The organism is Stenotrophomonas sp. 220_Sma (assembly GCF_056487375.1).
On record NZ_CM151348.1, the window covers coordinates 4504959 to 4559427 of the forward strand.

General features: G+C 66.6%; 58 protein-coding genes and 2 tRNA genes (2 of these 60 only partly in view). 29 read left to right on the plus strand and 31 right to left on the minus strand.

Going from position 1 to position 54469, the window contains the following annotated elements; all coding sequences use genetic code 11:
* From ACZLIB_RS20965 to ACZLIB_RS20980, 4 genes are all read left to right on the plus strand, one after another.
* Positions 1 to 82: the end of an MFS transporter gene (locus ACZLIB_RS20965; protein ID WP_478468626.1), read on the plus strand. The gene continues 1808 nt to the left of window position 1, outside the view; only the last 82 of its 1890 coding nucleotides appear in the window; its start codon lies beyond the left edge, outside the window; it ends in the stop codon at positions 80 to 82.
* 182 nt (positions 83 to 264) lie between these two features.
* A complete protein-coding gene (locus ACZLIB_RS20970; protein WP_005419784.1) occupies positions 265 to 552 on the plus strand; it encodes a CD225/dispanin family protein in 288 nt (95 codons plus the stop codon).
* A 34-nt stretch (positions 553 to 586) separates the two neighbouring features.
* Positions 587 to 865, plus strand: a complete 279-nt coding sequence (locus tag ACZLIB_RS20975; protein WP_110713960.1) for a CD225/dispanin family protein — start codon at positions 587 to 589, stop codon at positions 863 to 865.
* A gap of 44 nt (positions 866 to 909) precedes the next feature.
* Complete coding sequence (locus ACZLIB_RS20980; RefSeq protein WP_006473646.1) at positions 910 to 1335, plus strand: DUF2752 domain-containing protein; 426 nt, start codon at positions 910 to 912, stop codon at positions 1333 to 1335.
* Positions 1336 to 1918: 583 nt separating this feature from the next.
* On the opposite strand, the gene ampE is transcribed toward ACZLIB_RS20980, so the two are convergent.
* The 5 genes from ampE to ACZLIB_RS21005 all read right to left on the minus strand — a co-directional run bounded on the left by ampE (position 1919) and on the right by ACZLIB_RS21005 (position 5629).
* Positions 1919 to 2806 (minus strand): regulatory signaling modulator protein AmpE, encoded by an 888-nt coding sequence (gene ampE, locus ACZLIB_RS20985; RefSeq protein ID WP_032127176.1) that lies wholly within the window; start codon positions 2804 to 2806, stop codon positions 1919 to 1921.
* Between the two features lie 134 nt (positions 2807 to 2940).
* Complete coding sequence (gene nudC, locus ACZLIB_RS20990) at positions 2941 to 3846, minus strand: NAD(+) diphosphatase (RefSeq protein ID WP_478468627.1); 906 nt, start codon at positions 3844 to 3846, stop codon at positions 2941 to 2943.
* A 146-nt stretch (positions 3847 to 3992) separates the two neighbouring features.
* The gene (gene erpA, locus ACZLIB_RS20995) at positions 3993 to 4385 is read right to left on the minus strand and encodes an iron-sulfur cluster insertion protein ErpA (RefSeq protein WP_005419789.1); all 393 of its coding nucleotides are present in this window, start codon (positions 4383 to 4385) and stop codon (positions 3993 to 3995) included.
* Positions 4386 to 4416: 31 nt separating this feature from the next.
* Positions 4417 to 4881: a bactofilin family protein gene (locus ACZLIB_RS21000; protein WP_006398829.1), complete on the minus strand. Its 465-nt coding sequence runs from the start codon at positions 4879 to 4881 to the stop codon at positions 4417 to 4419.
* A 4-nt stretch (positions 4882 to 4885) separates the two neighbouring features.
* Entirely contained in the window at positions 4886 to 5629 is a 744-nt protein-coding gene (locus ACZLIB_RS21005; protein WP_100442148.1) for a DUF6776 family protein, read from the minus strand.
* A 179-nt stretch (positions 5630 to 5808) separates the two neighbouring features.
* Here ACZLIB_RS21005 and ACZLIB_RS21010 point away from each other — a divergent pair, with 179 nt between their 5' ends.
* Genes ACZLIB_RS21010 through ACZLIB_RS21020 form a run of 3 tightly spaced genes read left to right on the plus strand, consistent with a single transcriptional unit; the run spans position 5809 to position 10557 of the window.
* The gene (locus ACZLIB_RS21010; protein ID WP_005411305.1) at positions 5809 to 6426 is read left to right on the plus strand and encodes a DUF4126 domain-containing protein; all 618 of its coding nucleotides are present in this window, start codon (positions 5809 to 5811) and stop codon (positions 6424 to 6426) included.
* A gap of 44 nt (positions 6427 to 6470) precedes the next feature.
* Entirely contained in the window at positions 6471 to 8357 is a 1887-nt protein-coding gene (locus ACZLIB_RS21015; protein ID WP_277779218.1) for an EAL domain-containing protein, read from the plus strand.
* Between the two features lies 1 nt (position 8358).
* A complete protein-coding gene (locus ACZLIB_RS21020; protein ID WP_478468629.1) occupies positions 8359 to 10557 on the plus strand; it encodes an ATP-binding protein in 2199 nt (732 codons plus the stop codon).
* Between the two features lie 58 nt (positions 10558 to 10615).
* Here the strand turns inward: ACZLIB_RS21020 and bfr are convergent, their stop codons facing one another.
* The 3 genes from bfr to ACZLIB_RS21035 form a co-directional block, all read right to left on the minus strand.
* Positions 10616 to 11086, minus strand: coding sequence for a bacterioferritin (gene bfr, locus ACZLIB_RS21025; RefSeq protein ID WP_005419804.1), 471 nt, complete (start codon positions 11084 to 11086; stop codon positions 10616 to 10618).
* Positions 11087 to 11229: 143 nt separating this feature from the next.
* Entirely contained in the window at positions 11230 to 11439 is a 210-nt protein-coding gene (locus tag ACZLIB_RS21030; RefSeq protein WP_005411309.1) for a (2Fe-2S)-binding protein, read from the minus strand.
* 108 nt (positions 11440 to 11547) lie between these two features.
* The gene (locus ACZLIB_RS21035) at positions 11548 to 12168 is read right to left on the minus strand and encodes an RNA pyrophosphohydrolase (protein WP_032127170.1); all 621 of its coding nucleotides are present in this window, start codon (positions 12166 to 12168) and stop codon (positions 11548 to 11550) included.
* A 120-nt stretch (positions 12169 to 12288) separates the two neighbouring features.
* Between ACZLIB_RS21035 and ACZLIB_RS21040 the strand changes: the two genes are divergently transcribed.
* Both ACZLIB_RS21040 and ACZLIB_RS21045 read left to right on the plus strand, forming a co-directional pair.
* Positions 12289 to 12365: transfer RNA gene (locus ACZLIB_RS21040), tRNA-Met, on the plus strand.
* Between the two features lie 55 nt (positions 12366 to 12420).
* Positions 12421 to 12495: transfer RNA gene (locus tag ACZLIB_RS21045), tRNA-Gln, on the plus strand.
* A 280-nt stretch (positions 12496 to 12775) separates the two neighbouring features.
* Here ACZLIB_RS21045 and rpsI read toward each other — a convergent pair.
* Both rpsI and rplM read right to left on the minus strand, forming a co-directional pair.
* A complete protein-coding gene (gene rpsI / locus ACZLIB_RS21050; RefSeq protein ID WP_005411311.1) occupies positions 12776 to 13168 on the minus strand; it encodes a 30S ribosomal protein S9 in 393 nt (130 codons plus the stop codon).
* Between the two features lie 2 nt (positions 13169 to 13170).
* Entirely contained in the window at positions 13171 to 13599 is a 429-nt protein-coding gene (gene rplM, locus ACZLIB_RS21055; RefSeq protein ID WP_005414692.1) for a 50S ribosomal protein L13, read from the minus strand.
* A 197-nt stretch (positions 13600 to 13796) separates the two neighbouring features.
* On the opposite strand from rplM, the gene coq7 reads away from it, so the two are divergent.
* Positions 13797 to 14441 carry a 2-polyprenyl-3-methyl-6-methoxy-1,4-benzoquinone monooxygenase gene (gene coq7, locus ACZLIB_RS21060; RefSeq protein WP_049401665.1) on the plus strand — a complete coding sequence of 215 codons (645 nt, stop codon included), beginning with the start codon at positions 13797 to 13799 and terminating at the stop codon, positions 14439 to 14441.
* Between the two features lie 87 nt (positions 14442 to 14528).
* Here coq7 and ACZLIB_RS21065 read toward each other — a convergent pair whose 3' ends face one another.
* Both ACZLIB_RS21065 and speD read right to left on the minus strand, forming a co-directional pair.
* Positions 14529 to 14849 (minus strand): DMT family transporter, encoded by a 321-nt coding sequence (locus ACZLIB_RS21065; protein ID WP_005411314.1) that lies wholly within the window; start codon positions 14847 to 14849, stop codon positions 14529 to 14531.
* A gap of 168 nt (positions 14850 to 15017) precedes the next feature.
* Positions 15018 to 15812 carry an adenosylmethionine decarboxylase gene (speD, locus tag ACZLIB_RS21070; RefSeq protein WP_006473908.1) on the minus strand — a complete coding sequence of 265 codons (795 nt, stop codon included), beginning with the start codon at positions 15810 to 15812 and terminating at the stop codon, positions 15018 to 15020.
* Positions 15813 to 15961: 149 nt separating this feature from the next.
* Between speD and crp the strand changes: the two genes are divergently transcribed.
* Together crp and ACZLIB_RS21080 are read left to right on the plus strand one after the other, a co-directional pair.
* Complete coding sequence (crp, locus tag ACZLIB_RS21075) at positions 15962 to 16651, plus strand: cAMP-activated global transcriptional regulator CRP (RefSeq protein WP_010482649.1); 690 nt, start codon at positions 15962 to 15964, stop codon at positions 16649 to 16651.
* A gap of 62 nt (positions 16652 to 16713) precedes the next feature.
* A complete protein-coding gene (locus ACZLIB_RS21080; RefSeq protein WP_014038735.1) occupies positions 16714 to 17475 on the plus strand; it encodes a sulfite exporter TauE/SafE family protein in 762 nt (253 codons plus the stop codon).
* Between the two features lie 168 nt (positions 17476 to 17643).
* Here ACZLIB_RS21080 and ACZLIB_RS21085 read toward each other — a convergent pair whose 3' ends face one another.
* From ACZLIB_RS21085 to ACZLIB_RS21115, 7 genes are all read right to left on the minus strand, one after another.
* Entirely contained in the window at positions 17644 to 18360 is a 717-nt protein-coding gene (locus ACZLIB_RS21085; protein ID WP_032127168.1) for a haloacid dehalogenase-like hydrolase, read from the minus strand.
* A complete protein-coding gene (gene trpC, locus ACZLIB_RS21090; protein ID WP_049401666.1) occupies positions 18357 to 19151 on the minus strand; it encodes an indole-3-glycerol phosphate synthase TrpC in 795 nt (264 codons plus the stop codon). The genes ACZLIB_RS21085 and trpC overlap by 4 nt, the downstream gene beginning before the upstream one ends.
* 74 nt (positions 19152 to 19225) lie before the next feature.
* The gene (gene trpD, locus ACZLIB_RS21095; protein ID WP_049401667.1) at positions 19226 to 20257 is read right to left on the minus strand and encodes an anthranilate phosphoribosyltransferase; all 1032 of its coding nucleotides are present in this window, start codon (positions 20255 to 20257) and stop codon (positions 19226 to 19228) included.
* A gap of 16 nt (positions 20258 to 20273) precedes the next feature.
* The gene (locus tag ACZLIB_RS21100; protein WP_049424046.1) at positions 20274 to 20861 is read right to left on the minus strand and encodes an anthranilate synthase component II; all 588 of its coding nucleotides are present in this window, start codon (positions 20859 to 20861) and stop codon (positions 20274 to 20276) included.
* 2 nt (positions 20862 to 20863) lie between these two features.
* Positions 20864 to 21643: an SIMPL domain-containing protein gene (locus ACZLIB_RS21105; RefSeq protein ID WP_049461246.1), complete on the minus strand. Its 780-nt coding sequence runs from the start codon at positions 21641 to 21643 to the stop codon at positions 20864 to 20866.
* A gap of 67 nt (positions 21644 to 21710) precedes the next feature.
* Positions 21711 to 23186 (minus strand): anthranilate synthase component I, encoded by a 1476-nt coding sequence (trpE, locus tag ACZLIB_RS21110; protein WP_032127165.1) that lies wholly within the window; start codon positions 23184 to 23186, stop codon positions 21711 to 21713.
* A gap of 178 nt (positions 23187 to 23364) precedes the next feature.
* On the minus strand, positions 23365 to 25722 hold the full coding sequence (locus tag ACZLIB_RS21115; protein WP_478468631.1) for a Tle-like phospholipase domain-containing protein: 2358 nt from the start codon (positions 25720 to 25722) through the stop codon (positions 23365 to 23367).
* Here ACZLIB_RS21115 and ACZLIB_RS21120 point away from each other — a divergent pair.
* Positions 25648 to 26691: an ankyrin repeat domain-containing protein gene (locus ACZLIB_RS21120; protein ID WP_478468633.1), complete on the plus strand. Its 1044-nt coding sequence runs from the start codon at positions 25648 to 25650 to the stop codon at positions 26689 to 26691. The genes ACZLIB_RS21115 and ACZLIB_RS21120 overlap by 75 nt on opposite strands.
* 15 nt (positions 26692 to 26706) lie before the next feature.
* On the opposite strand, the gene yegS is transcribed toward ACZLIB_RS21120, so the two are convergent.
* The 4 genes from yegS to ACZLIB_RS21140 all read right to left on the minus strand — a co-directional run bounded on the left by yegS (position 26707) and on the right by ACZLIB_RS21140 (position 29521).
* Positions 26707 to 27642 carry a lipid kinase YegS gene (gene yegS, locus ACZLIB_RS21125; protein WP_478468634.1) on the minus strand — a complete coding sequence of 312 codons (936 nt, stop codon included), beginning with the start codon at positions 27640 to 27642 and terminating at the stop codon, positions 26707 to 26709.
* Between the two features lie 302 nt (positions 27643 to 27944).
* On the minus strand, positions 27945 to 28427 hold the full coding sequence (locus ACZLIB_RS21130; RefSeq protein WP_032127161.1) for a GNAT family N-acetyltransferase: 483 nt from the start codon (positions 28425 to 28427) through the stop codon (positions 27945 to 27947).
* A gap of 59 nt (positions 28428 to 28486) precedes the next feature.
* A complete protein-coding gene (gene rpe, locus ACZLIB_RS21135; RefSeq protein ID WP_032127160.1) occupies positions 28487 to 29161 on the minus strand; it encodes a ribulose-phosphate 3-epimerase in 675 nt (224 codons plus the stop codon).
* Between the two features lie 30 nt (positions 29162 to 29191).
* Entirely contained in the window at positions 29192 to 29521 is a 330-nt protein-coding gene (locus ACZLIB_RS21140) for a J domain-containing protein (RefSeq protein WP_005411327.1), read from the minus strand.
* A gap of 141 nt (positions 29522 to 29662) precedes the next feature.
* On the opposite strand from ACZLIB_RS21140, the gene ACZLIB_RS21145 reads away from it, so the two are divergent.
* The 8 genes from ACZLIB_RS21145 to ACZLIB_RS21180 all read left to right on the plus strand — a co-directional run bounded on the left by ACZLIB_RS21145 (position 29663) and on the right by ACZLIB_RS21180 (position 37858).
* Entirely contained in the window at positions 29663 to 30589 is a 927-nt protein-coding gene (locus ACZLIB_RS21145) for a phosphoribosylaminoimidazolesuccinocarboxamide synthase (RefSeq protein WP_029379835.1), read from the plus strand.
* A 524-nt stretch (positions 30590 to 31113) separates the two neighbouring features.
* Positions 31114 to 31599 (plus strand): Mpo1 family 2-hydroxy fatty acid dioxygenase, encoded by a 486-nt coding sequence (locus ACZLIB_RS21150; protein ID WP_032127158.1) that lies wholly within the window; start codon positions 31114 to 31116, stop codon positions 31597 to 31599.
* Positions 31600 to 31932: 333 nt separating this feature from the next.
* Positions 31933 to 34764: a monovalent cation/H+ antiporter subunit A gene (locus ACZLIB_RS21155; RefSeq protein ID WP_478468636.1), complete on the plus strand. Its 2832-nt coding sequence runs from the start codon at positions 31933 to 31935 to the stop codon at positions 34762 to 34764.
* Positions 34764 to 35156 carry a Na+/H+ antiporter subunit C gene (locus ACZLIB_RS21160; RefSeq protein WP_049401674.1) on the plus strand — a complete coding sequence of 131 codons (393 nt, stop codon included), beginning with the start codon at positions 34764 to 34766 and terminating at the stop codon, positions 35154 to 35156. Before ACZLIB_RS21155 ends, ACZLIB_RS21160 begins: the two co-directional genes overlap by 1 nt.
* Positions 35153 to 36688, plus strand: coding sequence for a monovalent cation/H+ antiporter subunit D (locus ACZLIB_RS21165; protein ID WP_032127155.1), 1536 nt, complete (start codon positions 35153 to 35155; stop codon positions 36686 to 36688). The genes ACZLIB_RS21160 and ACZLIB_RS21165 overlap by 4 nt, the downstream gene beginning before the upstream one ends.
* Positions 36685 to 37191 carry a Na+/H+ antiporter subunit E gene (locus ACZLIB_RS21170; RefSeq protein WP_049401676.1) on the plus strand — a complete coding sequence of 169 codons (507 nt, stop codon included), beginning with the start codon at positions 36685 to 36687 and terminating at the stop codon, positions 37189 to 37191. Before ACZLIB_RS21165 ends, ACZLIB_RS21170 begins: the two co-directional genes overlap by 4 nt.
* Entirely contained in the window at positions 37188 to 37472 is a 285-nt protein-coding gene (locus tag ACZLIB_RS21175; RefSeq protein WP_005411334.1) for a K+/H+ antiporter subunit F, read from the plus strand. Before ACZLIB_RS21170 ends, ACZLIB_RS21175 begins: the two co-directional genes overlap by 4 nt.
* Positions 37469 to 37858: a Na+/H+ antiporter subunit G gene (locus ACZLIB_RS21180; RefSeq protein ID WP_049401677.1), complete on the plus strand. Its 390-nt coding sequence runs from the start codon at positions 37469 to 37471 to the stop codon at positions 37856 to 37858. The genes ACZLIB_RS21175 and ACZLIB_RS21180 overlap by 4 nt, the downstream gene beginning before the upstream one ends.
* A gap of 599 nt (positions 37859 to 38457) precedes the next feature.
* On the opposite strand, the gene ACZLIB_RS21185 is transcribed toward ACZLIB_RS21180, so the two are convergent.
* The gene (locus ACZLIB_RS21185) at positions 38458 to 39423 is read right to left on the minus strand and encodes a sodium:calcium antiporter (protein WP_478468638.1); all 966 of its coding nucleotides are present in this window, start codon (positions 39421 to 39423) and stop codon (positions 38458 to 38460) included.
* Positions 39424 to 39496: 73 nt separating this feature from the next.
* Positions 39497 to 40150 carry a hypothetical protein gene (locus ACZLIB_RS21190; protein WP_478468640.1) on the minus strand — a complete coding sequence of 218 codons (654 nt, stop codon included), beginning with the start codon at positions 40148 to 40150 and terminating at the stop codon, positions 39497 to 39499.
* A 125-nt stretch (positions 40151 to 40275) separates the two neighbouring features.
* On the opposite strand from ACZLIB_RS21190, the gene ACZLIB_RS21195 reads away from it, so the two are divergent.
* Positions 40276 to 40809, plus strand: a complete 534-nt coding sequence (locus tag ACZLIB_RS21195) for a hypothetical protein (RefSeq protein WP_478468641.1) — start codon at positions 40276 to 40278, stop codon at positions 40807 to 40809.
* 84 nt (positions 40810 to 40893) lie between these two features.
* On the opposite strand, the gene hmgA is transcribed toward ACZLIB_RS21195, so the two are convergent.
* Complete coding sequence (hmgA, locus tag ACZLIB_RS21200; RefSeq protein ID WP_368849969.1) at positions 40894 to 42192, minus strand: homogentisate 1,2-dioxygenase; 1299 nt, start codon at positions 42190 to 42192, stop codon at positions 40894 to 40896.
* Between the two features lie 85 nt (positions 42193 to 42277).
* Positions 42278 to 43390: a 4-hydroxyphenylpyruvate dioxygenase gene (gene hppD / locus ACZLIB_RS21205; protein WP_204305880.1), complete on the minus strand. Its 1113-nt coding sequence runs from the start codon at positions 43388 to 43390 to the stop codon at positions 42278 to 42280.
* 66 nt (positions 43391 to 43456) lie between these two features.
* Between hppD and ACZLIB_RS21210 the strand changes: the two genes are divergently transcribed.
* Together ACZLIB_RS21210 and ACZLIB_RS21215 are read left to right on the plus strand one after the other, a co-directional pair.
* Positions 43457 to 44014: a MarR family winged helix-turn-helix transcriptional regulator gene (locus ACZLIB_RS21210; RefSeq protein ID WP_005411341.1), complete on the plus strand. Its 558-nt coding sequence runs from the start codon at positions 43457 to 43459 to the stop codon at positions 44012 to 44014.
* A gap of 381 nt (positions 44015 to 44395) precedes the next feature.
* A complete protein-coding gene (locus ACZLIB_RS21215; RefSeq protein ID WP_197615567.1) occupies positions 44396 to 45451 on the plus strand; it encodes a PDDEXK nuclease domain-containing protein in 1056 nt (351 codons plus the stop codon).
* Between the two features lie 31 nt (positions 45452 to 45482).
* Here ACZLIB_RS21215 and ACZLIB_RS21220 read toward each other — a convergent pair whose 3' ends face one another.
* The 4 genes from ACZLIB_RS21220 to ACZLIB_RS21235 form a co-directional block, all read right to left on the minus strand.
* Positions 45483 to 46622 carry a hypothetical protein gene (locus ACZLIB_RS21220; RefSeq protein ID WP_478468643.1) on the minus strand — a complete coding sequence of 380 codons (1140 nt, stop codon included), beginning with the start codon at positions 46620 to 46622 and terminating at the stop codon, positions 45483 to 45485.
* Positions 46623 to 46848: 226 nt separating this feature from the next.
* Positions 46849 to 47454 carry a thioredoxin family protein gene (locus tag ACZLIB_RS21225; protein ID WP_478468645.1) on the minus strand — a complete coding sequence of 202 codons (606 nt, stop codon included), beginning with the start codon at positions 47452 to 47454 and terminating at the stop codon, positions 46849 to 46851.
* Positions 47455 to 47473: 19 nt separating this feature from the next.
* Complete coding sequence (locus tag ACZLIB_RS21230) at positions 47474 to 48973, minus strand: peptide MFS transporter (protein ID WP_329894197.1); 1500 nt, start codon at positions 48971 to 48973, stop codon at positions 47474 to 47476.
* Between the two features lie 181 nt (positions 48974 to 49154).
* Positions 49155 to 50030 (minus strand): tryptophan 2,3-dioxygenase, encoded by an 876-nt coding sequence (locus tag ACZLIB_RS21235; RefSeq protein WP_478464626.1) that lies wholly within the window; start codon positions 50028 to 50030, stop codon positions 49155 to 49157.
* Between the two features lie 335 nt (positions 50031 to 50365).
* On the opposite strand from ACZLIB_RS21235, the gene pdhA reads away from it, so the two are divergent.
* From pdhA to ACZLIB_RS21260, 5 genes are all read left to right on the plus strand, one after another.
* The gene (gene pdhA, locus ACZLIB_RS21240; protein WP_032127144.1) at positions 50366 to 51448 is read left to right on the plus strand and encodes a pyruvate dehydrogenase (acetyl-transferring) E1 component subunit alpha; all 1083 of its coding nucleotides are present in this window, start codon (positions 50366 to 50368) and stop codon (positions 51446 to 51448) included.
* Positions 51441 to 52508 (plus strand): alpha-ketoacid dehydrogenase subunit beta, encoded by a 1068-nt coding sequence (locus tag ACZLIB_RS21245; RefSeq protein WP_005414714.1) that lies wholly within the window; start codon positions 51441 to 51443, stop codon positions 52506 to 52508. The genes pdhA and ACZLIB_RS21245 overlap by 8 nt, the downstream gene beginning before the upstream one ends.
* A 1-nt stretch (position 52509) precedes the next feature.
* Complete coding sequence (locus ACZLIB_RS21250; protein WP_005411349.1) at positions 52510 to 52863, plus strand: SH3 domain-containing protein; 354 nt, start codon at positions 52510 to 52512, stop codon at positions 52861 to 52863.
* Positions 52860 to 54248 carry a dihydrolipoamide acetyltransferase family protein gene (locus ACZLIB_RS21255; RefSeq protein ID WP_478468647.1) on the plus strand — a complete coding sequence of 463 codons (1389 nt, stop codon included), beginning with the start codon at positions 52860 to 52862 and terminating at the stop codon, positions 54246 to 54248. Before ACZLIB_RS21250 ends, ACZLIB_RS21255 begins: the two co-directional genes overlap by 4 nt.
* A gap of 166 nt (positions 54249 to 54414) precedes the next feature.
* Positions 54415 to 54469, plus strand: the 5' portion of a protein-coding gene (locus tag ACZLIB_RS21260; protein WP_239496505.1) for a hypothetical protein. Its footprint extends 986 nt past the window's final position; 55 of the gene's 1041 nt are visible here — the first part of the coding sequence; its start codon is at positions 54415 to 54417; its stop codon lies off the right edge, out of view.

Consider the following 54469-nt stretch of genomic DNA (forward strand, 5'->3'; position numbering starts at 1 on the left):
GGCAGCGGCCGTGGATGGCCACAGCACCAGCGCACCGGTGCTGGAGGCCCAGGTGCGGGCCCTGCGCGGCGATCACGCCTGACGAGATGGGCCCGCCGAGCGGGCCCAGCGGACTCCCCCACATACGTCATCGTCCAGTGGTGTACGCGACATGTCGTGACTGTAAACGCATACATGCAACGCAGGTTGCGGTAGATTACGCACCCACAGGGGGGAGGTCCGGCCGATTCATCATGGCCGGCCACCAAGGAATGGAGTCTCGCTTTGAATCAACCACCACCGCTCAGCCGTCCGGTCTACATCCCCAACCATCTGGTCTGGGCGATCCTGACGACGCTGTTCTGCTGCCTGCCGTTGGGCGTGGTGTCGATCGTCTATGCCTCCCAGGTCGATGGCCGCCGCGCGGCCGGCGACCTGCCGGGGGCCTACAGTGCGTCGCGCAAGGCGGGCTGGTGGGCGGTGGCTTCGGCCGTGGCCCTGCCGGTCCTGTTGCTGTTGTGGTTCGGGCTGTTCGGCGGCTTGGCCGTACTGGGCGCTCTTTCCGACCAATGATCCACCACCACCACCCATCAAGGAGCTTGAACCCATGAATACTGCTACTCCGCAGGTCCCGAATAACCTGGTCTGGGCGATCCTGACCACCCTGTTCTGCTGCCTGCCGGCCGGCATCGTGTCGATCGTCTACGCCGCCCAGGTCAACGGCAAGCTGGCCGCTGGCGACATCGCCGGCGCCCAGGACTCCGCCGCCAAGGCCAAGAAGTGGGCCATGTGGTCGGCCATCGCCTGGGTCGTGCTGGTCGTGCTGTACGTGCTGTTCTTCGTTGTGCTCGGCGGCATGGGCGCGATGAGCAACGGCAGCTACTGATACGCCTGGACGGATCCGGCGCCAGCGCCGGATCCGTTGTTGCAATGTCCGCGCTTCCCGCTCGTTCCCGACTCGCCCGCTGGGCACCGCTGCTGGTTTCCGCCGGCCTGGCCGTGGGTGCCACGGTGGTGCTGCGCAACGTCAATCCGTATGTCGCCGGCAATCCCCTGCCGAGCTGCCCGCTGTACGCGCTGACCGGCCTGTACTGCCCGGGCTGTGGCAGCACGCGCTGCCTGTATTCCCTGGTCCACTTCGACCTGCCCGGCGCGATGGCGATGAACCCGCTGCTGGTCATCAGCCTGCCGTTCCTGTTGTTGATGCTGCTGAACATCGCCGGCATCCGCCCGCGTGTGCTCGACCCGCTGATGCGGGTGCTGGCCAATCCCGTGTTCTGGCTCTGGGTGCTGCCCGGGTATGCGCTGCTGCGCAACCTGCCGTGGGCACCGTTCACCGCACTGGCACCGATCTAGGTTTCCAGCCAACGGCGCAGCCCCTCGTGGTGGGCGGCGTTTGAAGGTAGAAGCCTTGGGGTTGGCCGGGTGGGTGGGCTGCGCAGGGGGCGCTGCAAGTACGTCCATGTAAGCTCGGTCGCCGCTTGCTCGTGCGCGCAGTCCTGCACGCACGGCAAGGCCAGGGTTGGGCGTCCTGCCCAACCCGCCCGAGGCATGCCTCGGGCCCATGCGGCTCACGCCCCTGCACAGCCCCCCCCCCCGGCCACGAACAGTTTCCGTGTGCGTCCACCACGGAAAAGAAAGAGAAGATCAAAAGCGGAAGCGGATCGCTTCGCTCTGCATCCACGCATGGCGTGGATCTACCGTGTCGACCAAGGTCGACACCTACCAACAGCCGCGGGAATCTGTCGGGGGTGGGGCGGTGTGGGGCTGCAGGACCGTTGGCGCCATGGATGGCGCCATCGAGCCCCCAGGGACGGGTTTACGGCGTGTCCTGCAGCCCCACACCTCCCCGCCCAACCCTCAGCAACCCAGAGCCGCTTTGGCTTTGGCTTTGGCTTTGGCCTCTGCAGGTGCAGGGCTGCAAGCCCTGCCAGAACACCTACGTCACCCAGCCTGCAATCACCAGCAGGGCGAGGATCGCCAGCCACAGCAGCAGCATCCGCCACACCAGGCTCATCGCATCACGCAGGTCCGGCAGCCGCTGCCACACCGGCAACAGCCCCGCCTCGGTGTAATCGTGCGCATCCTCGCGCAGCTCGGCATTGACGCTGGCCCGCGCCACCGCGCCCAGGAAGCCGATGTTGCCGGCCAGGCGCTCGCCGTGGGCCTGGCGCCAGGCCTTCCACGCCGTATCGAAGTTGCCCACCAGCGCCATCGAAAACGCCATCAGCTGCGCCACCGGCCACTCGATCCAGCCCAGCAGGCGCTGCGCCAGCGCCAGCGGCTCCACCGGCACGCGGGCGCGCATCGGGCTTTCCGCCATCAACGCCAATAGCCGGTAACCCAGCGCACCGGCCGGGCCCAGCAGCAGGAACCAGAACAGCACCGCGAACCAGCGCCGCAAGGCGTTGAGCACGGTTGCCTCGACCAGTGACGGAATGTCCTCGCGCAGGCTGCCACCGGCCGCCTGCAGGTTACGCACCGCGGCCTGGCGCGTCGCCGCGTCATCGGCATCGATGATCGCTTCGATATCGCGGTCCAGATCGCGCGGGCCCCAGCACCACGCCAGCACCGCCACGCCCAGCAGCAGCGACGGCAGGCCGAACAGCACCCCACGCAGCAACCACGCCAGCAGCGCCATCAGCAACAGCGGCGGAAGCAGTGCCAGGGCAACGCCGGCCGGTCCCTGCCAGGCCTTGCCACCGCGCGCGTCCAGCCAGCCCAGCCAACGCCGGAAGCCGTCGAAACGGCGCAGCGAGGCGGCAGCGGCCGGGGCAACATGGCCCAGGGCCAGTGCCACCAGCACGGCGGCCAGAGTGGTGAACATGGCAGGTCTCCCTACGAAACAGAACGCTCGGCGTCGCTACCTTACCTGTCGCAGCGGCGCCCTCAGCGGTGAACCGGACTGTAACCCGGGCCGTGTTCAGGTGGCGGCAATACAGGCGCCACCGTCAGCCCCGCTCAGCCCTTCTGCTGCCGGTACCAGTGTTCGATCAGGCCGCGCGAAATCGAGATCGGCGGCGACAGGCGGATGCCCTGGCCATCGTCCTCCACATCGCGTGCCAGTGCCGCGCCGACCTCGTCGGCACTGAACCAACGCGCATCTTCCAGCTCGCCATCCACGGTCGGCAGGTCATCCTGCGCCTGTGCACGGAAACCGATCATCAGCGCACCCGGGAACGGCCACGGCTGCGAACCGAGGTACTGGCAGGCGGTCACCCGTACCTTGCTCTCCTCGTGCACTTCACGCACCACGGTCTGCTCGAAGGTCTCGCCGGGTTCGACGAAGCCGGCCAGCACCGAGTAACGCCGCGGTGCCCAGTTCGACTGCCGGCCCAGCAGCAGCCGGCCCTGGTTTTCCACGGCGACGATCACGGCGGGATCGACACGCGGGTAATGCTCGGTGGAACACTGCGCGCAACGGCCAACGAAGCCGCCACGGGCAAACGCCACGGCACCGCCGCACACGCCGCAGAAGCGGGTGCGCGAATGCCAGTAGGACATGCCGCGGGCATAGCTGAAGGCGGTCGCATCGGCCATCGGCCACAGCAGTGCGGCCTGGCGCAGGTCGAGGCGGCGCGGGGCCGTGACGGTAACGTTGGCGGCTTCGACCGAGAACCAGGCCTGCTCGCCGCGCAGGCCGAGGAAGACTGCGGCACCGGGACCACCGCCGATGTCGGCGCCGGTCAGCGCCAGCGGCTGGTCGTCATCGCCGGTGAAGGCGCTGCCGTCCTGATCGAGCACGAGAATGCGCGCGCCCGGCCACAGGCGCGCCAGTGCATCGGCATCGTCGCGCAGGGCATCGGCGCGCTCCAGCGGTTCGCCAACGAAAGCGAAACCGGAAAGCGGCGAAGGAGTATTGGGCATCCGGCAAGCGTGCCGCCAATCGATGCAGGTGGCAAGTTCGGCGCTGTGCGCAATCTGCCGGTGTGGGCGTGCAGGCACAGCATCCACGCATGGCGTGGATCTACTGAGGTGCCAACCTTGGTTGGCACATTCCGGCCACAGGCCTCTTACATGCTGAAGCTGCTGCCGCAGCCGCAGGTGGTCTTGGCGTTCGGGTTGCGGATCACGAACTGGGCACCGGTCAGGCTCTCGGTGTAGTCCACCTCGGCGCCCATCAGGTACTGCAGGCTCAGCGGGTCGACCAGCAGGGTCACCCCGCTGGTCTGTACCGCCAGGTCATCCTCGGCACGGTTCTCGTCGAACTCGAACCCGTACTGGAAGCCCGAACAGCCACCGCCTTCGATGTACACGCGCAGGGCCAGGTCGGGGTTGCCCTCTTCCTGGATCAGGGATTTGACCTTGGCGGCCGCCGACTCGGTGAAGTTCAGCGGGCGCTCCAGCGACTGGTAATCGGGCGCGGCAACCGGGGTGGCGCCGGGCAGGGAGACTAGCGTGCTCATGGTGTCAGCATGGGGGTGCCGACGATGGCTTTCAAGCCATCGCCTCGGCCAGCTTGCGGCGTGCGGCGGTGTCACCCTTGCCGCCATTGGCCTCATCACCTTCCGGGGCCGGCAGGGCCGCCATCGGGGCGCTGGCATGGATCAGGCGGCCGTTCAGCTGGGCACCCGCATTCATCTCCACCACCTGGTAATGGACGTTGCCATTGACCCGCGCGCTCGGGGTCAGTTCGACCTTCTCGGTGGCATGCACGTCGCCGTCCAGGCGTCCACTGATGACCACCACCTGGGCACGGATCTCACCTTCGATCACGCCATGCTCGGCGACCGTCAGGGTCGCGCCACTGGCGCCTTCGGCGGCGATCACCTTGCCGTGGATGCGGCCTTCCACATACAGGCCCCCACTGAATTCCACATCACCGCGGATCACCACCTGGTTGCCGATCAGGGCATCCACCACCAGCTGGCCTTCACGGTTGGATTTGCTGCTTCCGAACATCTGCCTACTCCCCTTTGCTGGCCGGCGCGCCGGCCTGTTTCCAGTCGAATACCTGGGTGGTACCCCCCGTACCACTCCCCAATGTCACCCGCACGCGTTGCGGGGTGAAGTCAGCCGGCAGCATCACGCTGCCGGTGATCTGCTGGAAGTACCGGAACGAGTAATCCTGTCCCGGTACCTTGCTGCGCTGGTGCAGATCATCCCAGCTGATCGTGGCCAGCTTGCCGTTCTTCACGCCTTCCACGGTGAAGCGCATCTGCCCCTGGCTGATGGCACCGCGGTTGAGGTTCTGTGTCAGCACGGCGGTGTACTGCCAGGTGCCGGCCGCTTCCGGGCTGAACTCGATCGAATGGGTGTTCAGGCCCTTGCGCTGGCTGGTCGAACCCACCAGGCGCTCATAGAAGGCAACGTCGGCACGCAGGCCGGCGATTTCCTCATCGCGTTCGGCCAGCGAGGACTGCACCTCGGTGTTGGCGGCGCGGCTGATGCGGTCGGAGGCTTCCAGCGTGGCCTGCTTCTGGCGCAGTTCGGTCAGCTGCGCCTGCAACGTCTCGGCGCGCTTCTCGGCGGCCTGCAGGCGCTGGCCCTGTGCATCGCGCGGCGTGGCCATCCAGCAGCCACCCAGCACGGCCAGCACCAGGCTGAGCAGCCAGATGCCGCCGATCACCAGCAGGCGGCGACGGTCGGCCGGCGGTTGCGGCGCGCCGGGCAGGCGAACCTGCACGCGCATGGGAGGACGGTTGGTCATGGGTGGATTCCGGGGCATCGCGAGGGCGACACCGGTACGGCCCCTGTGGCAAACGACGGGCTAGTGTATGACAGGACGGGTGGGTTTCCTGCGCAGTGGCGAGCCACCGTCTGTGGCGTTCAGGCATGCCATCGTCGATAGTGTGGTCCCCTGCACAGTTCCGTCGCCGGAGCATCGCCATGACCGAAGCCCACCTGTTCGTGATCGGCATCCTGCTGGCCTGGCTGGCCGGCATCCGCGTCTACCTCACCGTGTTCGGTGTCGGCCTGGCCGGCCTGCTCGGCTGGGTCGACCTGCCGCCGGCCCTGCAGGCCACGGAATCGTGGTGGGTGCTGGGCACCTCGGCAGCGCTGGCGGTGACCGAATTCTTCGCCGACAAGATTCCCGGCGTCGACTCGGCGTGGGATCTGGTGCAGACCCTGGCACGCGTACCCGCAGGGGCCTTCCTTGCCGCAGCCACGCTGTCGCCGGATGGGCAGCTGGGCACCGGCGCACTTGCTGCCGGTGCCGGTGTCGCGCTGGCCAGCCATGGCCTGAAGGCCGGCACCCGCGCCCTGCTCAATACATCGCCCGAGCCTGCCAGCAACTGGGTGGCCTCCGCCGCCGAGGACACCGTGGTGGTCGGTGGCCTGGCCCTGGCCCTGGCACACCCGTGGATCGCGCTGATCGTGGTGCTGGCCTGCAGCCTGGCCGGCGCGCTGCTGGTGTGGCTGGTCTGGCGCACCTTGTGGAAGGGCGTGCGCTGGCTGGCACGCAGTGCGTCGCCCGACAGTCCACGCCAGCCCGGTACCGGTTGATCGCCGGGCTTGTCGCATAATGGACGCGAACACCAGGAGCACCGATGGCCGCAAACGAATCCCCCGCGGGCGCCCGCCCGGGACGCGCTGAAACCCCTCCGGCCGATCATTGGCAACGCTGGACCGCTGAACCGGCGAGCGCGGTCGCCGCAGCGCCGGCCGCGGTTCCGCCGCTGGCCGCCTCCGACGCACCCGCATCGATCGGCAGCGCACCGCCGCCGTTGCCGGCCCCGGCCGTGCTGGCCGAGGCTGGCAACAACGACCAGGCGCCGCCGCCCTCCGATTCGCCCTACCGCGTGCTGATCGTCGAGGACGACCGCGCGCAGGCCCTGTTCGCACAGAGCGTGCTGCATGGCGCCGGCATGCAGGCGATCGTGCACAGCGATGCCGACGGCGCGCTGCAGGCGATCAAGGAGCATCGGCCCGACCTGATCCTGATGGACCTGCACCTGCCCGGCCTGGACGGCATGCGCCTGACCGCGCTGATCCGCCAGCAGCCTGGCCTGCAGTTGCTGCCGATCGTGTTCCTGAGCGGCGATCCGGACCCGGAACGCCAGTTCGAGGTGCTCGACAGCGGCGCCGACGATTATCTGAGCAAGCCGATCCGCCCCCGCCACCTGATCGCCGCCGTGGCCAACCGCATCCGCCGCGCACGTGCGCAGGCAGCGACCCTGCCTGGTGCTACCGGCGCACCGGCCACCAGCAATCCGGAAACCGGCCTGCCGACACGTCACCACGTGCTGCAGCAACTCAACGCCACCCTCACCCATCGCGACCGGGGCGGCGTGTTCTTCATTGAAGTGGCCAGCGCGCTGGGCCTGCGCGAACGCTATGGCTACGCCGCCTTCGAGCGCCTGATGGTGCAGGCCGGGCAGCGCCTGGCCGAGGCCGGCCATCCGCACCTGCTGGCACGCCTGAACGACAACAGCTTCCTGCTGCTGGCCCGCAATACCGATGAAGACAGCCTGGAAAGCATCGCCGCGACCCTGCGTGAGCAGCTCTCGGCGCGCGCCTTCGTGATCCGCGATGATGAATCGGTGCATCTGCGCGGCGTGGTGGGTTACGCGCCGCTGTCGCCGGGCTTCGACGATGCCAACGCTGCACTGGAAGCGGTCGAGCGCACCACCCTGCAGGCACGCCTGCTCAGCGCCGGCGTGGCGGGCCACGTGCATCGCCAGGCCGTCACCGAACAGGAACACCTGGCACTGCTGGAAGGCCAGCTGGAGCTGGCCTATCAGCCGATCGTCGCTGTCGCCGGTGGCAACACCGCGCAGTACCAGCTGCTGCTGCGCCTGCGCCAGGCCGACGGCACGGTGCTGGCGGCCGGCCAGGTGATTCCCGCCGCCGAAGCGGCAGGCCGCATCGCCGACCTCGACCAGCAGGTGATGGACCATGCGCTGGGCCTGCTGGACCTGTACCGGCACGCAACGCAACCGCTGAACCTGTTCGTTTCGCAGTCGCTGCGCACCCTGCAGCGCGATGCCTTTGGCGACTGGCTGCTGGAATCACTGCAGCAGCGTGACCTGCCCGGCAGTGCGCTGGTGATCGACGTGCGCCTGCCCGACGCGCTGATCCACACCGTGCCGCTGCAGCAGTTCTGCCAGCGCATGGCCGGCGCCGGCGTGCGCTTCTGCCTGAGCCAGTTCGAACCCAGTGGCGAAGCCGATGCACTGCTGACCCACCTGCCGCTGTCGTTCGTGCGCATGGCCGCGCGGTTCTCCAGCAGCCATTCCAACCCGGCCACGCGCGAGGAACTGCGCAAGGCGATCGAACAGGCGCATGCCGCCGGGCTGCAGATCATCGGCCAGCAGATCGAGGACCCGCAGGCCGCGGCAGCGATGTGGGTCGGCGGCGTCGATTACATCCAGGGCAACATGGTGCAGTCGGCCGGCAGTGACCTGAACTTCGACTTCCACAACGCGGTGCTCTGAGGTGCCGCTGTGGGGCGTGCTGCTGGTTGCCCTTGCTGCGGCCGTCGCACTGCTGCTGTTGGGCCTGCGCCTGCGCGCGCGCAACCGGGCACTGGCCCAGCTGCAGCGCGAGCACAGCGCGCTGGCCAGCGAGCGCGACCAGCTGCGCCGCACCACCGAACGCCAGGGCCAGCTTGAACAGCAGCTGCTGCAGGCCAAGCAGGCCGCCGAAGCGGCCGTGCTGGCCAAGGGCGAGTTCCTGGCCACGATGAGCCACGAGATCCGCACGCCGCTCAACGGCATCCTGCCGATGCTGGAGCTGATCGCGCGCGGGCCGCTGGGTGAAGACCAGCGGCAGATGCTGGCCACCGCTTCGGCCAGTTCACAGCAGCTGCTGCGCATCGTCGACGACATCCTCGACTACTCCCGGCTGGAAGCGCAGGCGCTGGAACTGGAGATCACCAGCTTCAACCTGCGCGACCTGCTCGATGGCGTGGTGCAGCTGATGCAGCGCGCCGCCGATGCCAAGGGCCTGTCCCTGGCCCTGCAGCTTGACCCATCGGTGCGCCTGCCGGTGCGCGGCGACCCGGTACGCCTGCGCCAGGTGCTGAGCAACCTGCTGGCCAATGCCATCAAGTTCACCGCCCGCGGCCAGGTGCAGCTGCGCGTGCAGCGCCTGGGCGAAGGTGCGGCCCAGCACCAGCTGCGCTTCGAGATCATCGACACCGGCATCGGCATCGATGAGGCACTGCAGGCACGCCTGTTCCAGTCCTTCAGCCAGGCCGATGCCTCGACCACGCGCATCTACGGTGGCACCGGCCTGGGCCTGGCCATCTGCAAGCGCATCATCGACCTGATGCACGGGCAGATCGGCGTGCAGTCCACGCCCGGCCAGGGCGCAACGTTCTGGTTCGAGATCCCGCTGCTGAAAGTACCCGGCGACCTGCCTGCGATGGCGCGCGCCCCCGCAGCGCTACTGTTGTTCAGCGCCGATGCAACGCTGCAGGCACGCATCGAGCGCATCGCCGCCCACCATGGGCTGCAGGTGCAGGTGCTGGCACAGCTGGATGCCGTGGTCGAGCGCCTGCGCGCTCCCGCGCGGCCCGGACAACCAGCACCGGCATGGCTGATTGTCGATTCCCGCACCCGCCGCAACGGCGAGGTCACGCTGCAGCAGGCGCTGGCCGAGCGCGGCGACGATGATGCACTGCAGGTACTGTGGCTGCAGGAAGACACGCCTGCACAACGCCCGCGCCAACGCCAGCTGCTCCCGCATTTCGATGATGCAGCCCTGCATGCACTACTAGCGGCGCCTGCCACGCCTGCCCGCCCTGCCGCCCTGCTGGCCAATGCCGAAGACGGCTTGCCAACACCGACGCTGCCGCCACTGCACCTGCGCGTGCTGCTGGTGGAAGACAACACGGTCAACCGGATGGTGGCCGAGCATCTGCTGCGCGTGTTCCAGTGCGAGGTGCGCAACGCCGCCGACGGCGAGCAGGCACTGGCCGCCCTGCGCGAGGGCGGCGTGGACGTGGTGCTGATGGATTGCCAGATGCCGGTGCTGGACGGCTACGCCGCCACGCGCCGCTGGCGTGCGGAAGAAACGGAAACAGGGCGCTCGCGGTTGCCGATCATCGCGATGACGGCCAACGCCATGGCCGGTGACCGCGAACGCTGCCTGCAGGCCGGCATGGACGATTACCTGTCCAAGCCGATCGCACGCGCCACCTTGCATGCGCTGTTGAGGCGCTGGGGGCAGCGATCACGCGATGTCGTAGCGTCGAGCTTGCTCGACGGCGATGCATCCGGGGCCAGTGGGATCCCGCCAGCCGAGCATGGCCCGGCTCTACAAGAGACGAAAAGCCAATCGGTGACGCAACCGGTGCTGGACCGTGATGTGCTGGACGAACTGCAGGCGGTGATCGGCGATACCGCCCTCCAGATCGTCTCGGTGTTCCTGGAGGATGCGCCGGCGATGGTGCAGCAGCTGCAGCAGGCCGCGCAGAGCAGCGACGAGCCGCGACTGCAGGCAATCGCCCACAGCCTTAAATCATCGAGTGCGAACGTGGGGGCGTTGTCGCTGTCGGCAATCGCGCAGCGGATCGAGCACGAAGCCCGTAGTGGCAGCCTGCAGCGCCCCGCGGTGGCGGTGGCGCTGCTGGTTGCCGAATTCGCCCGGGCGCGCGTGGCGCTGACGGGCTACCTGGCACAGCATCGGTAGCGTCGAGCTTGCTCGACCATCGCCATGCTGATCACAGTCGAGCAAGCTCGACGCTACGTCACTCTTCCAGCTTGCTGAGCAGGTACTTCGGCTCGCCGATACGCTCGATCAGGTCGAGCTGGGTTTCCAGCCAGTCGATGTGCTCTTCTTCCGAGTCGAGGATCTTCACGAACAGCTGGCGGCTGACGTAGTCGCCTACCGAATCGGAGTAGGCCACGGCCTCGCGCAGGGTCACCACGCCGTCGCGCTCCAGCGACAGGTCGCACTGCAGGATCTCGGTCGGGTTCTCGCCGATGCGCAGCTTGCCCAGCGCCTGGAAATTCGGCAGGCCTTCGAGGAACAGGATGCGGTCGGCAAGCATGTCGGCATGCTTCATCTCGTCGATCGATTCCTTGTACTCGTGTTCGGCCAGCTCCTTGATGCCCCAGTTCTTCAGCATCTTGGCGTGCAGGAAGTACTGGTTGATCGCGGTCAGCTCGTTGTAGAGGACCTTGTTGAGGAATTCGATGACCTTGGTGTCGCCCTTCATGGGGGTGCTCCTGCACGCTGAAAACGCAGGCACTTTAACGCCTTGCGCGCGGCCGTGAAGGAACGCGAATCGTGCGCATTGGCCTGTGCGGCCGCACGTGAAGGATGCGAAAGCGCGGCGTCAACGCGCCGCGAAAGAGACGATCAGGCGACCTGGGCCAGACCGAGGACCGGCAGCGGCAGATCGTGGGTGGCACGCGCCTTGGCCAGCAGATCGCCGGCCATGTCCAGGCAGGAACCGCAGGTGGCACCACAACCGGTACGCATGGTCAGTTCGGCCACCGTGCTGACGCCATGGCTGGCGGCTTCGCGGATCTGGTGGTCGGTGACTCCGTTGCAGATGCAGACGTACACAGGCGTGAACCGGGCTGACAGGCCAAGAGTGGCCTGTTGGCTATTCCAATGGAAACGAGAATGGTTGTCAATCAGAGACCTGAACCATTCTCGATACGGTTCAGCCGGTCACGTGGCCGGACCATCGCCGGTGGCCTTCTTCGGCCAGTAGCCGCGGGTCCGTGGGCGCTTGCGTGGGCGGTCATGCCCGGCGGTATGGCCCGGCATCCAGGCCTCCGCAGCGCTCTTGGGCATGGCGGTCACGCCCTGCCCGGCCACCCCGCGCGCCAACGGCGCCAGATGTCGCAAGGCGCGCGCATAGACGCCACGCTTGAACATCACCACGTGCTCCACCGGGTACCAGAAGTCCACCCAGCGCCAGTGGTCAAACTCGGGGGAGTCGGTGTGGTCCAGCTTCACGTGGGATTCGTCGCCGGTCAGGCGCAGCAGGAACCAGACCTGCTTCTGGCCGATGCAGACCTGCCGCTCGTTGCGACGGATGGCCCGCGCCGGCAGCTTGTAGCGCAGCCAGCCGGGCGTTGCCCCGAGCACTTCCACGTGCTCAGGCAGCAGGCCGGTCTCTTCCTGCAGTTCACGATACATGGCCTCGACAGGCGTCTCGTCGGTATTCATGCCACCCTGCGGGAACTGCCAGCCGTCCCGGCGCACACGTCGTGCCCAGAACACCTGGCCGTCCTGCCGCATCAGCACAATGCCGACGTTCGGTCGATAGCCGTCCGGATCGATCACGATGCGGACTCCTAAAAAATCTACTGGTCGGGACTATCCCATGCCGCCTGTCGGCCCACAAGCACGATACAAAAGTGTTGACAGGGGCGATACACATCCGCAGAATAGCGGGCTCACCAAGGCTATGTAGCTCAGCCGGTTAGAGCACAGCACTCATAATGCTGGGGTCGGTGGTTCGAGTCCACCCATAGCCACCACACTGAAAATCAAGTTGTTTTTCAGCGTGAAAAGTGAGAAAATAGTTGCACGTTTTGCCCCGTCGCCAAGCGGTAAGGCACCTGACTCTGACTCAGGCATTCGGTGGTTCGAATCCATCCGGGGCAGCCAAATTAAAAACAAAAGGCCAGATCGAAAGATCTGGCCTTTTGTTTTTAATTTGGTCGCGCATTCCACCTTACCCCCGCGCCTGTCGGCGCACCCCCTTGAACAACAAGGGGGCTCTTCTCCAGACAGAGACCGGGGTCAGGCATGCGGACCACGGGTAGTGCCGGCCGCTGGCCGGCAACCAGGAAATCCACGACCCCAGAACGACAAAAGCCCGGCCGAAGCCGGGCTTTTGCTTGTCCAACCAGCGGGCTCCCGGAGGAGCCCAACCAGGCGCGGTAGATCAGCGCTTGGAGAACTGGGTGGCGCGGCGGGCCTTGTGCAGACCGACCTTCTTACGCTCGACTTCACGGGCGTCACGGGTCATGAAGCCAGCCTTGCGCAGCTCGGACTTCAGGGTTTCGTCGTACTCGACCAGAGCACGGGCGATGCCCAGACGGATCGCACCGGCCTGGCCGGTGGTGCCGCCGCCAGCGGCGGTGACCAGGATGTCGAAGCTTTCGGTGTTCTTGGTCAGCTCGAGCGGCTGGCGCACGATCATGCGCGCGGTCTCACGACCGAAGAACTCGTCCAGCGGACGGCCATTGACGGTGATGTTGCCCGAACCCTTGCGCAGGAACACGCGAGCGGTGGAGGACTTGCGGCGGCCAGTGCCGTAGTTTTGAGTGATAGCCATGATTAGATATCCAGAACCTGCGGCTGCTGTGCGGCGTGCGGATGCTCAGTGCCGGCGTAGACCTTGAGCTTGCGGTACATCTGGCGACCCAGCGGGCCCTTCGGCAGCATGCCCTTCACGGCGATCTCGATCACGCGCTCCGGGTGGCGCTCCAGCGCCTGTGCCAGGGATTCGGTCTTCAGGTTGCCGATGTAACCGGTGAAACGGTGATACATCTTGTCCTGCAGCTTCTTGCCGGTGACGGCAATCTTTTCTGCATTGATGACGACCAGGTAGTCGCCGGTATCAACGTGCGGGGTGTAGACCGGCTTGTGCTTGCCACGCAGACGGCGGGCCAGCTCGGTGGCGAGACGGCCCAGGGTCTTGCCCTCGGCGTCGACGAGGTACCAGTCGCGCTGGACGGTCTCGTTCTTGGCAGTGAAAGTGCTCATGAAGAACTCTAGGTTAGGTCGGGCTCATTGCGGCGAAAGGCTCGCCGGAACTCTGCCACGCGTTGTGAAAAGGTGAAGCGTAAGAGGCGGGATTGTACGCAGGTCAGCCCCCCGTTGCAAGCCGTCCCTTGACCGGGTTGGCAGGGGGACGGGGTCGGGCGAGAATCGCGGGGTCTTCCGCCCCACCGTGTACCGCCATGACCGTGCTCCGCCAGATCACCCCGCTGGACCACCTGCTGACCGAGGCGCAGCGCGCCCTGGACACGGTGTTCGGCAACCCGCCGGCGGCCCGCCCCTATCCGGCTGCGGACACCGACGAGCCGGGCATGGACAGCACCGAACGCCGCCACGCGGCCGGCCTGATGCGGATCAACCACGTCGGCGAGGTCTGCGCACAGGGCCTGTACTTCGGCCAGGCGGCCGTGGCCCGCGACCCGGCCACGCGTGAACACCTGCTGGAAGCGGCCCAGGAAGAAACCGACCACCTGGCCTGGTGCGCCACCCGCCTGGGCGAACTGGACAGCCGTCCGAGCCTGTTCAACCCGCTCTGGTACGCCGGCAGCTACACCATCGGCACCCTGGCCGGGCTGCGCGGCGACGGCTGGAACCTGGGCTTCGTGGTCGAGACCGAGCGCCAGGTGGAAGCCCATCTGGACGAGCACCTGGTCGACCTGCCGGCCGGCGACCTGCGCAGCCGCGCGGTCATCGCCGTGATGAAGGAAGACGAGGCCCGCCATGCGGACCACGCCGAACAGGCCGGCGCACGCCGCCTGCCGTTCCCGATCCCGGGCGCGATGGCGCTGGCTTCCAAGGTCATGAAGACCATCGCCTACCGGCTGTGACCGCCAGGTAGTGCCGGCCGCTGGCCGGCAACCACGCAGACGCCGCAGAAGATCCGGAGGTTGCCGGCCAGCGGCCGGCACTACCAGTTAATTGGGCGAGACCAGCTTCAGGCCGATCACACCGGCCACGATCAGGCCCACGCAGGCCAGGCGGGCCGGCGATGCGCTGTCGTTGAACAGGTAGATGCCCAGCACCGCTACGCCCATGGCGCCGATACCGGTCCAGATCGCGTAGGCGGTACCGACCGGGATGCTCTTCATCGCCTGGCTCATCAGGTACAGGCTGATCAGCGCGGACACGACCGTGGCAGCGGTGGGAAGGGGCTTGCTGAAGCCTTCGGAGTACTTCATTCCGAGGGCGAAACCGATCTCGAACAGGCCGGCCAGCAGCAGGTAGATCCAGGGCATGGGTGGGGGCTCCTTACCTTTTTTGAGAAAAACGAAACGGCCCGGTGTTTTCACACCGGGCCGTGGGTCGGTACATCACCGTGGAACTGTAACGCGTGCGGGGCACTGGTTCCACGGGGCGGGTCGTCCCGCCTGGGCGGCGATGCCTGCGGGCATCGCACATGGGGCTTACTCGGACAGGTTCCGGCCGTGGAACAGCTCTTCGATCTCGCGCTTGAGCAGCGCTTCGATCTTCATGCGTTCCTTGAACGACAGGTTCTTGGCCTTTTCCTCGAACAGGTACTGGTCCAGGTCGAAGTCCTTCAGGTGCATCTTCGTGTGGAAGATGTTTTCCTGGTAGACGTTGACGTCGAACATCTCGTAACGCGACTTGATGTTCTTGGCCAGGAAGTTCTGGATCGAGTTGATCTTGTGATCGATGTAGTGCTTCTTGCCCTTCACATCGCGGGTGAAGCCACGGACGCGGTAGTCCATGATCACGATGTCCGACTCGAGGCTTTCGATCAGGTAGTTCAACGCCTTCAACGGCGAAATGACGCCGCAGGTGGCCACGTCGATGTCGGCGCGGAAGGTGGCGATACCTTCCTGCGGGTGCGTTTCCGGATAGGTGTGCACGGTGATGTGCGACTTGTCCATGTGCGCGACCACGGCATCGGAGATCAGCTCCTTGCCGGCCTGCTTCTTGTCGATCACCGGTTCTTCGGAGATCAGGATGGTCACCGAGGCACCCTGCGGATCGTAGTCCTGGCGGGCCACGTTCAGGATGTTGGCGCCGATGATCTCGGCGACATCGGTCAAGATTTGAGTCAGCCTGTCGGCGTTGTACTCTTCATCGATGTATTCAATGTAACGCTGACGCTCCTCTTCGGTGCGCGCGTAACACACGTCATAGATGTTGAAGCTCAGCGCCTTGGTGAGGTTGTTGAAACCCTGCAGCCTCAGGCGAGGCAACGGCTTGACCACGGCGGTCGATTCCTGTGTAAGAAGGGAAAGGGGGAATTATGGGGCAAACTGTCCCCGGGGGGAACGTGAAGAGCGCTCACATCTGGCACACTGTTTGCCCTTAACAATTGCGCTGGTTAAGCTCCGCTATCGACCCCGTGAATCCGTTCATGCGCAGAGGGAGCGCTCCTATCGTGTCAACCGTGCGCCTAGCTAGCAGTCCACTGGCCCTGGATATCGCCACAATCGATCGTTTCCTGGCGCACAGCCACAGGCGGCGATACCCCACCCGTACCGACGTCTTCCGACCCGGTGACCCGGCGGGAACCCTGTATTACGTCATCAGCGGCTCGGTTTCGATCATGGCCGAGGAAGATGACGATCGCGAGCTGGTGCTGGGCTACTTCGGTGCCGGCGAGTTCGTCGGCGAGATGGGCCTGTTCGTTGAATCGGACCGCCGCGAGGTGATCCTGAGGACCCGTACCGCCTGCGAGCTGGCCGAAATCAGCTACGAGCGCCTGCACCAGCTGTTCCTCGGCCCGCTGTCGGCCGATGCCCCGCGCCTGCTCTACGCGCTGGGCCAGCAGATCTCCAAGCGCCTGCTCGACACCAGCCGCAAGGCCAGCCGCCTGGCATTCCTGGACGTTACCGACCGGATCGTGCGCACCCTGCACGACCTGGCGCAGGAGCCGGAGGCGATGAGCCATCCGCAGGGCAGCCAGCTGCGCGTCTCGCGCCAGGAACTGGCCCGCCTGGTCGGCTGCTCGCGCGAAATGGCCGGCCGCGTGCTGAAGAAGCTGCAGACCGACGGCCTGTTGCACGCCCGCGGCAAGACCGTGGTGCTGTACGGCACCCGTTGATCGTTGAGCACCCGGTGGGTGCGGACCTTGGTCCGCACTCTTTCACGCGCTAGGCTCGGTGCATGGAACTGAGCAGCGCATTCTGGTGGTTCATCCTCATCGGCCTGGGCGCCCAGCTGGTGGACGGCGCGCTGGGCATGGCGTTCGGCCTCGTGTCGTCGTCGGTGATGCTGGCCATGGGCATTCCGCCCGCGCAGGCCAGTGCAGCCATCCACACCGCCGAGGTGTTCACTACTGGCGCCTCCGGCGTGTCGCATCTGGTCGCCGGCAATGTCGATAAGCGCCTGTTCCTGCGCCTGGCGCTGCCCGGCGCCGTAGGCGGCGCCGTGGGTGCCTACGGCCTGACCCAGCTGCCCGGCGAGGTGATCCGCCCGCTCATCTACCTGTACCTGCTGGTGCTGGCCATCATCATCCTGGCACGTGCCGCCGGCCGCCTGATGCCCAAGGGCGAGGTCAAGCGGGTGCCCGTGCTGGGCTTCGTGGCCGGCTTCCTGGATGCCAGCGGCGGGGGCGGCTGGGGGCCGGTGGCCACCTCCACCCTGCTGGCCCGCGGCGGCCAGGCACGCACCACCATCGGCACGGTGAACGCGGCCGAGTTTGTGGTCACCCTGACAGTTTCAGCAACGTTCCTGCTGTCGATGGGGCTGCATCACCTGCAGATCGTGGCCGGCCTGCTGATCGGCGGCATGATGGCCGCGCCGGTGGCCGCACTGCTGGTGAAGCGCCTGAAGGAGCGCTGGGTGCTGGTGGCCGTGGGCGTGCTGGTGCTGGGCATCAGCCTGTTCCAGATCGGGCATGCGCTGACCGGGTATCTGGCGCGCTGAGCGCTCGCCGGGCATGGCCCGGCGCTAGCTGCACGGGATTCGGTAGTGCCGGCCGCTGGCCGGCAACCCCGCAAGCCCTTCCGCAATCATGAAGTTGCCGGCCAGCGGCCGGCACTACCGGGTCGCAGCCCGGCACTCCGTCATCCCATCCCCGGCAGATTCCGCGCGTTACGCCTTGTCACCGCCGCGGTCCACGCAGCCCCAGTTGAGGATGCGGGTGCCGGCCGGCAGCACGCGGCGGAAGAAGTCCACCCTACCCGGCTTCGGGTTCACCACCACCGGCGCCTTGGCGGCCAGCAGCAACGGCAGGTCGGCGGTGCTGTCTGAGTAGGCGATATCGATGTCACCGTAGCCGCGCTCGCGCAGCATGCGCATCTTCTCTTCGTTGTGGCAGTGGCGGGTCGGGCCGACGCCACCCAGCCGTGGGCCGACCTCGGTGCCGATCACCGGTACGTCCTGGTGGGCGACGAAGGCCAGGATCGCGCGTGCCAGCTCTGGTGGCGCGCCCGTGGCAACCACCACGCGGTCACCCTTGGCCCGGTGCGCTGCGAACACCTCCAGCGCCTGTGGCAGCAGCTTGGCGCGCATCTGCGCCTCGTTGCGCAGCACATAGGCGTCGATGACCTTGTTGAAATCGCGCGCACGGTGCAGGCCGAAGCTGCCGATCCACACATAGACCGAAATGCCGGTACGGCGGGTCGGCAGCAGCGCCACCATCGGCCCGGCGATCGGCGTGACCAGCAGCGCCGCCAGCATGCGCAGCGGGTTGCGCTTGATCAGCGAAGCGAACAGGTGAGTACCCGAATCGCCGTCGTAGAGGGTGTGGTCGAAATCGAAGACCACCAGCGGCGCATCGTCGCGCGGCGTCGGATAGTGCGTTTTCATGCCGCGAAGAATAGCTGACGCAGGCCCTCGCCCGGCTCTTCCACGCGCATGAAGGCTTCGCCCACCAGGAACGAGTGGATGCCGGCATCGCGCATCAGCGCCACGTCCTGCGGACCGAGGATGCCGCTCTCGGTGACCAGCAGGCGATCGCGCGGCACCGCCTTCTGCATGTCCAGCGTGGTCTGCAGCGACACCTCGAAGGTGCGCAGGTTGCGGTTGTTGATGCCGATCATCGGTGCCGGTACCTGCAGCGCACGCTCCAGCTCGTCGATGTCGTGCACTTCCACCAGTACGTCCATGCCCAGCGACATCGCCAGTTCGGACAGCGTGGCCAACTGCGTGTCGTCCAGCGCAGCGACGATCAGCAGGATGCAGTCGGCACCCAGCACGCGCGCCTCGTACACCTGGTAGGCGTCGATCACGAAGTCCTTGCGCAGCACCGGCAGCGTGCAAGCCTCACGGGCCTGCTGCAGGTAGGCATCAGCACCCTGGAAGAAGTCCACATCGGTCAGCACCGACAGGCAGCTGGCGCCGCCGAACTCATAGCTGACGGCGATGTCGGCTGGGCGGAAATCCGGGCGGATCACACCCTTGGACGGGCTGGCCTTCTTCACCTCGGCGATCACCGCCGGATCGCCGTTGGCCACTGCCGCCTGCAGCGCGCGCACGAAGCCACGTACCGGCGGGGCGCTGGCCACGGCGGCCTGCAGGTCCTCGAGGGGACGCTGGGCACGGCGCTGGGCCACTTCTTCGGCCTTGCGGGCCAGGATCGTCTGCAGGATGTCGCTCATCGTCTTCGATTCGGTGCGGGGGCGGTGAGGACGGCCATTATCGGCCATCAAGAGGGTCAGGCTGAACCGCGCGCTCAGGCAACCAGCGCGCGGGTGGTCTCTACATACTGCTGCAGGCGCTGGCGGGCGCTGCCGTTGGCGATGGCGGCACGGGCACGGGCCAGGCCGTCGCCGATGTCGCTGGCCACGCCGGCCACGTACAGCGCGGCGCCGGCGTTCAGGGCCACGATGTCCAGCGCCGGACCGGGCTGGTTGTCCAGCACCGCGCGCAGCATGGCAATGGACTGCTCCGGGCCATCCACGCGCAGGTTGCGGCTGGCCGACATGGCGATGCCGAAGTCTTCCGGGTGGATCTCGTACTCGCGTACCTTGCCGTCGCGCAGCTCGCCCACCAGGGTACCGGCGCCCAGCGAGATCTCGTCCATGTTGTCGCGGCCCCAGACCACCATGGCGCGCTCGGTGCCCAGCTCGCGCAGCACGCGTGCCTGGATACCCACTAAATCCGGGTGAAACACGCCCATCAGCACCGACGGTGCGCTGGCCGGGTTGGTCAGCGGGCCAAGGATGTTGAAGATGGTACGCACACCCATCTCGCGGCGGACCGGCGCGACGACCTTCATCGACGGGTGATGGATCGGCGCGAACATGAAACCGATGCCGGTCTGTTCGATGGCCGCGGCGACCTGCGCCGGCTGCAGCTCGATGGCCGCACCCAGTGCTTCGACTGCATCGGCGCTGCCGGACTTGGACGACACGCTGCGGTTGCCATGTTTGGCCACGCGCGCACCGGCCGCAGCGGCGACGAACATCGCGCAGGTAGAGATGTTGAAGGTGTGCGAGCCATCGCCGCCGGTGCCGACGATGTCGACCAAGTGGGTGGTATCGGCCACCGGCACCGCCAGCGCGAATTCGCGCATCACCGTGGCCGCCGCGGCAATCTCGTCGATGGTTTCCTTCTTCACGCGCAGGCCGGTGAGGATGGCGGCGGTCATCATCGGCGACACGTCGCCGCGCATGATCTGCCGCATCAGGTCGACCATTTCGTCGAAGAAGATTTCGCGGTGTTCGATGGTGCGTTGCAGGGCTTCCTGGGGGGAGAAGCTCATGGGAATGCTCCTTGGATCAGGCCGCCGGACGCTGCAGGAAATTGCGCAGCAGGGCATGGCCGTGTTCGGTGAGGATGGATTCGGGGTGGAACTGCACGCCTTCCACCGGGAACTGGCGGTGGCGCAGGCCCATGATCTCTTCGATCGAGCCGTCGTCGTTCTCGGTCCAGGCGGTCACTTCCAGCACATCGGGCAGGCTGTTCTTGTCCACCACCAGCGAGTGGTAGCGGGTGGCCTGGTAACGGTCCGGCAGGCCGGCGAACACGCCCTTGCCTTGATGGCGGATGGGCGAGGTCTTGCCATGCATGATGTTGCCGGCGCGGATGACCGTACCGCCGTAGACCTGGCCGATGCCCTGGTGGCCCAGACACACGCCGAGGATCGGCGTGGTCGGGCCCAGGCGCTGGATCAGCTCCAGCGACACGCCCGCTTCGTTGGGCGTGCACGGGCCGGGCGAGATGACGATGCGCTCAGGCTTCTGCGCGGCGATCTCGTCCACGCTCATCGCATCGTTGCGCACCACCTTCACCTCAGCGCCCAGCGTCTGCAGGTACTGCACGAGGTTGTAGGTGAAGCTGTCGTAGTTGTCGATCATCCACAACATGGTCAGGTTCCGTCGCTTATCAGGAAAATGGCGTATACGTTTTCGGTGTAGGTGATGGGGCCGGCTTCGATGGATTCGCGCAGGCGTGAGCCAGTGGTCTCGATCATGTCCATCTGCGCCGCAGGTGACGGCGGCGATGGCGGTGTCACCATGTCGTCGCTTCTGGGCCAATTGCCCGCCTGCACGCCATAGGCGAAGTTCGGCGCCACATCGGAGATGCTGTACAGCCCGCGCAGCTTCGTGCCGTAGGCATTGGCAAGGCCCTGCGCGGATTGGCGCGTCGACGCGGCGGCCTCACCCTTGAGTTCGCGCCGCAGCGCCACTTCGCCCGAGTAGGTCGGGGCCACGCTGCTGACCTGCAGGTTCTCGTTGGCCTTCAGTGCACCCAGCACGTCCTGCATCGCCTTCACGCTGGCGAAGCTGGCACGCAGCTGGCGCGACACGCGGGTGCCGACGAAGACCTGCCGGTTCTGCTCATAGCGCGTGGCCGGGCCGATCCGCAGATTGTCCGCACGCACGCTGCCCTCCACCGCCTTGTGCTGCTTGAACAGCGCCAGCACGCGCGCGACGTTGTCCTGCACGCGGCGGCGCGCGGCGTCGGCATCCATGTCGGTCTCTTCGATGTTCAACTGCAGGCCGAACCGGTCCGGCATCACCTCGCGGCGCGCCTCGCCCTTCACCAGCAGGTGCGGCTGCGAGGGAATGGTATTGGCCTGCGCCCACGCAGACGGGGCCATCGTGGCCAGCAGTGACGACCACAGCAATGCGCTCAGCAGCTTCATGCGGTACTCCTTGTCTTGAACGGGAACGGCGGAACGACCACGGCGCAGCGACCGTGGTGAGGCAGGCTTACAGGCCCTTGGCGGCCTGGGCGACGGCGCGGAACAGCGCGCGGCCCTTGTTCATCGTCTCGTCCCATTCCTTGTCCGGGTCCGAGTCGTAGACGATGCCGGCGCCGGCCTGCACATACAGGCGGCCGTCCTTGATCACGGCGGTGCGGATCGCGATCGCGGTATCGGCATCGCCGTGCCAGCCGATGTAGCCGATGCTGCCGGCGTAGACATTACGCTTGATCGGTTCCAGCTCGCGGATCACTTCCAGCGCGCGGATCTTCGGCGCACCGCTGACCGTACCGGCCGGGAAGGTGGCACGCAGCACGTCGGCATAGCTCAGGCCCGGCTGCAGCTGCCCGGTCACTTCGCTGACGATGTGCATGACGTGGCTGTAGCGCTCGATCACGAACTGCTCGCCCACTTCCACGGTGCCGGCCTTGGACACGCGACCGGCATCGTTACGGCCGAGGTCGATCAGCATCAGGTGCTCGGCGCGCTCCTTCGGATCGGCCAGCAGCTCGGCTTCCAGCGCCAGGTCCTGTTCGACAGTGGCACCGCGCGGCCGGGTGCCAGCGATCGGACGCACCGTCACTTCGCCATCCTGCAAACGCACCAGGATTTCCGGCGAGGAACCGACCACCTGCAGGTCGCCGACATCAAGGAAATACATGTAGGGCGACGGGTTCAGTGCACGCAGCGCACGGTACACATCCACCGGGCGCGCTTTGAACGGCACGCTCAGGCGCTGGCTCAGCACCACCTGGAAGATGTCGCCGGCACGGATGTATTCCTTGCTGCGCTGGACCGCATCGACGAAGCCTTCGCGGGTGAACCCGGAGACGAAATCGGACTCGTCCAGCACGTCGCTGTTGAGCGGTGCGGGATAGCCGGCCCCCGGTGCGCGCAGCTTGGCGGTCAACGCATCCAGGCGTGCCTGGGCCTGCTCGAACGCACCCTCGACACGCGGGTCGGCATGCACGATCAGGTACAGCCGGCCCTTGAGGTTGTCGAACACCGCCAGCTCGTTGGAATCCAGCAGCAGGATGTCCGGCGTGCCCAGCTCATCGCGGCCAGCCGGCGGGGCCAGGCGCGGCTCGATGTAGCCGATGCACTCGAAGCCGAACCAACCGACCAGGCCACCGGTGAAGCCCGGCAGGCCGTCCAGCTTGGGCACCGAGTGGGCGCTGCGCAGCGCCTCGACTTCGGCGAACGGGTCGGCCACCTCGCGGGTGTCCACCACCTGGCCGTCTTCGCGCACGGTCAGCGTGTGGCCATGGAAGGCATACACGCGGCGCGCCGGCAGGCCGATGATCGAGTAACGACCAAAGCGCTCGCCGCCTTCGACGGATTCAAACAGGTAGGTATTGGGGCCGTCGGCGAGCTTCAGATAGACCGAAAGCGGCGTGTCCAGGTCGGACAGCACTTCACGGACGACGGGAATATGGGTGTGGCCTTCAGCGGCCTGCAGCTGAAACTGAGCGTGCGAGTTCAAGACGACTTTCCTTCCGGGACACAGCGTTATGGGGGCGGACGACGGCAACGGGCCACCATCGCCACCAACGGCGTGCGGAAGAAAGGGTATGCGGGGTCGTCAGGCTGGACACCCCTTGACTGTATCGCAGCCGGGGCGGGAGGGGAACCCCGTCGCGGCGTCGCGGTTCATTCGGCCATTAGCCCATCCGCCGGGCGTTCTCCTGGGCCTCCAGCCCCTGTTGCTGGGCCAGTCCGGCTGCCGTCGCCTGTTCGCGACCGGTGTTCAGGGCGTCAACCTGCGCCGTGCTCACGGCCAGCGGCTGGGCCATGCCGGCCGCCACGTCCACATGCGCATGTCGGCGGTGGGCCGCCTGCAGATCCGGGGTGTCGACCGCGAATGCCCGCGTGCGGTCGTCACTGAGCAGCACATGGGAGATGGCCTGCAACCCTTCGCGCTTGGCCTGCGCAGCCAACGCCCCGGCCAGCTGATCGCTCTGCAGGTTCGGGATGCGGCCATGTGCCACATCGAGGCCGTGCACGCCGGTCTGCGCGCCCTTGAACAGATGGAAATCGATGTGCCCCGGATCGTTCAGCGCGGGCATCTTCGCGCCCCCCTCCTGCAGCTGCGCATGCGGCCGCCCAAGCAGCTTGCGCGCGGCCGCCTCCTGGCTCGCGATTGCCGCGTCGAGACTGGGGTTCATCGTCTCGCTCATGCCATGCCGGTCCACCGACTCCCCCATGGTCGCACTGCCGCGCCCGATCACCCACGACGTCTTGGCCAGGTTGACCAGGTTCTGCGGCAGTGCCGGCGTGGGCAGGTGCGTGGCAATGCCCTTGTTGGCCATCGCGCCCAGCCCGACGGTGCCGGCCAGCACGGCCGGCGCCTGCGAGGTCAGCCCGGTGATCTGATGGCTGCTCCAGTTCATGCCCATGTGGAAAGTCGCGCCGTACACGGCATAGCCGTTGCGCAGCCCATTGGCCACGCCATGCACGCCCTGCTGCAGCTGGCCGCCCAGATGATGGCCGCCGGCACGGATGCGGCCGGCATCCGCGGCCGCTTCACGGGTGGCTTCACGGGCCTTGGTTTCGTGTTGATTGCGCGCCGCGTCACCGTGCTCACGCATCTGTCTGGCCATGTCGTCGGCACCGAGCGCACCCAGCACGCTGGCCCCGATGTTCCAGCCGTAACTGCCCTTGGCCTGCACGCGGTGGCTGACCGATTCGACCAGACCCTGCAGCTCGCGACCCTTGGCAATGACCGTCGCACCGCCTTCGATGCCCACCCGCATGCTCTTGCCACCGTAGTCGACCACGGTGCCGATCGCTTTTCCCTGCAGGGTCGACGCACGCTCGACGGCCACGCCGGACAAGCTCATGCCCCGGCCCGCCAGCGCGCCGACCTGCTCGACATGTTCACCGGCAACCCGTCCGGCACGCATGCCGCGCGCACCTGCGATCAGCACCTCGGCCAGCGGGCCACCGTATTCGGCAAGCTGGCTTGGCGCTTCTCGATGGCGGCGGTCCACCACCTTTCCGTTCACTTCGGTCTTGGCGTCCAGCAACAGTTCCATCCTGCCCGCGGCCACCGGAACATTGCGCAATGCCTCTGCCCCGGATTTCGACGCCAGCTGGTCAACCAGCTGGGCCGTGGCCGTCTGCGCACCCGCCGGCATCATCTCCTGCAGCTTGCGGGTAACCATCTGCTGCACGCCGGGCTGACGCAGCAGCTGGCTGGTCTCGCTGGCCAACAGGCCAAAGCCCTGCCGGTGATGCTCGTTGAGCCGCTTCAATCCATTCTGCACATCGTTGAGCACTTCACCCGACGTCTGGTAGGTGTGCACCGTGTCGCGCGTGTTGAACACCGGCAATCCGTGGGATTTCGCGTAGCGATCGGCGGTGGCCGGATGCAGCCCCGCCGAATTGAAGGTGGTCGCACGTACACCGGTAACCGCCGAAGCGGCAGAGGCCATGCCGCCGCCAAGCGAATGACCGGCAAGTTCAAACTGGGTACCAGAGGTCTTCAAGCGACTCGCCAGTGCCATGGCCCGATCGTAGTAGTCACTCTGCATGCCTACGCCCTGGCGTCCATTGTTGAGGAAATCCTCGCCTCCGGACTCACGCCGCCCGCCTTTCGCCCGGGGATCGATGATTTCGCCCGTTGAGCCCTTGAACACCAGCACCGGCTTGGCGTCATCACCGAACACCCTTTTGTCCGGAATGTAGATCTCTGCGCGAAAACCCGAGTCGTTCGGCCGCATCAGCTTCTTCAGGTCGGCCGCTCCCAGGCTGATGCCCGCCGCTTTGAGCGTGTCCGGGTCGGTCACGGCACTGGCTCGCGTCCACCCGACCGGCGGCTCACCTTTGCCCTTTGCCGAGGCATACACATCATCAGCAAGCGAACCCAGCTCGCGGGCGTGATAGGTCTCGCGCAAGCGCGCCGCCTCGGTGGCATGTCCACCTCCCTGCAGTTGCTCGACCAGGTGCTGCTGCGCCTGGACGCTCTTGGCGCGGGCCTGCAACAGGCGTCCCTGCTGCTCGGGATCGTGACCGCTCATGGCAGACTCCATTGCTCATCAGTGAAGACACGGTCATCCAGGACCTGCTGGAATGACCACAGCCAACGCTATCATCCCCCGAACGCGTCCATGTCAAGGGATCACATGCACCGTCACCCTCACAGTTCCTTTACGCCATTTTCCTGCCTGGCGCTGATGCTGCTGATGCTGCTGAGCGCCTGCGCGCGCACGTCTTCACATGGCGCGGAGCGCTATTTCGAGGGCAAGGCACTTGAACTGGCCGTCGCCGCCGAACAGGGTGATGCAGCGACGATCACGCGCCTGATCAAGACCGAAGGCGTGAACCCCGACAAGGAGTTCTCGAAGCAGGATGGCATTCCGCTCATCGCGTGGCCGTTGCGCGCACAGAACCTGGAAGGCCTGCGCGCGATGCTCGACAACGGCGCCGACCCGAATGCACGGCGTATTGAAACGCTGGACGGCGAGACGTTCCGCCACAACAACGCCATGGTCTATGCCGCGAAGATGGACGATCCGCGCTACCTGGCCCTGCTGCTGGATCATGGCGGCGACCCGGACACGCGCACCTCCAATACCGAAACGCTGCTGTTCCAGGCTTTCATTTCCGGCAACCTGTGGAAGAACATCCAGCTGCTGGTGGAGCGAGGCGCGCACGTCAACGAATCCAACATCGGCCAGGCCGATACCGTTCTCAGCTGGTACACCGGCCGTGGCGGCTTCGAGCAGGCTTACTGGCTGCTTGAGCATGGTGCGGATCCCACGATTGCATCGCCGTCATCGGCGCAACCAGGCGCGCCCGATCGGATGGCCATGGTCGAAGCCATCTACTGGGAAATCACCACACCGGACCTGCTGCCCTGGCAGAAGAAGTGCCAGCAGTGGCTGATCGATCACGGCATTGCCCGGCCGCCGCTGCCGCAGTACATCCGCGAAAAGCGTGAAGCATTCGGGTTCCCGGCGAAGGAGCAGGACATCCCCCCGTTGTAGGACTTCCGGTCCGGCTCAGCGCGGCTCGGACAACAGGGCACAGCCCACGGGCAGGTGCATCCGCACCCTGCCCGGCACGCACGCGATGCGGAACTGGCGCGCCTGTACCGGTTCGCCGTCCAGGTTGAGCGTCAACGGACGCTCGGATTCCACCTGCAGCCACGGCAGGCGCGCGCGCGTCGCCAGTTGTTCCAGCGCGGCCTGGGTGCCGGACTTCAGCATCTGGCCAAGCGTGGCGGTGACTTCACCGTCCAGCTCCGGAAGCACCGTCACGTCCAGCTGCCCATCATCGATCAGCGCCTGCGGGCACAATTGCTGGCCACCACCGGCCTGGCGGCCATTGCCGATGCCGAGCGCGATGAAGTCGTCTTCCCACGCGAAATCCGGGCCCGACAGGCGCGCATGGATCGGCTCGATCCGCCCCAGCTTGGCAATGCCGGTGATCACGTAGGCCAGCCCGCCCAGCATCTTCTTCAGGCCGGCATCGGTCTCCACCGTCACCTGCGTGCCGAAGCCACCGCTGGCGAGGTTGGCGCACCACCATTGCGTGCCATCGGCGTCCACGCGCAGCAGATCGATGGCATGCGGCGTGGCCTGCCCGATCAAGGCCAAGGCCGCCTTCGGCTCGGTCGGGATGCCGGCCGCAGTCGCGAAGTCGTTGGCGGTGCCCATCGGGATCAGCGCCAGCGAGGGCAACGCATCTGCCGGCTCCTCACGATGCGCCAGTGTCTCGGCCACCGCGCTGAGCGTGCCGTCGCCACCGGCGGCCACGATCACGTCCACGCCATGATCGATCGCCTCGGCCACGTAGCGTTCGGCGTCACCGTCTTCCCAGGTCACCCGCACTTCCAGCTGCACGCCCTGCCCACGCCAATGACCGACCGCGTCGCGCAGCTCGTCATTGCCTGCGGATTTTCCGTTGAGGATCAGGCGCCAGCGCGGGGTGGTCATGCGGTGCTTCCAGGACGGGGGTGGCACAGGCTAGCAATGCGCCGTTTGTCCGCAGTGAATGTCACGCAGGTGTCATTCAGCTGCTGGAGAATGGAAGGCCATAGCAGGGACGACGGATGGAGGCAGGATCAGCCTCCCACGCATGCAGCGAGGCCACGCCAGTGATTGGCGTGGCTTTTTTTTGAGTTCACAGGGAGTGCGAACCAAGGTTCGCACCCACCAGGCTGCGGTTCGCACACACCGGGTTGCGGTTCGCGCACACCAGGTGGGTAGATCCACGCCATGCGTGGATGCACTTCGCCTCAACCGTTGGCGAAATCGTGCAATGCCTGGCCCTGCAGCCGGTACACGGTCCACTCGTCCTGCGGCGTGGCGCCAGCGGCGGTGTAGAACTCGATGGCCGGGGTATTCCAGTCCAGCACCGACCATTCGAAACGACCGCAACCCTCGGCCACGGCCTGGCGTGCGATGTACTTCAGCAGCGCCTTGCCGGCGCCTGCGCCGCGCTTTTCCTGGCTGACATACAGGTCTTCCAGGTAGATGCCCTTGCGGCCCAGCCAGGTGGAGTAGTTGTAGAAATACACGGCGTAACCAATGGGCTCGCCGTCGGCTTCGCAGATCAGCGCGCGCGCCGTGGCATCGGCACCGAACAAGCTCTCGGCGATGCCGATCTCATCGGTCTGCACCGAATGCTCGGCCTTCTCGTAGATGGCCAGTTCGCGGATGAAATGCAGGATCAGGCCGGCATCGGCCACAGTGGCCGGACGGATGTTCAACAGAGCCATGGGCGGAAAAGGGAGACGGAGGGAATCAGGCGAGCTTAATCCCCTCCGTCCCTTTTTTGTCAGCGTGCCGCAGCGACATTCGCGCGCATCTGCGCGATCACGTCCTGGTAGCTGGTCTTGGCGTTGAAGATGGCCGAACCGGCAACGAAGGTGTCGGCACCGGCAGCGGCGATCTCGCCGATGTTGTCGGCCTTCACGCCGCCGTCGATCTCCAGGCGGATGTCCTTGCCGCTGGCATCGATCATCTTGCGCACCACGCGCAGCTTGTCCAGCGCCGAGGGAATGAAGGCCTGGCCGCCGAAGCCCGGGTTGACCGACATCAGCAGCACCAGGTCCAGGTCGTCCAGCACCCAGTCGAGGATGTCCACCGGCGTGGCCGGATTGAGCACGATGCCCGGCTTGCAGCCCAGCGAGCGGATCAGCTGGATGGTGCGGTGCACGTGGCGGCTCGCTTCCGGGTGGAAGCTGATGTAGGTGGCACCGGCTTCGGCGAAGTCCGGGATGATGCGGTCCACCGGCTCGACCATCAGGTGCACGTCGATCGGCGCGGTCACGCCGTGCTTGCGCAGCGCCTGGCAGACCATCGGGCCGATGGTCAGGTTCGGCACGTAGTGGTTGTCCATCACGTCGAAGTGGACCCAGTCCGCGCCGGCGGCGAGGACGTTGTCGACTTCCTCGCCGAGGCGGGCGAAGTTGGCGGACAGGATGGAGGGGGCGATGAGGCAGTTGGACATGGCCGGGCCTTGCAACGGTAGGAAAGAGGGTCAGCGCTTGCGCAGGGTCTTGATGCGGTCGTAGGCGGCGTTGATCCGCCGCGACTTCTGCTCGGCCTGCTGCTGCAGCTCGGGGGCCGCGCCGCCGAGCTTGTCGGGGTGGTACTGCGAGATCAGCTTGCGGTAGGCGCGCTCGACCTCGGCATCGGTGGCCTCGGAGGTCAGCCCCAGCTCCCGGTACGGGTTCTCCTTGTTCAGGCGGAACCAGTCCGAATCGAAGGCATGGCCGATCAACAGGCCGACCACCGCGCCAAACAACGGATTGGGCCGGAACAGCAGGGCGCCGGCAATGAATCCGAGCAGTTTTCCGTACCAGCGCATGGCGCTCCGGGGTCGGCCGACGAAATGGACGCTCATTTTACGTCACAGCGGGCCCGGACGGCTTTACACTAGGCCGCCCGCTGGTCAGCGGGCCCGCCGGGTCCGCTGGGCAGCCGTATCGACAACGCCCCAGGAGTGCCCGTGCCAACCACGCTGTTGCAATCCGATCTCCCCGGCCTGCCCTTGCGCCATCGCGGCAAGGTGCGTGATGTGTTCGATATCCCGCGCGAGCGGCTGCCAGCAGGGACCCCGCCGGGCGACTACCTGCTGATGGTGGCCACCGATCGCCTGTCGGCGTTCGACGTGGTCCTGCCCGACCCGATTCCGGGCAAGGGCGAGATGCTCTGCCAGGTCTCCAACTTCTGGTTCGCCAAGACCGCGCACCTGATGCCCAACCACCTGACCGGCATCGACGTGGCCAGCGTGCTGCCCGAAGGCGTGGACCCGGCCCTGTACGCCAAGCGCGCGGTGGTCACCCGCAAGCTGAAGCCGGTGCCGGTGGAAGCGATCGCCCGCGGCTACCTGATCGGCAGCGGCTGGAAGGACTACCAGCGCACCGGCAAGGTCAGCGGCATCGACCTGCCCGACGGCCTGCGCCAGGCCGAGCAGCTGCCCGAGCCGATCTTCACCCCTTCGACCAAGGCCGCCGTGGGCGACCATGACGAGAACATCGATTTCGATGCGATGGTGAAGCAGGTCGGTGCCGATCTGGCCGAGCGCGTGCGCGATGCCACCCTGCGCATCTACAAGTTCGCCGCCGACTACGCCCGCGAGCGCGGCATCATCCTGGCCGATACCAAGTTCGAGTTCGGTACCGACGCCGATGGCCGCCTGTACATCATGGACGAGATGCTGACGCCGGATTCCTCGCGCTACTGGCCGGCCGACGAGTACGAAGTGGGCACCAGCCCGCCGAGCTACGACAAGCAGTTCGTGCGCGATTACCTGGAGACGCTGGACTGGGGCAAGACCGCCCCGGGCCCGACCATCCCGGCCGAGATCATCGAGCGCACCCGCGCCAAGTACGCCGAGGCGCTGCAGCGCCTGGCCGGGATCAGCGTCGACTGATGCCCTGCGCCCCCCGCCGGTCTGGCTGGGGGCGTTCTGAATGCGGTACTGCCGGCCGCTGGCCGGCAACCTCGCGAACCTGCAGCCAGGCATGGCCTGGCTCTACTGCAGGTTGCCTGGGGTGGTGCCGGCCGCTGGCCGGCAACCTCGCGAACCTGCAGCCAGGCATGGCCTGGCTCTACTGACGGTTGCCTGGGGTAGTGCCGGCCGCTGGCTGGCAACCTCGCGAACCTGCAGCCAGGCATGGCCTGGCTCTACTGACGGTTGCCTGGGGGTACTGCCGGCCGCTGGCCGGCAACCTCGCGAACCTGCAGCCAGGCATGGCCTGGCTCTACTGCCGGTTGCCTGGGGTAGTGCCGGCCGCTGGCCGGCAACCTCGCGAACCTGCAGCCAGGCATGGCCTGGCTCTACTGACGGTTGCCTGGGGTAGTGCCGGCCGCTGGCCGGCAGCCTCGCGAACTCGGCTATGCTCTGGATTGCCGGCCAGCGGCCGGCACCACCGTTGTCCGAGGAAGCAACGCAGCATGCAGACATCCACCGAGCTTGCGCGGCCGATCGACCGCTATTTCGCCAGCTACTCCGACGACCACCGCAATCTGATCAACCAGCGCATCCACGTGGTGGCGGTGCCGGCGATCCTGTGGTCGGTGGTGGCCCTGCTGTGGTGCCTGCCGCCGCTGATCACCTGGTTCCAGTACGGCATCTGGTCGGCGTTCGCGATGTTCAGCGCCTGGTGCTTCTACAACAAGCTGTCGCGCCCGCTGGGCATCGGCATGCTCATCCAGTTCTTCGTATTCGGCTGCCTGTGCCGCCTGCTGGAGGCCGAGATCGGCCTGCACAACCTGTTCTGGCTGGCGGTGGGCGTATTCGTGGTGGCCTGGATCGCGCAGTTCATCGGTCACAAGTTCGAGGGCCGCAAGCCCAGCTTCCTGACCGACCTGACCTACCTGCTGATCGGCCCGGCCTGGGTGATGGCCAAGTTCTACCGCAAGCTCGACTGGCGCTACTGACCTGCCCGTGGCCGACGGTGCCCCTCGTTTCCTGAACGGGCAGATTCCGTCACCCGCACTCCACGACGGCCCTGCCAGCCTGCACCGGTGATCCGTTCCCCACCTCCCGCCCGTCGACGGCAGCCCCTGTGCGACAGGGCCTGCGGTCTCCCTGCGTGGGCGTAGGGTGTCCCCCGAGAGCAACCGGGGAGGGACCGCAGCAACGTGATGCTGCGCTGCAGAAAAAATGAATCAGCGGACGTTACATGCAATTGATCGCTGTTCGATGGGTTTCGGCGACATTTCGCAGCCTGTTATCCTCCCTGACCTGCTCGTGAATCATGGATTCCCTGCATGCTCCCCAGCCTGCCCCTGCTGCTGGCCCTGCCGTTCCTGATGGCAGCGGCTGTTGCGGCCTTCCCCCGTAGTTCGCGCTCGACTGCTGCCTGGCTGGCGGCGCTGGCGCCGTTGGGCGGGCTGGCCATCCTCGGCTGGCTGACCCCGTCGGTGCTCGACGGCCAGGTGGTGCGGACGATGGTCCCTTGGCTGCCGCAGATCGGCCTGGACTTCACCCTGCGCCTGGACGGGCTGGCCTGGATGTTCGCCGGGCTGGTGCTCGGCATCGGCGCGCTGGTGGTGCTGTATGCGCGCTACTACCTGAGCCAGCAGGACAACGCCCACCGCTTCTACTGCTACCTGCTGCTGTTCATGGGCGCCATGCTGGGCATGGTGCTGTCGGGCAACCTGCTGTTGCTGATGATCTTCTGGGAAATGACCAGCATCAGCTCGTTCCTGCTGATCGGCTTCTGGTCGCACCGCCAGGACGCCCGCGAAGGCGCGCGCATGGCGCTGGTGATCACCGGTGGCGGCGGCCTGGCCCTGCTCGGTGGCGTGCTGCTGATCGGCCGCATCGTCGGCAGCTTCGACCTGGACGTGGTGCTGGCCGCCGGCGAGCAGATCCGCGCCAGCGCGCTGTACCCCTACGCCCTGTTCCTGGTCCTGGCCGGCATCTTCACCAAGAGCGCGCAGTTCCCGTTCCACTTCTGGCTGCCGCACGCGATGGCGGCGCCGACCCCGGTCTCGGCCTACCTGCACTCGGCCACCATGGTGAAGGCCGGTGTGTTCCTGCTGGCGCGCCTGCACCCGGCGCTGGCCGGCAGCGACCTGTTCTTCTACACGGTCAGCGGCATCGGCGCGCTGACCCTGCTGATCGGTGCCTGGAATGCGATCTTCCAGCACGACCTGAAAGGCCTGCTGGCGTACTCGACCATTTCCCACCTGGGCCTGATCACCCTGCTGTTCGGCCTGTCCACGCCGATGGCGGTGGTGGCCGGCGTGTTCCACATCCTCAACCACGCCACCTTCAAGGCCTCGCTGTTCATGGCCGCCGGCATCATCGACCACGAAACCGGCACCCGTGACATGCGCAAGCTGGGTGGCCTGCGCAAACTGATGCCGTTCACCAGCGCGCTGGCGATCATCGCCTCGCTGGCGATGGCCGGCATCCCGCTGCTCAACGGCTTCCTGTCCAAGGAAATGCTGTTCGCCGAAGCGCTGACCGCCGGCGGCGGCCCGGGCGCCATGCGCACGGCCGTATCGATCGCGGCGCTGCTGGCCGGTGTGTTCGGCGTGGCCTACAGCCTGCGCTTCGTGCACGACACCTTCTTCGGCCCCGGCCCGCACGACCTCGACCGCGTGCCGCATGAGCCGCCGCGCTGGATGAAGGTGCCGGTGGAACTGCTGGTGGTGATCTGCGTGGCGGTGGGCATCGCCCCGGCACTGACCGTGGCGCCAGTGCTGCATGCCGCTGCGGCCTCGATCCTCGGCAACGCCATGCCCGAGTACAGCCTGGCCGTATGGCACGGCTTCAACCTGCCGCTGGCGATGAGCGCGATCGGCGTGGTCGGTGGCGTGGCGCTGTACTTTGGCCTGCGCAAGCTGATCAACCTGCACGGGGTGGAAACCCGCACCACCGGCCGCAACGTGTTCCATGCGCAGCTGGATGCCCTTTCCGCGCTGGCCATGCGCCTGACCAACGGCATCGCCAATGGCAGCCTGCAGCGCATGCTGCTGGGCCTGGTGCTGGTGGCGATCGCGGTCGCCGCCGCGCCGTTCGTGGCCAACCCGGCCTCGCCGAACTGGACCACGCCGCAGCCGATCCCGCTGCTGGGCTGGGTGCTGTGGCTGGTGATGATGGCCTGCGCCGTTGCCACCCTCCGTGTCTACAAGCAGCGCCTGCTGGCGGTCCTGCTGGTCGGCGGCGTCGGCCTGATGGTGGCGCTGACCTTCGTGTTCCTGTCCGCACCGGACCTGGCGCTGACCCAGCTGCTGGTGGAGATGGTGACCCTGGTGCTGATGCTGCTGGGCATGAACTACCTGCCCGCGCAGTCCGGGCCGGAGCGGCCGCGCTGGCGCAAGCGCCGCGATGCGGTGATCGCGATCATCGCCGGCGCCGGCCTGGGTGCGCTGGCCTATTCGGCGATGACGCTGCCGCCGAACACCATGGCCGGCGAGCTGCTCGCCCGTGCCCTGCCCGAGGCCTACGGCCAGAATGTGGTCAACGTGATCCTGGTCGACTTCCGCGGCTTCGATACCTTCGGCGAGATCACCGTGTTCGGCATCGCCGCACTGGTGGTGCATGCGCTGCTGCGTCGCACGCGGATGGCGCCGGAGCAGATCATGCCCGGCCCGCCGATCAAGCTGCCGGTGCCGGCCGACCTGGCGCAGATCATGTTCCCGCTGACGCTTACCGTATCGATCTTCCTGTTCCTGCGCGGCCACAACGCGCCGGGCGGTGGCTTCATCGCCGGCCTGGTGCTGGCGGTGCCGCTGCTGATCCAGTACGTGATCCAGGGCACCGCGTCGGTGGAGTCGCGCTTCGGCTTCGACTACATCCGCTGCATCGGCATGGGCCTGTTGATCGCCCTGCTCAGCGGCAGCGCGTCGATGCTGTTCGGCGTGCCGTTCCTGACCAGCGGCCACCTCGACCTGCACCTGCCGCTGATCGGCGACGTACCGCTGGCGAGTGCGATCGGCTTCGACATCGGCGTCTATCTGGTCGTGTTCGGTGGCGCCATGCTGATGCTGTCGATGATGGGCACGATCAAGCCGTCGCGTACCCGCACTGCCCGCAAGGGTGAGATCGACCTGCAACGCCGTTCGGCACGCACCGGGGAGATGCACTGATGGAACTGGCCCTGGCTACCGCGATCGGCGTACTGACCGCCATCGGCATCTACCTGCTGCTGCGTGCGCGCAGCTTCGATGTGATCCTCGGCATGACCTTCCTGTCCTACGCCACCAACCTGCTGATCTTCGCCGGTGGCCGCGTGGTGCTGGGCAAGGCACCGGTGCTGCAGGAAGGCGTGGACAGTCACCTGGGCAACTACACCGATCCGCTGCCACAGGCGCTGGTGCTGACAGCGATCGTGATCGCCTTCGCGATGACCGCGGTCAGCATCGTGCTGGCCATGCGCAGCCGCAGCGACAACCACAGCGACCACGTGGACGCCCACGAGCCGGATGACGACCTGCAGGATGAGCGCATGCCGCCGCGCCAGGGCGAGGACCGCGCATGAACCACCTGGTGATCCTGCCCATCCTGATTCCGCTGCTGGGTGCTGCACTGTCGCTGTTCGTCGAACACCGCCGCTATGGCCCCAAGGTGCAGCGCGCGGTGGCCTGGACTGCGCTGTCGGCGCTGGCGCTGGCGGTGGGCCTGCTGTTTGCCGCCACCGCCACCGGTGAGATCAACGTCTACCTGCTCGGCGACTGGCCGTCGCGTCTGGGCATCGCGCTGGTGGCCGACCGGCTGTCGGCGTGGATGCTGCTGACCACCCTGCTGCTGGCCATTCCCTGCCTGCTGCATGCCTGCTCGGGCTGGGACCGCCGCGCACCGCACTTCCATGCACTGTTCCAGTTCCAGCTGGTCGGCCTGAATGGCGCGTTCCTGACCGGCGACATCTTCAACCTGTTCGTGTTCTTCGAGGTGATGCTGATCGCCTCCTACGGCCTGCTGCTCAGTGGCGGCCGCGGCCTGCGCATGCGCATCGGCCTGCACTACGTGGTGTTCAACGTCACCGCCTCGACCCTGTTCCTGATCGCACTGGGCCTGCTGTACGCCTCGCTGGGCTCGCTGAACATGGCCGAGCTGTCGCAGCGCATTGCCGAGGTGCCGCCGGCGCAGCTGACCCTGGTAAAGGCCACGATGGGCCTGTTGCTGCTGGTGTTCTGCGCCAAGGCTGCACTGATGCCGCTGTACCTGTGGCTGCCGGAAGCCTATTCGCGTGCACCGGCCGCCGTGGCCGCCCTGTTCGCGATCATGACCAAGGTCGGCCTGTACTCGGTGCTGCGCATCCAGATGCTGTGGTTCGGCGACGATGCCGGTGCGATGGCCGGCTATGGCCGCGACTGGCTGCTGTGGGCCGGCGTGGCAACGCTGGTGCTGGGCGGCCTCGGTGCGCTGGCCGCGACCCGCCTGCGCGTGCTGATCTCGTATCTGGTGATCGTCTCGGCGGCCACGCTGTTCATCGCCTTCTCGGTAGGCACGCCGCAGGTGCTGTCCGCCGGCCTGTACTACCTGCCACACAGCAGCTTCGTCGCCGCCGCACTGTTCCTGATTGCCGACCTGATCCGCCGCCGCCGCGGTGGCGCCAGCGACCGCAAGGAAGTGGTCGCGCCGATGCCGGGCAAGGAAACGCCGGCGGTGCTGTTCCTGATCGGCGCGGTGTCCGTGGCCGGCCTGCCACCGCTGTCCGGCTTCCTGGCCAAGGCCGCACTGCTGGCCGGCATGCCGGCGCAGTACACCGCCCCGGTGTGGACCGCGGTGCTGGTGAGCAGCCTGCTGGTGATCATGGGCCTGACCCGTGGCGGCATCCGCCTGTTCTGGCGCGTGCCGCCGGTCGAGGCCGATGCACCGAAGCCGCGCAAGGCACGCCTGCGCCGGGTCGAGCTGTACGCGGCCTGCATCCTGCTGGCCTACGGCATCGGCATGACCCTGGCCGCTGCACCGCTGATGCGCTACACCGACGCCACCGCCGCACAGCTGCTGCAACCCAGCGAGTACGTGCAGCAGTTGCGCGCGACCACGCCGGAGATCCGCCAGCCATGACCGCCCAGCGCTCCCTGTTCCGTCGCGTCATTCCCTCGCCGATGCTCAGCATCATGGTGGTGGCGTTCTGGCTGCTGATGTCCGACAGCTTCACCCTCGGCCAGTTCGTGCTGGGGCTGGTGCTGGGCGTGGTGGTGCCGCTGTTCGCCGCGCGCCTGGACCGCGAGTTCGCCCGCATCGGTACCCTGCGACCGCTGCCCAAGCTGCTGTGCGTGACCCTGTGGGACATCCTGATGTCCAACATCCGCGTCGCCGTGCAGGTGCTGGGCCCGGAGAAGAACATCCATCCGGGCTTCATCTGGCTGCCGCTGGACATCGCCAACATCCACGGCATCGCCGCGCTGACCAGCATGATCACGCTGACCCCGGGCACGGTCTCGGCCGCGCTCAGTGACGACCGCAAGTTCCTGCTGGTGCACGTGCTGCACCTGGAGGACCCACAGGACCTGATCGATACGATCAAGCGCCGTTACGAGGCGCCGTTGATGGAGATCTTCCCATGACCGGTTTTGAAGTCATCCAGACCACCCTGGTGGTGTGCATGCACGTGGTCGGCCTGGCCATGCTGCTGGCCACCTGGCGCCTGCTGCGCGGGCCGACCGTGCCCGACCGCATCCTCGCGCTGGACACGTTGTCGGTGACCGCGATTGCCGAGCTGATGCTGTTCGGCATGTACCTCAACTCGCCGATCTACTTCGAGGCGGCGCTGATCATCGCCATGCTCGGCTTCGGCAGCACCGTGGTGCTGAGCAAGTTCGTGCTGCGCCGGGACATCGTCGAATGATCACCGCGATCCAGATCGGCCTGTCGATCCTGCTGCTGTTCGGCTGCTTCTTCATCCTGGTCGGTGCATTGGGCCTGGTGAAGCTGTCCACGTTCTTCAAGCGGCTGCACGCACCGACCAAGGCCAGCACGCTGGGCGTGGGCTGCGTGCTGGTGTGCTCGGTGTGCTACCACATCTTCCTCGGCCAGGACCCGCAGCCGCGCGAGCTGCTGATCACCGTGTTCCTGTTCATCACCGCACCGATCAGCGCGCACATGATGGCCAAGGCCGCGCTGTCGCTGCTGATGGAAACCCGCCCCAGCCTGCCCGGCAACGAACCGGCTGCTGAAGAGCAGCTGCCGCCGCCGGAACCGGTGCGGGAAGAAGAAACCACGCAGAACCGGTGAATCCGGTAGAAGCCGACCTTGGTCGGCGCTTTGTTTCCCCGAGTGCCAACCAAGGTTGGCACCCACCGGGTGATCGGTGGTGGGTGCCGACCGTTGGTCGGCACGGAACCAACCACATCCACGCATGGCGTGGATCTACCGACTGCAATGCCCGGTAGAGGCCGACCTTGGTCGGCGCTTTGTTTCCCTGAGTGCCAACCAAGGTTGGCACCCACCGGGTGATCGGTGGTGGGTGCCGACCGTTGGTCGGCACGGAACCAACCACATCCACGCATGGCGTGGATCTACCGACTGCAATGCCCGGTAGAGGCCGACCTTGGTCGGCGCTTTGTTTCCCTGAGTGCCAACCAAGGTTGGCAGCTACCGCATCATCGGTGGGTGGACCGGTGGGTGCCGACCGTTGATCAGCACGGAACCAACCACATCCACGCATGGCGTGGATCTACCGACCGCAATGCCCGGTAGAGGCCGACCTTGGTCGGCGCTTTGTTTCCCTGAGTGCCAACCAAGGTTGGCAGCTACCGCATCATCGGTGGGTGGACCGGTGGGTGCCGACCTTGGTCGGCACGGAACCAACCGCATCCACGCATGGCCTGGATCTACAACGCCGGGGCACCCACCAGCAGCAGCTCCAGCACGAACCAGCCCGCGAACGCGACCAGCAGGATCGCGCCTTCGCCGCGGCTGATCTTCAGGTCGCCGCGCAGCATGGGGTACAGCACCAGTGCGAAGGCCAGCAGCGCCGGCAATTCCAGGCGCACGAACGAGGCCGGCAGCGCCAGCGGCTGCAGTACCGCCATCGCACCAATCACCAGCAACAGGTTGACCACGCTGGAACCCAGCACGTGGCCCAGCACCATGTCGCCATGACCACGGCGTGCGGCAGCAATCGCGGTTGCCACCTCCGGCAACGCGGTACCGATCGCGACCGGCAGCAGACCGACCAGTAGCGGCGTCCAACCCAGTGCAGTACCGAAGTCCGCTGCGGCCCCCACCACCAGGCGTGCGCCCCAGTACAGGGCCAGCGCGGCGATCAGCACCCGCAGTACATTCAACGGCAGGCTGGTGCGGCTCAGTGCGGACTCGGCGATGGCCGCCTGCACCTCCGCGCTCTCGACGCGACCGCGGCGCAGCAGCAGCGCCTGCACCACGATGAAGCCGGCCAGCAGCACGCCGCCCTCCCAGCGTGCCAGGCCACCATCAAGACCGAACAGGATCAGCAGCACGCCGGCCGCCAGCAGCGACCACCACAGCACCGTCTGCAGGCGCGCGCGCAGCAGCAGTGGCGCAGCCATGGCCGCCACGGCCAGGGTCAGGCCCAGGTTGACGATGCTGCTGCCCACCGCGTTGCCCAGCGCCAGCTCCGGTTGACCGACCGCCAGCGCGCGCGCGTTGACCGCCAGTTCCGGCAGCGAAGTGGTCACGCCGAGCAGCAACAGGCCAGCCGTGAACGGACTGGCCCCGAAGCGCTGGGCCAGGCCGGACACGGCCTTGACGATGGAGTCCCCGCCCAGCGCCAGCAACAGCAGGCCGAGCAGGAACCAGGCAATGGCAATGGCGATCATCGAGCACTCCCCCAGCGGTCGTGGCGCGATTCTACGCTGGCCCCGCGCGCATGGCTGGGCCGTGGATCAAGGATCAGCCACAACCTTCCACATAATCGACCTGCGGGGTCTGCCCGACCCGCCACGCGCCGACCCGGCCGTCCGCGCCGAGCGCAAAGTCGATCACTGCGCCGCCCTCCTGCGCCGGCCGCACGCGCAGGTGCTGGGCCTTCTCGTCGTACTTGTCGGGGCCGACATCACCGCGCTCGGGATACAGCACCTGCAACTCGCCCAGGGTCATGCCGACCTTACCGCCGCCCGGTGCGATGATGGCGGCGCTGCGCACGTCGTAGCGCACCAGCTTGCGGCCTTCGATCATCAGGCGCGGATCTTCGGCATTCTGCGGTCGCAGGAAATAGCAGCCATCGTTGCTGTCGTCGACCTGCAGCGGTTTGCCACTGGCATCGGTGCCCAGCCCCTGCAACGGCGCGCCGAAGCCACTGCGGACCTCAGCGATGCCGGCACCCAGCTTCGCGCCGGCGAAGCCCTCCAGGTGCGCGGGACTGTCCTCGCGGCGGTCATTGGCTGGACGGGCTGCCAGATCAGGATCCGTCGACTGCGCGGGCCCCGTCGCCGAGGCGGTTTCGGCCGGGGTATCGCTGCCGCTGCCGGCCGCCCCCTGTTTGTCCTGGCCGCCGCAGGCGGTGAGCGAAAGGAGCAACAGACCAGCAAGCGGAAGGTGCTTCATCGGTGCGGTTCCCTGGCACGAAGGTGGCTGCACGCTAGCCCATCCTGTGTGCAGGCGCTGCATTGTCATCGCGGTTTCATCGCCCTCGTTCAGGCTCGGCGTGCACCGACTTGGCTGTCCCTTCCATGCAACCGCGCAAGACCGATCTCGCCCGTACCGCGCTGCAGGCCCACCGCGCGCCGCTGGACATGCGCCAGCGCCGGTTGCTGATCCTGTGCGACGGCCAGCGCACCATTGCCGACCTGACCGGCCTGCTCGGCCAGGACGCACCTGCGATGGTCATCCAGCTTGTGCAGGCGGGGTACCTGAGCACTGGCGTCCCAGCACCGTCGCCCGCAACCGCGGTAGCGCCGGTGCCCACACCGCCGGCAGCCGCACCTGCAGCACTTGCTGCACCCGCGGTCGAACGCCGCCGCTCGCTGGTGGCCGCGCGCATCTATGTGCTGGGCATCCTGGAGATGCAGCGCCACCCGCAGGCGGCAGCACTGTTCCGCGACCTGCAGCAGGCGCGTGCGGAAGACGAGGTGCTGCAGCGGCTGCAGTCGGCCATGCAGTTGCTGCCCGGGCTGACCTCGGACGGCTATTGCCAGCGCGTACGCCAGCGCCTGTTGGAAGCCCTGCCGCTGGAGCATTGCGACGCGTTCGTCGAGGCCGCCTGAAGAAAAAGGGGACGGAGGGGATTAAGTCGTTTCGAACACAGGTGTGCTGTTTGCGACTTAATCCCCTCCGTCCCCTTTTCCGGATCAGCGGAAGTTGTTGCGCAGGCCGTTCCAGCACTGCTGGTAATCGCCCTGGCGATGGCCGGCGGCCAGCGCCTGTGCTGTCGGGCGGATCACTGCGCGGGTCTCGAACATGAAAGCCATCGTGTCCTTGATCACATCGGCCTTGGACAGGTCCGCATTGGAGGCCTTGTCGAAGGTCGGCGCGTCCGGGCCGTGGCCGCTCATGCAGTTGTGCAGCGATGCGCCACCCGGCACGAAGCCTTCGGCCTTGGCATCGTAGGCGCCATGCACCAGGCCCATGAACTCGCTGGCGATGTTGCGATGGAACCACGGCGGACGGAACGTGTTCTGCGCCACCAGCCAGCGTGGCGGGAAGATCGCGAAGTCCATGTTGCTGGTGCCGGGCGTGTCGCTGGGCGAATGCAGCACCAGGAAGATCGACGGATCCGGGTGGTCGTAGCTGATCGAACCGATGGTGTTGAAGCGGCGCAGGTCGTAGCGGTACGGCGCGTAATTGCCATGCCAGGCCACCACGTCCAGCGGCGAATGGTCGATCGGCGCACGCCACAGGCGGCCCTCGAACTTGGCGATCAGTTCGAAATCACCATCGACATCCTCGAACGCCGCGTGCGGGGTTTCGAAGTCGCGCGGGTTGGCCAGGCCGTTGGACCCGATCGGACCGAGGTCCGGCAGTTTCAGCAGCGCACCGTAGTTTTCGCAGATATAGCCGCGGCTCGGGCCATCGGGCAGTTCGACGCGGAAGCGCACGCCGCGCGGGATCACCGCGATCTGCTGGGGCTCGATCTCGATCACGCCCAGCTCGGTCAGCAGGCGTAGGCCGCCCAGCTGCGGCACGATCAGCAGCTCGCCATCGGCATCGTAGAAGTAGCGGCCGACCATGTCGCGGTTGGCGGCATAGAGGTGGATGCCCACGCCGGCATGCGCGTCGGGCGAGCCGTTGCCACCCATCGTGTACAGGCCTTCGACAAAGTCGGTCGGCAGTTCCGGCAGCGGCAGCGGGCTCCAGCGCAGCTGGTTCGGCGAGGCCGGCTGTGCGCCGAAATCACACTGCAACCGCGACTGCGCGAACGGGGTGAACTCGCCATGGGTCACCGCCGGGCGGATCCGGTACAGCCAACTGCGGCGATTGCTGCCACGCGGCGCGGTGAAGGCGGTGCCGGTCAACTGTTCGGCGTACAGGCCGTGGGCCACCTTCTGTGGCGAGTTCTGCCCGACCGGCAGCGCGCCGGCGACGGCCTCGGTGGCGAATTCGTTGCCGAAACCGGACTGGTAGCCGCGGGCGGTGATGGCGGTGGACATGGAAACTCCAGAGATTGCCGGCCAGCGGCCGGCACTACCATTCGGACAGGCAATGTCGGCGGGAGGCCGACATTGCCTGCAGACCTTACAACACGCCGCGGCGGATCTGGTCGCGCTCGATGCTTTCGAACAGCGCGGTGAAGTTGCCTTCGCCGAAGCCTTCGTTGCCCTTGCGCTGGATGATCTCGAAGAAGATCGGGCCGATGCAGTTCTGGGTGAAGATCTGCAGCAGCTTGCGCTGGTGGGTTTCCGGATCGGCATCGATCAGGATCTTGTTCTTGGCCAGGCGCGCCACGTCTTCACCGTGGTTCGGCACGCGCTGGTCGATCACGTCGAAGTAGGTCTCCGGCGTGTCGAGGAAGTCCACGCCCTGCGCACGCATCGCTTCGACGGTCTCGTAGATGTTCTCGGTGAAGCAGGCGATGTGTTGGATGCCTTCGCCCTTGTACGCGTCCAGGTACTCGTTGATCTGGCTCTTCGGGTCGGACGATTCATTCAGCGGAATGCGCACGATGCCGTCCGGCGCGGTCATCGCCTTGGACACCAGGCCGGTCTTCAGGCCCTTGATGTCGAAGTAGCGGATCTCGCGGAAGTTGAACAGGCGCTCGTAGTAGTCCGACCACTGCTGCATGTTGCCGAAGTACAGGTTGTGGGTCAGGTGGTCGATGAAGGTCAGGCCGAAGCCGAACGGATGCAGGTCGGCACCGGCGATCGGCTCGTAGTCGCCGTCGAAGATGCTGCCGGCGCTGCCGTAGCGGTCGACCAGGTACAGCATGCAGTCGCCGATGCCCTTGATGACCGGCGCGCTGACCGCCTTGCTGTCCGGCTTGAAGGCGATGGCTTCGGCGCCGTTGCCCAGCGCGGTCTGGTAGACCTCCTGGCCCGGCTTCTTGAAGCGGATGGCGAAGCCGCAGGCGCACGGGCCGTGCTTTTCGGCGAAGTCCGAAGCGAACGAATCCGGGTCTTCATTGACCAGGAAGTTGACGTCGCCCTGGCGATAGACGGTAATCGGACGCTGCTTGTGCTTGAGCACCGCGCTGAATCCCATCTTCCGGAAGTACTCGTGCAGCTCCTGGCCACGGCCGGCCGGGGCGGCGAATTCGACGAACTCGAAGCCGTCGATGCCCATCGGGTTCTCGAAGGTGGTGACCTGCATGCCGGGGTTGGGGTGCGAGGCGGTCGGGACTGCGGTATTCATGGCGTGGCTCCGAATCGGTACCGCATCGGTACAAACCAGGTGCGGGCAGGTAGGGACCCGGCGAGAATGCAGGGTCTGGACCTACCCCTTATAGTTACACTTGAAACCACCAGCAAGGTGCACCGCAACATGAGCCCCGCCGATCCCGTTTCGACCCGCCTGCGTTCCTCGCACGTCCTGCTCGACCTGGAACAGTTCCTGCCGTACCGGCTGAGCGTGCTGTCCAACCGGGTCAGCGGCAACATCGCCAAGCTATACGGCGATCGTTACGGTCTGGCGATTCCCGAGTGGCGGGTGATCACCATCCTGGCGCTGTACCCGGGCTCCTCGGCCAGCGAGGTCTCCGACCGCACGGCAATGGACAAGGTGGCGGTCAGCCGCGCCGTGGCCCGCCTGCTGGAGCGCGGCTTCATCAAGCGCGAGACCCACGGCGACGACCGCCGCCGCTCGGTGCTGGCGCTGTCGGCGGCCGGCTTCGAGGTCTACGAGACCATCGCGCCGATGGTGATCGAGATCACCCGCAAACTGATGTCGGTGCTGAGCGAGGAGGAAGAGCAGGTGCTGGAAAAACTGATCCTCCGCCTGGCCGGCGAAGGCCTGGAGCGGATGGGCGAAGGGGTCTGAAAGAAAAAAGGGGACGGAGGGGATTAAGTCGTTTTGGCCCCCCAGATCGCGGGTTCCGACCCCGACCGGCAGCGGAACAGTGGCTGGGCGATTGTCGTCCGCCCCCTTTGATCTGACGGGACCCGCTCTTTGGCGGACTGCGGACCGACCGCAAACGATGCCATCGGACGCATTACCCCCCCGCAGATCCCGTCCTGAAGTGTCGCCCTCGCCCGGCGACATTTCCGCATTGGCCCGATACGGCCCGTTTCCGCCAGGCTGGTGTATCGAAACGGGCTGATCCAGTGAATTCTCCTATTGGACTGCTCACGTGTGCGGCCTGACGGTAAACGTTCAACGGGTATCAGCCCGGCCACGGATCCACATCGGACGGGCCCCCTCATGGATGACTCGCATTCAACGCTGCCGCATGGCCAGGAATTGCTGGCCGATCTCAGAGAGCTGATCTGCGCGGCGCGCAACAGGATGCACAGAACCATCAACAGCGAGCTCACGCTGTTGTACTGGCGGATCGGGCGGCGCATCCACGCTGATCAGTTGAGGGGCCGACGGGCCCGCTACGGAGAGCTTGTCTTCACCCGGATAGCCAAGGCGCTGACGACCGAATTCGGTACCTCCTTCGGTGAAAAGAGCCTGCGCCGGATGGTGCAGTTCTCCACCGCATTTGCGGACGAGCAGATTGTCGTATCGCTGATACGACAATTGAGCTGGACCCACTTCATCGCACTGATCCCCCTGGCGGATCCGCTCAAGCGTGACTTCTATGCGCAGATGGCCGCCACCGAGGGCTGGAGTGTGCGCATGCTGCGCCAGCGCATCGATTCGATGTTGTACGAGCGCACGGCGCTTTCCAGTCAACCCGAGCAGACCATCGCCGATGAGTTGGCGGCACTGCGTGGCAACCAGCAGCTGTCTCCAGGGCTGGTACTGCGTGATCCCTACGTCCTGGATTTTCTTGGCCTGAAGGACAGCTGGGACGAGCAGGACCTTGAAAGCGCGATCCTTCGCGAGATGCAGGGCTTCCTGCTCGAACTTGGCACGGGCTTCAGTTTCGTCGCCCGCCAGAAGCGCATCCAGATCGACGGCGATGACTTCCACCTGGACCTGCTGTTCTACAACCGGCGTCTGCGCAGGCTGATCGCTATCGAGCTGAAGATCGGCGAGTTCAGGCCCGCCTATAAAGGGCAGATGGAACTCTACCTGCGCTGGCTGGACCGCTACGAACGTGAGGACGGCGAGCAGGCGCCGTTGGGCATCATCCTCTGCACGGGGAAAAAGGCGGGTCAGATCGAATTGCTGGAGCTGGATCGCTCAGGCATCCATGTTGCGGAATACCTGACCACGCTGCCCTCTCGTGAGGTCCTCAAGCAAAGACTGCAGACCGCCATGGAGCGGGCCCGGCAAAAGCTGCAGACCGCGGCACCCGGCCCCCTGTAGATCCACGCCGCGCGTGGATGGCGCTCATGCTTCAGCTCAGATGCTTGCGCCGCGCATGGATCCACGGCACCGCCAGCGCAGCGATGGCACCGCCGGCGAAGCCCAGCGATGCGGCAACCGTGGCCGCTTCAACCGCGCCCGGCAGCGCCAGCGCGGCAGCCACCAGCAGCAGCGACGGCAGGCCGACGAAGGTGCCCAGGAAGAAGTGCCAGCGCGGTGACCAGGTGTTGAGCTGCAGCAGGCTGACCGGCTGCCAGGCGTCAGACGCGGTGTCTTCGGCGATTTTCGCCACGACCTTGCCCAGGTCCACCTCCGGCAGCGCACGCCCCTGGCGTGCGGTCGCCAGCAGTTCGGCCACCGCCTCCACCGGCGGGAAACTGGACGGCCACGCAACCGGCGCCGGCACGCCATAGGCGGTCAGCAGCGGCACGCTCAGCCACGGCGCCACCAGTGGGCGCATGCGGCGACGGCCATGCACGCACCAGATCTGCGGCTGGCCGTGCGCGGTGACGCTGTACAGCGCCAGTTCGTTGGCCGGTGGATAGCCGAGCATGGTCACCCGCGCGGCCAGGCTGTCCTGGCCCATCGCGCGCAGGAAGCCAGGACGGCTGCGCCCTTCCTGCATCCACGCCAGCCCCAATGCACCCACCAGATAGGCCTCGGCCACGTCCTTGCTGCCGGCGGTGGCGCGCTCGTCGCTGGCCAGGTACCAGGCCAGCGACTTTGGTTCAGAGACGTCCTCCAGGCCCCAGCGGCTGTCGTCACCCAGCACGTGGCGCACCGGCAGGCGCGCCGACGCGGTTTCGCCGCGTTCGCCCGGCTGCAGGAACGGCAGCACGCCCTGGATGAACGTGGACAGTTCGATCGCACGCACGCCTTGGCCCTGCCATTCCGGCGGCAGCAGCCCGGCCAGCTGGCCGTCGGCGGCCAATGCATCGAGCCGTGATTTCTGCTCGACCAGTTTCTGCACCGCCCCCTTCAGCACCACGTTGTCGGGCAGCGCGATCTGCGGCAGGCGGTGACGCGGCGGTGCCAGTTCAACGGTGTCCTCGCCGGTACCGGCGTCATCCAGCAACGCCTCCTGCGGCGGCAGGGTCACGCCCTCGCCTGCCCCAGCCTCGGCCAGGTCGCTGGCAGGTTCGGGCAGTCGTTCGGCGTGGTCGCTGTGCATGGGCGTTCCGGAAGGTTGCATCGACGGGATGTCGACTGAGGTCCTTGCCGGTAACGGCGTACGTACGGTGAAGTTGAGATGCCGATTCGGAGAGTGTGACGGCGCGCGCAATCGACCCACGTCACGCGTGGATGTGCCTCAGTGCCGACCAACGGTCGGCACCCACCGGGGGTGGCGGTCAGCGGTCGGCATCCACCGAAGCTGCCGGCCAGCGGCCGGCACTACCCTATTCCGGTTTGTCAGGTGCCCACTGCTTGAGGAAGGCGGTCACCCGTGCCGGCTGGAAGGCGTCGCCCTTGCGCAGTTCGCCGGTCGCCTGCGACACCAGCAGGCTGCCATCGGCATTGAGCACCAGCAGGTGCGGGTAGTCGCGCTCCATCTCCGGGAACTGGGCGAAGAAGGCGGTGTTGGGCTGTTCGTCGCTGGCGTTGACCTTCACCCACACGTAGTGGGCATCGCGGAAGCGGCGCAGATCGCCGTTGCCTTCCACCAGCTCGTCCAGCGCCCGGCAGCGCTCACAGGCGGCGTTGCCGACCTCGAGCAGGATGCGCTTCTTGCCGCGCTGGGCTTCCACCTTGGCGGTGGCCAGATCGTCGGCGGGGTTGCGGGCCGGGTCGAACTGCGCGCCGAGCCCTGCGATGGCGGCGATGTCCGCCGCCACCGGGGTGTTGCCCGAGGCCACCGGTTCGCTGGGGTCAGCGACCGGTGGCTCGGTGGGTCGGGTATCCAGAGGCTGCGTAGGCTCGGCGGCGGCAGGCGGTTGCGGTTGGGAACAGGCGCCGATCAGCGCCACACAGACCACCACCACTGCACCACCGAGCTTGCTGCGCATGCCTACTACCCTCTCATCATCATTTGACGCCGTGCATCAGCTTGTTGATCAGCGGGGCCACCAGGAACAGCACCACGCCGGAGCCGATCAGGGCCCAGAACCCGAAGGTATACCCCTTCAGGGCCGACTCGACCGTCATGCCGCCTTCACCACTGACCACGCCAGCGAAGATGCCCGACAGGTTGTTGCCGATGCCGGTGGACAGGAACCAGCCACCCATGCCGAAGCCGACCAGGCGCACCGGGGCCAGCTTGGTCACCATCGACAGGCCGATCGGCGACAGGCACAGCTCACCCACCGACTGGATGACGTAGACCATGAACAGGGTCCAGAACGGGATCTTGCCGTCCACGACCATCTGCGACAGCGCGTACATCAGCAGGGCGAAGGCGGCGCCGTTGAACAGCAGGCCCAGGCCGAACTTGCGCGGAATGGACGGGTTGGCGCGGCCCATGGCCACCCAGATCCAGGCGATGATCGGCGCCAGGGTGATGATGGCCACCGAGTTGACCGACTGGAACCACGCGGTCGGGAACGTCCAGTCACCGAACTGGCGGTTGACGATGTTCTCGGCCAGGAAGGTGAACGAGCTGCCGGCCTGTTCGAAGAACATCCAGAACATCACATTGAAGGCGAAGATGATCAGCATCGCGATCACGCGGTCGCGCTGCACCTTGCCTTCGCGGATGCCCTCGACCAGCAGCAGGATGGCCAGCGCGGTGAACATCGCGCCCAGGATCCAGGCCAGTGCGGTGGCGCCGGTGGCCAGCAGGAAGTAGGCGACCGGGATGGCGACCACGGCACCGGCCAGCACCATGATGATGCGGCCGAAGCCTTCAGCGCCGGCCGGCGGTGCACCGATGCCCTTCAGGCCGGCGCGACCGATGTAGAACCACACCAGCGAGATCAGCATGCCCACGCCCGAGGCGATGAACACGACCTTGTAGGACGGCATCGCGTCGGTACCGAAGACCTTGCGGGCCAGGTACTCGGTCAGCACCGGGGCGATCATCGCGCCGATGTTGATGCCCATGTAGAAGATGGTGAAGCCCGAATCGCGGCGCTCGTCCTTCAGGCCGTACAGCTTGCCGACCATGGTCGAGATGTTGGGCTTGAACAGGCCGTTGCCGACGATGATCGTGGCCAGGCCGAGCTTGAAGATGTGCTCCTGCGGCAGCGAGATCATGAACAGGCCGGCGGCCATGATGATCGCGCCGGTCAGGATCGATCGCTGGTAACCCAGTACCCGGTCGGCCACGTAGCCACCGAAGATCGCTGCGGCATACACCAGGGCCAGGTAGGCGCCGTAGATGCGGCTGGCGTCGCCTTCACCGGCAGCGCTGCCGTTGTAGAACTGGGCGACGATGTACAGCACCAAGGCCCAGCGGATGCCGTAGAACGCAAAGCGCTCCCAGAACTCGGTCATGAACAGCATCCACAACGGGCGCGGGTGGCCCAGCGTGGTCTTGAAGTCCGGCAGCGCCGGCTCTGGGGTGTTCGCAGTGGCGTTTACGCTCATGCGGATTTCCTGGTTCGGTGGATGACGAGCACGTCCGATGTGCAGTTGGAGCAACGCGCGAGGATCACCGACTTCTGGCGTTCACGTCAAATACACGCCGTTTGAGGCAGGTGCCAGCCTGCTCCCTGAACTTGCATCTGAAACGATCCAGCCGCCGGCCGGGATTCAAGCTGAATACGGATCAGCCCTGTTCTGCCGGGGGCCCGGCCTGCAGGCTGGTCCGCACCTGGAACAGTTCAGGGAAGAAGGTCAGTTCCAGCGCCTTGGCCAGGAAGCCCACGCCGGACGAGCCGCCCGTGCCGCGCTTGAAGCCGATCACCCGCATCACGGTGCGCATGTGTCGGAATCGCCACAGCTGGAAGGCGGTCTCCAGGTCCACCAGGTCCTCGCACAGCGAATACTCGCGCCAGTAGCGGTCGGTGTCCTGGTAGATGCGTTCGAAGACCGGCTGCAGTGCGTCATCGGCCACATGCGGCTGGGTCCAGTCGTGGGCCTCGTACACCGCCGGGACGGCGTGGCCGAAACGGGTCAGGTACTTCAGGAATTCCTCGTACAGGCTGGGCGCCTCCAGCACGGTGCGCAGCTGCGCCTGCCCGGCCGCATCGTGCTCGAACACCTGCAGCATCTGTGCGTTCTTGTTGCCCAGCAGAAACTCGATGTAGCGGTACTGCAGCGACTGGAAGCCGGAGGACGGGCCCAGCACGTCGCGGAAGCCCATGTACTCGGACGGGGTCAGCGTTTCCAGTACCGACCACTGCTCGGTCAGCTGGCGCAGCACCTGCTTGCTGCGCGCCAGCACCTTGCGGCACTGCCAGACTTCATCGCGCTGCAGGAAGCCGATTGCGGCACGCAGTTCGTGGCCAAGCAGCTTCAGCCACAGCTCCGAGGTCTGGTGCTGGATGATGAAGAGCATCTCGTCATGGTGCGGCGGGTTGGACAACGGCTGCTGCGCGCTGAGCAGCTGGTCCAGCCGCAGGTAGCCGCCATAGGTCAGCCGCCCCTGCAGATCGGTGTGGATGCCGGCTTCGAGATCGCGTTGGTTGTTGTCGACGGACATGGGCGGGACCAGATCGGGGGCGGCAAGGGTAGCGCGTTGCCGCCGCGCTGGCAGCCGCCGGGTCCATACCGGGGCGTGCGGTTGGTCGTGGAGCATCGGCCGATGCCGGGGCTGCGCGTGGAACCGTCCGCGCCGTTGTACTGGCGGTCAGCCAGAGGCGTATTCTGATGCTTTGCAGCAACGACTGAATACGTTGTTGTTATTGGCCCCCCACCCGCCGGCAGGGGTAAAACGGGGAATCGCCGTGTTGCGGCGCAGGAAGGCTATTCCGTACGCGTTCCTTAACATGGCGATTCATATCATTTGTAACTTCTCTGTCGAAGGTGCAGTACGCAATGACGGTTGCCGCTGAATTCAAGATCGAATACCTGCAGTACCTGGATACGGACGGCAAGCTCGTCCGCGATGACCTGCCCGCGTCGCTGCGCGACCCCAAGGTCCTGGTACCGCTGTTCAAGCAGATGCTGTTCGTACGTACGTTCGACAGCAAATCCATCGCGCTGCAGCGCACCGGCAAGCTCGGCACCTATGCCGCCTGCCTGGGCCACGAAGCCGCGCACGTGGGTATCGGCGCTGCGATGCAGAAGGACGACGTGTTCGCACCTTCGTACCGCGAGTATGGCGCGATGTTCATGCGTGGCGTGCGCCCGCACGACGTGCTGATGTACTGGGGCGGCGACGAACGCGGCAACGATTATGGCGGCAACGCGGCCAAGGACTTCCCGTTCTGCGTGCCGATTTCCACCCAGTGCCTGCATGCCGCAGGCGCTGCGCTGAAGTTCAAGCTCAACAAGGAAGCGCAGATCGCGGTGGCGGTGTGCGGTGACGGTGGCAGCTCCAAGACCGACTTCTATGCGGCCCTGAATTCGGCAGGCGCCTACAAGCTGCCGCTGATCCTGTGCATCGTCAACAACGGCTGGGCCATCTCGGTTCCGCGTTCGGCCCAGACCGGTGCCGAAACGCTGGCGCAGAAGGGCCTGGCCGGCGGCCTGCACTGCCTGCAGGTGGACGGCAACGACCTGATCGCAGTGCTGGCGGCGATGGAGCAGGCGCGCGAACGTGCGCTGGCCGGCAACGGTGGCACCGTGCTGGAACTGATGACCTACCGCCTGTCCGACCACACCACCGCCGATGACGCGCGCCGCTACCGCGACGACGCCGAAGTGAAGGATGCCTGGCAGCGCGAGCCGATGCTGCGCCTGCGCAAGTACCTGATCAACGCCGGTGTGTGGAGCGAAGAAGAGGAAACTGCTTGGGTCGCCGAATGCGGCACCCGCGTGGACGAGGAAGTGAACCTGTACCTCAACACGCCGGTGCAGCCGGTCGAGGCGATGTTCGACTTCCTGTATGCCGATCCGCCGCCGGACCTGCTGGCCCAGCGTGCCCAGGCGATCGCCCTGGAGAAGCGCCATGGATGAGATCAAGAACGGCGCGCCCGGCGCGCACACCAACGCCGCCGACAGCGCCGCCGTCGCGCGCGGAGAAGAGAGCATGACCACCACCCCCATCACCCTGATCGAAGCCATCACCCAGGCGCTGGCCTGGGAGCTGGAACACGACCCGTCGGTGCTGGTGCTGGGCGAAGACGTGGGCGTCAACGGTGGCGTGTTCCGCGCCACCGCCGGTCTGCAGCAGCGCTTCGGCTCGGACCGCATACTCGACACCCCGCTGGACGAAACCACCATCGCCGGCCTGACCATCGGCCTGGCCGCGCAGGGCATGAAGCCGGTGGCCGAAGCCCAGTTCGACGGCTTCATGTACCCGATGGTCGACCATATCGTCTGCCATGCCGCCCGCCTGCGTTACCGCACGCGTGGCCGCCTGCACTGCCCGATGGTGCTGCGCGTGCCGTGGGGCGGTGGCATCCGCGCGCCGGAACACCACAGCGAAGCCAACGAGGCGATCTTCACCAACGTGCCGGGCCTGCGCGTGGTGCTGCCGTCGTCGCCGCAGCGTGCCTACGGCCTGCTGCTGGCCGCGATCCGCGAGCCGGATCCGGTGATCTACATGGAGCCCAAGCGCATCTACCGCCAGTACAAGGAAGTGGTCGTCAACGACGGCGAAGCCTTGCCGCTGGACGTCTGCTTCGTGCTGCGCGATGGCACCGACGTGACCCTGGTGACCTGGGGCGCGCAGGTGAAGGAAGCGCTGGAAGCGGCCGACAAGCTGGCCGGCGAAGGCATCAGTGCCGAAGTCATCGACGTGGCCACGCTGCGTCCGCTGGACTTCGCCACCATCGCCGAATCGGTGGCCAAGACCGGCCGCTGCGTGATCGTGCAGGAGGCCCCGAAGACCGCGGGCTTCGGCGCCGAAATCGCTGCGCGCCTGGCCGAGGAATCGATCTACGACCTGCTGGCCCCGGTCGAGCGCGTTACTGGCTACGACACCCACATTCCGCTGTTCCGCCTGGAAATGAAGTACCTGCCGAGCGTTGAGCGGATCGTGGCTGCGGCCAAGCGCGCGGTGGCGGCCGGCTGACATGCGGGCCCGCCTTCTGGGGGCTTACCGCAGCCAGTATCCCAACCCGCTCCGGTTCCACACCGGCCAGATCGTCGAAGTAGGTGTCCGTGACGAGGAATGGCCGGCGTTTGCCTGGGTACGCACCAACGATGGGCGCGCTGGATGGGCGCCCATCGCCTGGTTGCAGCTGCTGGACGAGGGTCGCGCCGAAGCGCTGTGCGACTACGACGCCCGCGAGCTGGATGTGGAAAGCGGCGAGATGGTGAAGCTTCATCACGAACACGGCGGGTGGTGGTGGTCCGAGCGCGCCAATGGCGCGACGGGTTGGCTGCCGGCCCGCGAACTGGAACTGCTGGAAGAGAACTGCAAATGAGCCAGACCAAGAACTTCAACCTGCCCGACCTGGGCGAAGGCCTGCCGGACGCGACCATCGTCGAGTGGTTCGTCAAGGAAGGCGATGTGATCAAGCTGGACGAGCCGCTGGTCTCGATGGAGACCGCCAAGGCCGTCGTCGAAGTGCCGTCGCCGTTCTCCGGCAAGGTGCTGAAGCTGTCCGGCGCCGCTGGCGACATCATCCCGACCGGCTCGGTGCTGGCCAGCTTCGAGCTGGACCCGAACCTGCCGCAGCGCGCCGATGGCCAGGACACCGGCCACAGCCATGGCCACGCTGCACCGGCCGCGGCACCGACCCCGCCGCCGCTGCCGGCCGCCGCTGCACCGGTGGCCGCCGAAGCCGCCAAGCCCGCCGCCGCCGAGCGTGATGACGCAGGTACCGTGGTCGGTGCGATGCAGAGCTCCAATGCCGTGCACGCCGAACAGGCGCTGGCCGTCGGTGGCGTCAAGGCCGTGCCGGCCGTGCGTGCCACCGCGCGCAAGCTGGGCGTGGACCTGTCCCGCGTGCGCGCCACCGGCGCCGATGGTGCGGTGACCATGGCCGACGTCAAGCAGGCGGCTGCGGATGGCAGCGCCAAGATCGGTGCCGCTCCGGCCCCGGCCGCTGCTGCCGCCTATGCCGCGCCGGCCCCGGCGCAGGTGTCTGCCCCGGTGCAGAGCGAAGCCCGCACCCCGCTGTCTGCCGCCGGCAAGCCGATGCGCACCCAGCCGCCGGGCGTGGTCGCCAAGGGCCAGCCGGAACCGCTGAAGGGCGTGCGCCGCAACATGGCGCGCGTGATGGCCGATGCGCACAGCAAGGTCGTGCCGACCACGCTGAACGACGACGCCAACATCCACGCCTGGCTGCCGGGCAACGACGTCACCGCGCGCCTGGTGCGTTCGATCGTGGTCGCCGCGCAGAAGGTGCCGGCGATGAACGCCTGGTTCGACGGTGAAGCGCTGACCCGCACCCTGCACGCGCAGGTGGACATCGGCATTGCCGTGGACACCGACGACGGCCTGTTCGTGCCGGCGCTGCGCAATGCCGACATGCTCGATGCACGCGGCATCCGTGAAGGCGTCAACCGCCTGCGCGAGCAGGTGGAATCGCGTTCGATCGCCGCCTCGGAACTGAGCGGCTACACCATCTCGCTGTCCAACTTCGGCATGTTCGCCGGCCGCTACGCGACCCCGGTCGTGGTGCCGCCGTGCGTGGCCATCGTCGGTGCCGGCCGTGCCCGCCACCAGATGACCCCGGTGATGGGCGGCGTGGAAGCGCACAAGGTGATCCCGCTGTCGGTCACCTTCGACCACCGCGCGGCCACCGGTGGTGAAGCGGCCCGCTTCCTGCGCGCAATGATGGATGACCTGGCGCTGGCCAGCTGATCGGTAGGTGCCAACCTTGGTTGGCACATGAAGTGGAGAAACGCCGGGCACTGCCCGGCGTTTTTTTGTGCCTGCTCCGTCGCGCCCCATCTACGCATGGACGTGGATCTACTGGGCTCTCCGACGGTCGGGCGAGAGCGCAAGGGAGCATTTTGAGAATAGTTGCATGGATTCCCAAGAGCAGCTCGATAGCATTGAGCCTCTCTGCAGACGTCGAATTT

Coding starts and splice junctions, on each gene's coding strand:
- ACZLIB_RS20975 (WP_110713960.1), top strand. CDS start 587: ATGAATACTGCTACTCCGCAGGTCCCGAATAACCTGGTCTGGGCGATC.
- ACZLIB_RS20980 (WP_006473646.1), top strand. CDS start 910: ATGTCCGCGCTTCCCGCTCGTTCCCGACTCGCCCGCTGGGCACCGCTG.
- ampE (WP_032127176.1), bottom strand. CDS start 2,806: ATGTTCACCACTCTGGCCGCCGTGCTGGTGGCACTGGCCCTGGGCCAT.
- nudC (WP_478468627.1), bottom strand. CDS start 3,846: ATGCCCAATACTCCTTCGCCGCTTTCCGGTTTCGCTTTCGTTGGCGAA.
- erpA (WP_005419789.1), bottom strand. CDS start 4,385: ATGAGCACGCTAGTCTCCCTGCCCGGCGCCACCCCGGTTGCCGCGCCC.
- ACZLIB_RS21000 (WP_006398829.1), bottom strand. CDS start 4,881: ATGTTCGGAAGCAGCAAATCCAACCGTGAAGGCCAGCTGGTGGTGGAT.
- ACZLIB_RS21005 (WP_100442148.1), bottom strand. CDS start 5,629: ATGACCAACCGTCCTCCCATGCGCGTGCAGGTTCGCCTGCCCGGCGCG.
- ACZLIB_RS21010 (WP_005411305.1), top strand. CDS start 5,809: ATGACCGAAGCCCACCTGTTCGTGATCGGCATCCTGCTGGCCTGGCTG.
- ACZLIB_RS21015 (WP_277779218.1), top strand. CDS start 6,471: ATGGCCGCAAACGAATCCCCCGCGGGCGCCCGCCCGGGACGCGCTGAA.
- bfr (WP_005419804.1), bottom strand. CDS start 11,086: ATGAAGGGCGACACCAAGGTCATCGAATTCCTCAACAAGGTCCTCTAC.
- rpsI (WP_005411311.1), bottom strand. CDS start 13,168: ATGGCTATCACTCAAAACTACGGCACTGGCCGCCGCAAGTCCTCCACC.
- rplM (WP_005414692.1), bottom strand. CDS start 13,599: ATGAGCACTTTCACTGCCAAGAACGAGACCGTCCAGCGCGACTGGTAC.
- coq7 (WP_049401665.1), top strand. CDS start 13,797: ATGACCGTGCTCCGCCAGATCACCCCGCTGGACCACCTGCTGACCGAG.
- ACZLIB_RS21065 (WP_005411314.1), bottom strand. CDS start 14,849: ATGCCCTGGATCTACCTGCTGCTGGCCGGCCTGTTCGAGATCGGTTTC.
- crp (WP_010482649.1), top strand. CDS start 15,962: ATGCGCAGAGGGAGCGCTCCTATCGTGTCAACCGTGCGCCTAGCTAGC.
- ACZLIB_RS21080 (WP_014038735.1), top strand. CDS start 16,714: ATGGAACTGAGCAGCGCATTCTGGTGGTTCATCCTCATCGGCCTGGGC.
- ACZLIB_RS21085 (WP_032127168.1), bottom strand. CDS start 18,360: ATGAAAACGCACTATCCGACGCCGCGCGACGATGCGCCGCTGGTGGTC.
- trpC (WP_049401666.1), bottom strand. CDS start 19,151: ATGAGCGACATCCTGCAGACGATCCTGGCCCGCAAGGCCGAAGAAGTG.
- trpD (WP_049401667.1), bottom strand. CDS start 20,257: ATGAGCTTCTCCCCCCAGGAAGCCCTGCAACGCACCATCGAACACCGC.
- ACZLIB_RS21100 (WP_049424046.1), bottom strand. CDS start 20,861: ATGTTGTGGATGATCGACAACTACGACAGCTTCACCTACAACCTCGTG.
- ACZLIB_RS21105 (WP_049461246.1), bottom strand. CDS start 21,643: ATGAAGCTGCTGAGCGCATTGCTGTGGTCGTCACTGCTGGCCACGATG.
- ACZLIB_RS21115 (WP_478468631.1), bottom strand. CDS start 25,722: ATGAGCGGTCACGATCCCGAGCAGCAGGGACGCCTGTTGCAGGCCCGC.
- yegS (WP_478468634.1), bottom strand. CDS start 27,642: ATGACCACCCCGCGCTGGCGCCTGATCCTCAACGGAAAATCCGCAGGC.
- ACZLIB_RS21130 (WP_032127161.1), bottom strand. CDS start 28,427: ATGGCTCTGTTGAACATCCGTCCGGCCACTGTGGCCGATGCCGGCCTG.
- rpe (WP_032127160.1), bottom strand. CDS start 29,161: ATGTCCAACTGCCTCATCGCCCCCTCCATCCTGTCCGCCAACTTCGCC.
- ACZLIB_RS21140 (WP_005411327.1), bottom strand. CDS start 29,521: ATGCGCTGGTACGGAAAACTGCTCGGATTCATTGCCGGCGCCCTGCTG.
- ACZLIB_RS21150 (WP_032127158.1), top strand. CDS start 31,114: ATGCAGACATCCACCGAGCTTGCGCGGCCGATCGACCGCTATTTCGCC.
- ACZLIB_RS21155 (WP_478468636.1), top strand. CDS start 31,933: ATGCTCCCCAGCCTGCCCCTGCTGCTGGCCCTGCCGTTCCTGATGGCA.
- ACZLIB_RS21160 (WP_049401674.1), top strand. CDS start 34,764: ATGGAACTGGCCCTGGCTACCGCGATCGGCGTACTGACCGCCATCGGC.
- ACZLIB_RS21165 (WP_032127155.1), top strand. CDS start 35,153: ATGAACCACCTGGTGATCCTGCCCATCCTGATTCCGCTGCTGGGTGCT.
- ACZLIB_RS21170 (WP_049401676.1), top strand. CDS start 36,685: ATGACCGCCCAGCGCTCCCTGTTCCGTCGCGTCATTCCCTCGCCGATG.
- ACZLIB_RS21175 (WP_005411334.1), top strand. CDS start 37,188: ATGACCGGTTTTGAAGTCATCCAGACCACCCTGGTGGTGTGCATGCAC.
- ACZLIB_RS21180 (WP_049401677.1), top strand. CDS start 37,469: ATGATCACCGCGATCCAGATCGGCCTGTCGATCCTGCTGCTGTTCGGC.
- ACZLIB_RS21185 (WP_478468638.1), bottom strand. CDS start 39,423: ATGATCGCCATTGCCATTGCCTGGTTCCTGCTCGGCCTGCTGTTGCTG.
- ACZLIB_RS21190 (WP_478468640.1), bottom strand. CDS start 40,150: ATGAAGCACCTTCCGCTTGCTGGTCTGTTGCTCCTTTCGCTCACCGCC.
- ACZLIB_RS21195 (WP_478468641.1), top strand. CDS start 40,276: ATGCAACCGCGCAAGACCGATCTCGCCCGTACCGCGCTGCAGGCCCAC.
- hmgA (WP_368849969.1), bottom strand. CDS start 42,192: ATGTCCACCGCCATCACCGCCCGCGGCTACCAGTCCGGTTTCGGCAAC.
- hppD (WP_204305880.1), bottom strand. CDS start 43,390: ATGAATACCGCAGTCCCGACCGCCTCGCACCCCAACCCCGGCATGCAG.
- ACZLIB_RS21210 (WP_005411341.1), top strand. CDS start 43,457: ATGCAGGGTCTGGACCTACCCCTTATAGTTACACTTGAAACCACCAGC.
- ACZLIB_RS21215 (WP_197615567.1), top strand. CDS start 44,396: ATGGATGACTCGCATTCAACGCTGCCGCATGGCCAGGAATTGCTGGCC.
- ACZLIB_RS21220 (WP_478468643.1), bottom strand. CDS start 46,622: ATGCACAGCGACCACGCCGAACGACTGCCCGAACCTGCCAGCGACCTG.
- ACZLIB_RS21225 (WP_478468645.1), bottom strand. CDS start 47,454: ATGCGCAGCAAGCTCGGTGGTGCAGTGGTGGTGGTCTGTGTGGCGCTG.
- ACZLIB_RS21230 (WP_329894197.1), bottom strand. CDS start 48,973: ATGAGCGTAAACGCCACTGCGAACACCCCAGAGCCGGCGCTGCCGGAC.
- ACZLIB_RS21235 (WP_478464626.1), bottom strand. CDS start 50,030: ATGTCCGTCGACAACAACCAACGCGATCTCGAAGCCGGCATCCACACC.
- pdhA (WP_032127144.1), top strand. CDS start 50,366: ATGACGGTTGCCGCTGAATTCAAGATCGAATACCTGCAGTACCTGGAT.
- ACZLIB_RS21245 (WP_005414714.1), top strand. CDS start 51,441: ATGGATGAGATCAAGAACGGCGCGCCCGGCGCGCACACCAACGCCGCC.
- ACZLIB_RS21250 (WP_005411349.1), top strand. CDS start 52,510: ATGCGGGCCCGCCTTCTGGGGGCTTACCGCAGCCAGTATCCCAACCCG.
- ACZLIB_RS21255 (WP_478468647.1), top strand. CDS start 52,860: ATGAGCCAGACCAAGAACTTCAACCTGCCCGACCTGGGCGAAGGCCTG.